The organism is Nonomuraea sediminis, from assembly GCF_018531495.1.
Classification (GTDB): Bacteria; Actinomycetota; Actinomycetes; order Streptosporangiales; family Streptosporangiaceae; genus Nonomuraea; species Nonomuraea sediminis.
In genome coordinates, this window is record NZ_JAHDTI010000010.1 from 564485 (window position 1) to 611832 (window position 47348).

At 70.9% G+C, this 47348-nt stretch carries 45 protein-coding genes, 1 rRNA gene and 2 pseudogenes; 17 read left to right on the forward strand and 31 right to left on the reverse strand.

The genetic code is table 11. From position 1 onward, the window contains the following. Positions 1-92: 92 nt before the first annotated feature. Both KIK09_RS37280 and KIK09_RS37285 read left to right on the forward strand, forming a co-directional pair. Complete coding sequence (locus KIK09_RS37280) at positions 93-728, forward strand: hypothetical protein (RefSeq protein WP_214324145.1); 636 nt, start codon at positions 93-95, stop codon at positions 726-728. A 37-nt stretch (positions 729-765) separates the two neighbouring features. Beyond that, positions 766-1365: a PrgI family protein gene (locus tag KIK09_RS37285; protein ID WP_214324146.1), complete on the forward strand. Its 600-nt coding sequence runs from the start codon at positions 766-768 to the stop codon at positions 1363-1365. A gap of 227 nt (positions 1366-1592) precedes the next feature. Here KIK09_RS37285 and whiA read toward each other — a convergent pair whose 3' ends face one another. From whiA to KIK09_RS37310, 5 genes are all read right to left on the reverse strand, one after another. After that, complete coding sequence (gene whiA / locus KIK09_RS37290) at positions 1593-2573, reverse strand: DNA-binding protein WhiA (protein ID WP_214324147.1); 981 nt, start codon at positions 2571-2573, stop codon at positions 1593-1595. 71 nt (positions 2574-2644) lie between these two features. Further along, a complete protein-coding gene (locus KIK09_RS37295) occupies positions 2645-3562 on the reverse strand; it encodes a gluconeogenesis factor YvcK family protein (protein ID WP_214324148.1) in 918 nt (305 codons plus the stop codon). A gap of 77 nt (positions 3563-3639) precedes the next feature. Continuing rightward, the gene (gene rapZ, locus KIK09_RS37300; RefSeq protein WP_214324149.1) at positions 3640-4509 is read right to left on the reverse strand and encodes an RNase adapter RapZ; all 870 of its coding nucleotides are present in this window, start codon (positions 4507-4509) and stop codon (positions 3640-3642) included. A 2-nt stretch (positions 4510-4511) separates the two neighbouring features. Further along, the gene (gene uvrC, locus KIK09_RS37305; protein WP_214324150.1) at positions 4512-6407 is read right to left on the reverse strand and encodes an excinuclease ABC subunit UvrC; all 1896 of its coding nucleotides are present in this window, start codon (positions 6405-6407) and stop codon (positions 4512-4514) included. 95 nt (positions 6408-6502) lie between these two features. Beyond that, complete coding sequence (locus KIK09_RS37310; protein ID WP_214324151.1) at positions 6503-7372, reverse strand: LysR family transcriptional regulator; 870 nt, start codon at positions 7370-7372, stop codon at positions 6503-6505. A 72-nt stretch (positions 7373-7444) separates the two neighbouring features. On the opposite strand from KIK09_RS37310, the gene KIK09_RS37315 reads away from it, so the two are divergent. Continuing rightward, positions 7445-8110 carry a type 1 glutamine amidotransferase domain-containing protein gene (locus tag KIK09_RS37315; protein ID WP_214324152.1) on the forward strand — a complete coding sequence of 222 codons (666 nt, stop codon included), beginning with the start codon at positions 7445-7447 and terminating at the stop codon, positions 8108-8110. Then, positions 8103-8819, forward strand: a complete 717-nt coding sequence (locus KIK09_RS37320) for a dienelactone hydrolase family protein (protein ID WP_214324153.1) — start codon at positions 8103-8105, stop codon at positions 8817-8819. The genes KIK09_RS37315 and KIK09_RS37320 overlap by 8 nt, the downstream gene beginning before the upstream one ends. A gap of 3 nt (positions 8820-8822) precedes the next feature. Here the strand turns inward: KIK09_RS37320 and KIK09_RS37325 are convergent, their stop codons facing one another. The 3 genes from KIK09_RS37325 to KIK09_RS37335 all read right to left on the reverse strand — a co-directional run bounded on the left by KIK09_RS37325 (position 8823) and on the right by KIK09_RS37335 (position 10290). After that, the gene (locus tag KIK09_RS37325; protein WP_214324154.1) at positions 8823-9245 is read right to left on the reverse strand and encodes a Rieske (2Fe-2S) protein; all 423 of its coding nucleotides are present in this window, start codon (positions 9243-9245) and stop codon (positions 8823-8825) included. A 46-nt stretch (positions 9246-9291) separates the two neighbouring features. After that, positions 9292-9753 (reverse strand): Rieske (2Fe-2S) protein, encoded by a 462-nt coding sequence (locus KIK09_RS37330; protein ID WP_214324155.1) that lies wholly within the window; start codon positions 9751-9753, stop codon positions 9292-9294. Between the two features lie 108 nt (positions 9754-9861). Continuing rightward, a complete protein-coding gene (locus KIK09_RS37335) occupies positions 9862-10290 on the reverse strand; it encodes a Rieske (2Fe-2S) protein (protein ID WP_214324156.1) in 429 nt (142 codons plus the stop codon). A 310-nt stretch (positions 10291-10600) separates the two neighbouring features. Here KIK09_RS37335 and KIK09_RS37340 point away from each other — a divergent pair, with 310 nt between their 5' ends. Next, positions 10601-11731, forward strand: a complete 1131-nt coding sequence (locus tag KIK09_RS37340) for an ArgE/DapE family deacylase (RefSeq protein WP_214324157.1) — start codon at positions 10601-10603, stop codon at positions 11729-11731. A 373-nt stretch (positions 11732-12104) separates the two neighbouring features. Here the strand turns inward: KIK09_RS37340 and uvrA are convergent, their stop codons facing one another. After that, positions 12105-14945: an excinuclease ABC subunit UvrA gene (uvrA, locus tag KIK09_RS37345; protein WP_214324158.1), complete on the reverse strand. Its 2841-nt coding sequence runs from the start codon at positions 14943-14945 to the stop codon at positions 12105-12107. A 204-nt stretch (positions 14946-15149) separates the two neighbouring features. Here uvrA and KIK09_RS37350 point away from each other — a divergent pair, with 204 nt between their 5' ends. Next, positions 15150-15905 carry a maleylpyruvate isomerase family mycothiol-dependent enzyme gene (locus KIK09_RS37350; protein WP_214324159.1) on the forward strand — a complete coding sequence of 252 codons (756 nt, stop codon included), beginning with the start codon at positions 15150-15152 and terminating at the stop codon, positions 15903-15905. Beyond that, entirely contained in the window at positions 15902-16543 is a 642-nt protein-coding gene (locus KIK09_RS37355) for an MBL fold metallo-hydrolase (RefSeq protein WP_214324160.1), read from the forward strand. The genes KIK09_RS37350 and KIK09_RS37355 overlap by 4 nt, the downstream gene beginning before the upstream one ends. A 182-nt stretch (positions 16544-16725) precedes the next feature. On the opposite strand, the gene KIK09_RS37360 is transcribed toward KIK09_RS37355, so the two are convergent. The 13 genes from KIK09_RS37360 to KIK09_RS37420 form a co-directional block, all read right to left on the reverse strand. Then, positions 16726-16998 (reverse strand): hypothetical protein, encoded by a 273-nt coding sequence (locus tag KIK09_RS37360; protein WP_214324161.1) that lies wholly within the window; start codon positions 16996-16998, stop codon positions 16726-16728. Between the two features lie 54 nt (positions 16999-17052). Beyond that, a complete protein-coding gene (gene pssA, locus KIK09_RS37365) occupies positions 17053-17874 on the reverse strand; it encodes a CDP-diacylglycerol--serine O-phosphatidyltransferase (protein ID WP_214324162.1) in 822 nt (273 codons plus the stop codon). Next, complete coding sequence (locus KIK09_RS37370; protein WP_250574432.1) at positions 17861-18466, reverse strand: phosphatidylserine decarboxylase; 606 nt, start codon at positions 18464-18466, stop codon at positions 17861-17863. Before KIK09_RS37370 ends, pssA begins: the two co-directional genes overlap by 14 nt. 118 nt (positions 18467-18584) lie before the next feature. Next, positions 18585-19562, reverse strand: a complete 978-nt coding sequence (locus KIK09_RS37375) for a TerC family protein (protein WP_214324164.1) — start codon at positions 19560-19562, stop codon at positions 18585-18587. Between the two features lie 176 nt (positions 19563-19738). Then, the gene (locus KIK09_RS37380) at positions 19739-20803 is read right to left on the reverse strand and encodes a glycosyltransferase family 4 protein (protein WP_214324165.1); all 1065 of its coding nucleotides are present in this window, start codon (positions 20801-20803) and stop codon (positions 19739-19741) included. Between the two features lie 14 nt (positions 20804-20817). Continuing rightward, positions 20818-22395, reverse strand: coding sequence for a murein biosynthesis integral membrane protein MurJ (murJ, locus tag KIK09_RS37385; RefSeq protein WP_214324166.1), 1578 nt, complete (start codon positions 22393-22395; stop codon positions 20818-20820). Next, positions 22392-23228, reverse strand: a complete 837-nt coding sequence (locus KIK09_RS37390) for a hypothetical protein (RefSeq protein ID WP_214324167.1) — start codon at positions 23226-23228, stop codon at positions 22392-22394. The genes murJ and KIK09_RS37390 overlap by 4 nt, the downstream gene beginning before the upstream one ends. 1 nt (position 23229) lies before the next feature. After that, complete coding sequence (locus KIK09_RS37395) at positions 23230-24207, reverse strand: copper transporter (RefSeq protein ID WP_214324168.1); 978 nt, start codon at positions 24205-24207, stop codon at positions 23230-23232. Further along, complete coding sequence (steA, locus tag KIK09_RS37400; RefSeq protein WP_214324169.1) at positions 24204-25400, reverse strand: putative cytokinetic ring protein SteA; 1197 nt, start codon at positions 25398-25400, stop codon at positions 24204-24206. The genes KIK09_RS37395 and steA overlap by 4 nt, the downstream gene beginning before the upstream one ends. 73 nt (positions 25401-25473) lie before the next feature. After that, a complete protein-coding gene (recN, locus tag KIK09_RS37405) occupies positions 25474-27183 on the reverse strand; it encodes a DNA repair protein RecN (RefSeq protein WP_214324170.1) in 1710 nt (569 codons plus the stop codon). A 139-nt stretch (positions 27184-27322) separates the two neighbouring features. Continuing rightward, positions 27323-28222 carry an NAD kinase gene (locus KIK09_RS37410; protein ID WP_214324171.1) on the reverse strand — a complete coding sequence of 300 codons (900 nt, stop codon included), beginning with the start codon at positions 28220-28222 and terminating at the stop codon, positions 27323-27325. Continuing rightward, positions 28219-29028: a TlyA family RNA methyltransferase gene (locus KIK09_RS37415; RefSeq protein ID WP_214324172.1), complete on the reverse strand. Its 810-nt coding sequence runs from the start codon at positions 29026-29028 to the stop codon at positions 28219-28221. The genes KIK09_RS37410 and KIK09_RS37415 overlap by 4 nt, the downstream gene beginning before the upstream one ends. Beyond that, the gene (locus KIK09_RS37420; protein WP_214324173.1) at positions 29025-29174 is read right to left on the reverse strand and encodes a hypothetical protein; all 150 of its coding nucleotides are present in this window, start codon (positions 29172-29174) and stop codon (positions 29025-29027) included. The genes KIK09_RS37415 and KIK09_RS37420 overlap by 4 nt, the downstream gene beginning before the upstream one ends. Positions 29175-29291: 117 nt before the next feature. Between KIK09_RS37420 and KIK09_RS37425 the strand changes: the two genes are divergently transcribed. Next, positions 29292-29633 carry an SCP2 sterol-binding domain-containing protein gene (locus tag KIK09_RS37425; RefSeq protein ID WP_214324174.1) on the forward strand — a complete coding sequence of 114 codons (342 nt, stop codon included), beginning with the start codon at positions 29292-29294 and terminating at the stop codon, positions 29631-29633. A 273-nt stretch (positions 29634-29906) separates the two neighbouring features. Here the strand turns inward: KIK09_RS37425 and KIK09_RS37430 are convergent, their stop codons facing one another. Further along, entirely contained in the window at positions 29907-30866 is a 960-nt protein-coding gene (locus KIK09_RS37430) for an HAD-IIA family hydrolase (protein WP_214324175.1), read from the reverse strand. A gap of 53 nt (positions 30867-30919) precedes the next feature. On the opposite strand from KIK09_RS37430, the gene KIK09_RS37435 reads away from it, so the two are divergent. Beyond that, on the forward strand, positions 30920-31336 hold the full coding sequence (locus tag KIK09_RS37435; RefSeq protein WP_214324176.1) for a TipAS antibiotic-recognition domain-containing protein: 417 nt from the start codon (positions 30920-30922) through the stop codon (positions 31334-31336). A 493-nt stretch (positions 31337-31829) separates the two neighbouring features. On the opposite strand, the gene KIK09_RS37440 is transcribed toward KIK09_RS37435, so the two are convergent. After that, positions 31830-32237, reverse strand: a complete 408-nt coding sequence (locus KIK09_RS37440) for a tetratricopeptide repeat protein (RefSeq protein ID WP_214324177.1) — start codon at positions 32235-32237, stop codon at positions 31830-31832. A gap of 74 nt (positions 32238-32311) precedes the next feature. On the opposite strand from KIK09_RS37440, the pseudogene KIK09_RS37445 reads away from it, so the two are divergent. Continuing rightward, positions 32312-32437 (forward strand): annotated as a pseudogene (locus KIK09_RS37445) (hypothetical protein); the annotation flags it as partial. 20 nt (positions 32438-32457) lie between these two features. Here the strand turns inward: KIK09_RS37445 and KIK09_RS37450 are convergent. Next, positions 32458-32940: a hypothetical protein gene (locus KIK09_RS37450; protein ID WP_214324223.1), complete on the reverse strand. Its 483-nt coding sequence runs from the start codon at positions 32938-32940 to the stop codon at positions 32458-32460. A 16-nt stretch (positions 32941-32956) separates the two neighbouring features. Between KIK09_RS37450 and KIK09_RS37455 the strand changes: the two are divergent. Beyond that, positions 32957-33988 (forward strand): annotated as a pseudogene (locus tag KIK09_RS37455) (DUF1015 family protein); the annotation flags it as partial. A 568-nt stretch (positions 33989-34556) separates the two neighbouring features. After that, positions 34557-36125, forward strand: a complete 1569-nt coding sequence (locus tag KIK09_RS37460) for an MFS transporter (protein ID WP_214324178.1) — start codon at positions 34557-34559, stop codon at positions 36123-36125. A gap of 404 nt (positions 36126-36529) precedes the next feature. Here KIK09_RS37460 and KIK09_RS37465 read toward each other — a convergent pair whose 3' ends face one another. Both KIK09_RS37465 and KIK09_RS37470 read right to left on the reverse strand, forming a co-directional pair. Next, positions 36530-37480 carry a helix-turn-helix domain-containing protein gene (locus KIK09_RS37465; RefSeq protein ID WP_214324179.1) on the reverse strand — a complete coding sequence of 317 codons (951 nt, stop codon included), beginning with the start codon at positions 37478-37480 and terminating at the stop codon, positions 36530-36532. Between the two features lie 386 nt (positions 37481-37866). Beyond that, a complete protein-coding gene (locus tag KIK09_RS37470) occupies positions 37867-38841 on the reverse strand; it encodes a LysR family transcriptional regulator (protein ID WP_214324180.1) in 975 nt (324 codons plus the stop codon). A 112-nt stretch (positions 38842-38953) separates the two neighbouring features. Here KIK09_RS37470 and KIK09_RS37475 point away from each other — a divergent pair, with 112 nt between their 5' ends. Together KIK09_RS37475 and KIK09_RS37480 are read left to right on the forward strand one after the other, a co-directional pair. Further along, positions 38954-39847, forward strand: coding sequence for an NAD(P)H-binding protein (locus KIK09_RS37475; RefSeq protein ID WP_214324181.1), 894 nt, complete (start codon positions 38954-38956; stop codon positions 39845-39847). A gap of 71 nt (positions 39848-39918) precedes the next feature. Further along, positions 39919-40284, forward strand: a complete 366-nt coding sequence (locus tag KIK09_RS37480; protein WP_214324182.1) for a darcynin family protein — start codon at positions 39919-39921, stop codon at positions 40282-40284. Between the two features lie 328 nt (positions 40285-40612). Here the strand turns inward: KIK09_RS37480 and KIK09_RS37485 are convergent, their stop codons facing one another. Continuing rightward, complete coding sequence (locus tag KIK09_RS37485; RefSeq protein WP_214324183.1) at positions 40613-40966, reverse strand: single-stranded DNA-binding protein; 354 nt, start codon at positions 40964-40966, stop codon at positions 40613-40615. Between the two features lie 109 nt (positions 40967-41075). Between KIK09_RS37485 and KIK09_RS37490 the strand changes: the two genes are divergently transcribed. After that, positions 41076-41999: an MBL fold metallo-hydrolase gene (locus tag KIK09_RS37490; protein ID WP_308164544.1), complete on the forward strand. Its 924-nt coding sequence runs from the start codon at positions 41076-41078 to the stop codon at positions 41997-41999. Positions 42000-42047: 48 nt separating this feature from the next. Here the strand turns inward: KIK09_RS37490 and KIK09_RS37495 are convergent, their stop codons facing one another. Further along, positions 42048-42947, reverse strand: coding sequence for a hypothetical protein (locus KIK09_RS37495; RefSeq protein ID WP_308164545.1), 900 nt, complete (start codon positions 42945-42947; stop codon positions 42048-42050). A 12-nt stretch (positions 42948-42959) separates the two neighbouring features. On the opposite strand from KIK09_RS37495, the gene KIK09_RS58275 reads away from it, so the two are divergent. Both KIK09_RS58275 and KIK09_RS37500 read left to right on the forward strand, forming a co-directional pair. Beyond that, positions 42960-44369, forward strand: coding sequence for a hypothetical protein (locus tag KIK09_RS58275; protein ID WP_250574441.1), 1410 nt, complete (start codon positions 42960-42962; stop codon positions 44367-44369). 300 nt (positions 44370-44669) lie between these two features. Then, complete coding sequence (locus KIK09_RS37500) at positions 44670-45410, forward strand: SAM-dependent methyltransferase (RefSeq protein WP_214324185.1); 741 nt, start codon at positions 44670-44672, stop codon at positions 45408-45410. 765 nt (positions 45411-46175) lie between these two features. Here KIK09_RS37500 and KIK09_RS37505 read toward each other — a convergent pair. Continuing rightward, positions 46176-46667 (reverse strand): potassium channel family protein, encoded by a 492-nt coding sequence (locus tag KIK09_RS37505; protein ID WP_214324186.1) that lies wholly within the window; start codon positions 46665-46667, stop codon positions 46176-46178. 558 nt (positions 46668-47225) lie between these two features. Further along, positions 47226-47342, reverse strand: a 5S ribosomal RNA gene (gene rrf / locus KIK09_RS37510). Between the last annotated feature and the right edge of the window lie 6 nt (positions 47343-47348).

A 47348-nucleotide genomic window follows, 5' to 3' on the forward strand; every position in this document is an offset into this window, starting at 1 on the left:
ACCCCCGCCCTGCGTAGAGGTGATCCGGAAGCGCATTTTGTGGGCTTCGAGTAAAGTGCCCGACTCGTTGGAGTAAATCTCTGGGGGCTGAGATGTCGCAACGCAGGTCCGGCTTGCTGTCCGGACTGATCGTGGGGTTCATCGCATCGCTGGTGTGCGCCTTGGGGGTCGCCGCCGCCGTGTACGTCGAGGACCGCCTGCCCGCGGTCCTCAAGGCCTGGAACGGCTGGCCGCTCGCCACCGGGATCGCCCTGCTGGCAGGCGTGATCATCGGGCTCGCGATGGGCGCCGTCCGGCCCCGCAGCCTGCTGCTCCCGCCGCTGGCGGCGCTGTACGCGGGCGCCGCCGAGGCGGCCGGCCTGCTCGTGGGCATCGCACCGCACTCGATCCCGGTCATCCTCCCTCTGGATGTGTCGGGCACTGGCGCGGCTCTGCGACTGCCCAGGGTCGACGAGATCACGGACGGGCTGCGTCCGGCCCTGGGCTTCTTCCTCGAACCGATCAGAGTGTCCTGGCCCATCTGGCTGGTCGTGGCCGTCGCCGCGGTGGTCGCCTTCCTCACCGTCGCCCTCCGGGTACGCCGCGTGCGCCGGCGTGACCAGGAGCCCGACGAGACCCAGGAGCCGGAGGAGTCCGAGTACCGGGCCCCGTTCGAGCCCGCCCAGGCTCCCACCCAGCAGTCAACGGCGGACCTGTTCACCCCGCGCAAGCCCACCCAGAACCAGTAGGGCACCCCTTTACTCACCTCCCAAGGAACCCCCCACCATGAACCAGCAGAAGAGCGGCTTAGTCCCCGGCATCCTCGTCGGCCTCCTGGCCATGCTCGTCGGCGCCGGCCTCGTCGGCGCCTTCATCGGCCTCACCGGGCGCCAGATCGGCATCTTCGGCGTCGGCGTCGGCTTGCTGGTCGGCTTCGGCATCATGACCGTCAAGCCGACCAGTCCCGTCCTGCCGCCGCTGGCCGCCGTGATGGGCCTGGCGGGCGCGGCGCTCGGCCAGATCCTCGGCGTGTCGATCCTGGTGGCCAAGCTGGGCATCGACGGCATGCCTGTCAGCTTCGGCGACGCTCTTCCGGCGGTCGCCGGCAACTTCTCGGACGTCACCCGCGACAACCCCCTGATGCTGGCCATCTGGGCGATCAGCGCCGCCGCCGCGTTCTCCTTCGTCAACAAGCGCGTGAAGGAGGCCGCCCCGGCCGCCCACGCCGACGCCCCGGCCGGGCCCGCGGACGCTCAGGGCTGGACCCCCACGCCGCCCCAGGCCAACGCCCCCATGCCGCCCCAGGCCGACGTCCCTGCGGCGCCCCAGGCCAACGCCTCCCCGGCTCCCCAGGCCGACGAGCAGGACCCGGCTCCCAAGGCGTGACCCGCCGAGGGCGTCGTCCCCGAACGACGCCCTCACCACTCCCGCGCTGGACACGCAACGCCCGGTACGGCGAGCCATGGGTGCGGCCGGAGACCGGCCCGGGACCACGAAGCCACGGCAACAGTGCGGACGTAACGGCGAGCAACCCCGTGGGCCCTCACGACCGGCCAGGACAGGGGCCCGCCAGGCTACGGCGCGTGCGCGTTACCTCGGCCTGCCGTAAAAGATCAAGGAGCGAGCATGTCCACGGTGAGGTTGGCCTCGGTGTTGGGGATGCCAAGGTCGCAGGCGCGCTTGTCGGCCATCGCGAGCAGGCGCCGGATGCGTCCGGCGATGGCGTCCTTGGTGAGCGGCGGGTCGGCGATCTGGCCCAGCTCCTCCAGGGAGGCCTGCTTGTGCTCCACGCGCAGCCGCCCGGCGATCACGAGGTGGTCGGGAGCCTCGTCGCCCAGGATCTCCAGGGCGCGCTGAACGCGGGCTCCCGCGGCGACGGCGGCGCGGGCCGAGCGGCGCAGGTTGGCGTCGTCGAAGTTGGCCAGCCGGTTGGCGGTGGCGCGCACCTCGCGGCGCATGCGCCGCTCCTCCCAGGCCAGCACGCTGTCATGGGCGCCGAGCCGGGTCAGCAGCGCGCTGATGGCGTCGCCGTCGCGGACGACGACCCGGTCGACGCCGCGCACCTCGCGGGCCTTGGCGTGGATCTTCAGCCGCCGTGCGGAGCCCACCAGGGCGAGCGCCGCCTCCGGGCCCGGGCAGGTGACCTCGAGCGACATCGACCGCCCCGGCTCGGTGAGCGAGCCGTGCGCGAGGAACGCGCCGCGCCAGGCGGCCTCGGCGTCGCAGGCGGCTCCCGCCACGACCTGGCGGGGCAGGCCGCGGACCGGTCGGCCGTGGTTGTCGATGAGGCCCGTCTGCCGGGCGAGCGCCTCACCGTCGCGGTAGACGCGGACCACGTAACGCGAGCCCTTGCGCAGCCCGGCGGGCGCGAGCACGAGCACCTCGGCCTTGTGGCCGAAGACCTCGCCGATGTCCTTGATGAGCCGCCGCGCGGTGGCGTTGGTGTCGAGCTCGGCCTCGATCACGATGCGTCCGCCCACAAGGTGCAGGCCGCTGGCGAACCGCAGCAGCGTCGACACCTCCGCCTTGCGGCAGCAGGGCTTCAACACCGGCAGGCGGCTCAGTTCGTCCTTCACCACACCCGTCATCGCCATAAGCGTTAGTCCTCCCCCATTCAGACCGGCTCTCGTCAGTCTCTCGCACCTTGGCACCGCGCCGACCAGGATCAACGCTTCTGGAGGAAAATCTCGTCCAGGACGGAGGCAAGACGTCGTGGGTCGTGCTTGGGCGAGCCGTCGCCGGCGGCCACCTCGGCGGTGACGAGCCTGCCGCCCAGAACCGAGGCGGCCTTCTCCAGCGCGTCGCGGTCGTCGACCACGGCCGCGTCGGCGAGGACGATATCTATCGACAAGTCGGGTGCGTGCTGGCGGAGGACCTCCAGGTGCTGCTGCGGAGAGAAGTCGTCAGTCTCCCCCGGCTGGGGCGCCAGGTTGAGCGTGACGAGCCGTTTCGCCTTGGTGTGGTGCAGTGCCCTGGCCAGCTCCGGCACCTTCAGGTGCGGCAGCACGCTGGTGAACCAGGACCCGGGCCCGAAGACCACCCAGTCGGCCTCGTGAATCGCCTCGACGGCCTCGGGCCGCGCCGGGGGGTCCTCGGGAACCAGCGAGATGGCCTGGACGCGCCCGGGCGTCAGCGCGCAGGCGACCTGCCCGCGCACGGTGGAGATGACGCCGTCGAGCTCGACCTCGGCCACGATGTCGAGCGGCACGGAGGCCATCGGCAGCACCCTGCCCTGGGCGCCGAGCAGCCGCCCGACCCAGTCGAGGCCCATGACGGGGTCGCCGAGCAGCTCCCACAGCGCCACGATCAGCAGGTTGCCGACGGTGTGGCCGTGCAGCTCTCCCTCGCTGCGGAAACGGTGCTGGACGACGTGGCTCCAGGTGCTGCCCCATTCGTCGTCGCCGCACAGCGCGGCCAGCGCCATCCGCAGGTCGCCGGGGGGCAGGACGCCGAGCTCGCGCCGGAGCCTGCCGCTGGATCCGCCGTCGTCGGCCACGGTGACGACGGCCGTCAGCCGATCGGTCACCGCCCGCAAGGCGGACAAGGACGCATAGAGCCCATGCCCTCCCCCGAGTGCCACCACCCGAGGTCCGCGCTGTGAATCGGCCGTCAGCTCGTACGGCGAGGCCGCTGCGTGATCCGTGTGTGCGCGCTCATCCGTCACTCCCGCCCCACATCCCGGTGACTCACCTGGACCTCCATCCCGCGGTCGCGTAGCCGGGCGGCGACCTGCTCGGCCATGGCCACGCTGCGGTGCTTGCCGCCCGTGCATCCCACTGCCAGAGTCGCATAGCTCTTGCCCTCGCGCGCGTATCCGGCGGCGACGACCTTGAGAACCTCCTCGTAGGCGTCGAGGAACTCCTTGGCGCCCGGCTGGCCGAGCACGTAGTCGCGCACGGGCGTGTCGAGCCCGTTCATCGGCCGCAGCTCGGGCACCCAGTGCGGGTTGGGCAGGAACCGGCAGTCGACCACGAGGTCGGCGTCGACCGGCAGGCCGTACTTGAAGCCGAAGGAGACCACGTTGAGCCGGAGCCCGGGGCGGTCCTCCCCGCCGAAGTAGGCGACGATCTTGTTGCGCAGCTCGTGGACGTTGTGCGCGGAGGTGTCGATGACCAGGTCGGCGTTGGCGCGCACCTCGCGCAGGATGCCGCGCTCGCGGGCGATGCCGTCGACCAGGCGGCCCTCGCCCTGCAGCGGGTGGGGCCTGCGGACGTTCTCGAACCTGCGCACCAGTTCCTCGTCGCTGGCCTCGAGGAAGACCACGCGGACGCGGACCCCGCGCCCTTCCAGTTCCTCGATGGCGGCGTTGAGGTCGGTGGTGAAGGCCAGGCTGCGCACGTCGACGACGGCGGCGACCTTGTCGGCGGCCAGCTTGACCTTGCCCGCCTCCTCGGCCATGGCGAACAGCAGGCCGGGCGGCAGGTTGTCGATGACGAACCAGCCCAGGTCCTCGAGGGCCTTGGCGGCGGTGCTGCGGCCCGCTCCCGACATGCCGGTGACGATGACGAACGCCGGCTCGGTGGTGTTCACGGTCACTCCCCCTTCAGCGTCGACACGATCACCTCGGCTGTGGACTGTCCGATGCCGGGGACCTCGCAGATATCGGCGACGGTGGCTTCTTTGAGCTTCTTCAGCGAGCCGAAGTGCTTGAGCAGCGCCTGCTTGCGCGCCGGGCCGAGCCCTGGCACCGCGTCGAGCGCGCTCTCCTTCACCGCCTTGGACCTCTTGGAACGATGGTAGGTGATGGCGAACCTGTGCGCCTCGTCGCGCACGCGTTGCAGCAGGTAGAGGCCCTCGCTGGAGCGCGGCATGATGACCGGCTGGTCGTCGCCGGGCATCCACACCTCCTCCAGACGCTTGGCCAGGCCGCACACGGCCACGTCGTCGATGCCGAGCTCGTCGAGCGCGCGCTGGGCGGCGGCGGCCTGCGGCCCCGCACCGTCGACGACGACCAGGTTGGGCGGGTAGGCGAACTTGCGCGGCTTGCCGGTCTCGGGGTCGATCGGCCCGCTGCCCTCGTCCGCGGCCAGCTCGCCGGTGTTGGCGCGCTCTTCGAGGTAGCGCTTGAAGCGGCGGTGGATGACCTCGTAGATGGAGGCGACGTCGCCTTCCTTGGTCTTGACGGCGAAGCGGCGGTATTCGCTCTTTCTTGCCAGCCCGTCCTCGAAGACCACCATCGAGGCCACCACGTTCTCGCCCTGCAGGTGGGAGACGTCGTAGCACTCGACGCGCAGCGGCGCCTGGTCGAGCTCGAGCGCGTCGGCGATCTCCTGCAGCGCCTTGCTGCGGGTGGTCAGGTCGCTGGCGCGGCGGATCTTGTGCTGTGCCAGGGACTCCTTGGCATTGCGCTCGACGGTCTCCATCAGCGCCTTCTTGTCGCCGCGCTGCGGCACGCGCAGCTCCACCCTGGCGCCGCGCTGCTCGGTCAGCAGCTCGGTGACGGCATCCGGCTCGGGTGGCAGGGCGGGGACCAGGACCTCGCGCGGGATCTCGCCCTCGGCGTAGATCTGCAGGAGGAAGTGCTCGACCAGGGCGCCGGGCGTGGTCTCCTCGACCTTGTCGACGACCCAGCCGCGCTGGCCCCTGATGCGTCCGCCGCGCACGTAGAAGACCTGGACGGCGGCCTCGAGCGCGTCTTCGGCCAGCGCGATCACGTCGGCGTCGGTGGCGTCGCCGAGCACGACGGCCTGCTTCTCCAGCGCGCGCTGCAGCGCCTGGATGTCGTCGCGCAGCCTGGCGGCCCGCTCGAACTCCTCCTCGGCGGCCGCCTCGCGCATCTCCTTCTCCAGGCGCTTGATGAAGCGGCTGGTGTTGCCTGCCATGAAGTCGCAGAAGTCTTCCGCGAGCGCGCGGTGCTCCTCGGGGGTGACCCGGCCGACGCAGGGGGCCGAGCACTTGTCGATGTAGCCGAGCAGGCACGGCCGGCCGATCTGCCCAGCGCGCTTGAACACCCCCGCGCTGCAGGTTCGGACGGGGAAGACGCGCAGCAGCAGGTCGACGGTCTCGCGGATGGCCCAGGCGTGGGAGTAGGGCCCGAAATAGCGGGTGCCCTTGCGCTTGGCGCCGCGCATCACCTGCACGCGCGGGAAGTCCTCGCCCATGGTGACGGCGAGGTAGGGGTAGGACTTGTCGTCGCGGTACTTGACGTTGAAGCGCGGGTCGAACTCCTTGATCCAGGAGTATTCGAGCTGCAGCGCCTCGACCTCGGTGCCGACGACGGTCCAGTCGACGTCGGCGGCCGTGGTCAGCATGGTCTGGGTGCGCGGGTGCAGCGCGGAGAAGTCCGCGAAGTAGGAGTTGAGCCGCTGGCGCAGGCTTTTCGCCTTGCCCACGTAGATCACGCGGCCGTGCTCGTCCCTGAACCGGTAGACCCCGGGTGACTCGGGGATCGATCCGGGTTTCGGCCGAAAACTCAAGGGGCTCGCCACGCGCTCAAGCCTATCGACCCCAACCGACAAGCCCGCTACTCGATCTCTTCTGATGCAGGGCTTGGTGATGTACGGCGAGCCACCCCACCGACCGGTTATACGGACCAGCCGATTCCCTCTGCCAGGAGCCGATCGCGCACCGCCGCGGCGGCCGGGTGGGATGCGCCCGCGCGGGTCACCAGGAAGAGCGTGTTGAGCGGGGCGACCTCGGGCTCAAGCAGGGTGCGCAGCCGTCCGGCCGCCAGCTCGTCCGCGCACAGGTAGCGCGGCAGCACGCTCACCCCCGCGCCCGCCACCACCGCGGCGAGCACGCCGCGCAGGTCCGGCACGACCAGCGCCGGCGGGCGGGTGAGCCGCACGCCGAACACGGCCCGCCAGTAGCGGCGCAGGATCGGCAGGTTCTCGGCGTAGGCCACCAGCGGCGCCCTGTCGAGCTCGCCGGCCCATCCGGGCGCCGCGACCAGCACGAACTCCTCGTCGCACAGGGCCTCGACACGCAGCCCGCCCTTGCGCGGCCTGACGCTGGCGACCACCAGGTCCAGGCCGCCGCCGGCCAGCGCGGCCAGCAGTTCGTCGGGCAGCCCCAGCGTGGCCCGCACCTGCAGCCCTTCGGCGACCATGGGCGCGAGCGCGGGCAGCACCCTGGCGCACATGATCTCGGCGGGTCCGCCCAGGTGCACCGCGCGCCCGAACGCCTCGGCAGGCCCGCTGAGGTCGCCGAGCACCAGCTCCTCCAGCGAGTCAAGCGGCCCGGAGACGCGGCGGGCCAGCTGGTCGGCGGCAGGGGTGGGCGCCATCCCGCGCGGCAGCCGCTCGAACAGCGGCCGTTCCAACATCTCCTCCAGCGTCCTGATCTGCGCGGTCACGGCCGGCTGCGACAGGCCGAGCAGCTCGGCGGCGCGGGTGACGGAGCCGGAGCGGTGCACGGCCAGGAACGTGCGCAGCAGGTCGAAGGACAGTGCCATATCAGAATTCTGATGGACGCACCCAGGTGTGGCTATTGGCGGCCGATGGCGGATCGGGGTGAGCATGGGGGCATGACGAAGCGCATTCTGATCGTGCTGACCAGCCATGCGGAGCTGGGCGACACCGGCCGCGGGACCGGTTTCTACGTGTCCGAGGCGGCGCACCCGTGGGAGGTGTTCACGCGGGCGGGCTTCGAGGTGGAGTTCGCCAGCGTGGCGGGCGGCGCGCCGCCGCGGGACGGGGTGGACCTCGACGACCCGGTGCAGCGGCGTTTCCTCGACCTGCCCGGACTCGACGCGACGCCACGCGCGGCGGAGGTCGATCCGGCCCGGTATGACGCGATCCTGTTCGCGGGTGGGCACGGCACGATGTGGGACTTCCCGGACAACCCCGGGCTGGCCGCCGTGACCAGGGCGGTCTACGAGAACGGCGGCGTGGTGTCCGCGGTGTGCCACGGTCCCGCCGCGCTGGTGGGCGTCACGCTGTCGGACGGCGCTCCGCTGGTGGCGGGGCGCCGGGTGGCCGCGTTCACCGACAAGGAGGAGGCGGCCGTCGGGCTCACCGATGTGGTGCCGTTCCTGCTGGCCTCGCGGCTGCGCGAGCTGGGCGCCGAGCACGTGCCCGCGCCGGACTTCCAGGCCCAGGTCGTCAGCGACGGGCGGCTGGTGACGGGGCAGAACCCCGCCTCCGCCGCCGGGGTGGCCGAGGCGGTCGTGGAGGCGCTGCGCCATGGGTGAGACCGTCTCGATCCAGACCCCCGACGGGCCGATGGGCGCCTACCTGGCACGGCCCGCCGCGCCCGGCGCCCACCCCGGCGTCATCGTGGCGCACCAGCTGTTCGGCGTGACCGAGGACGTGCGCGCGGTGGCCGACCGGATCGCCCGCGGCGGGTACGTGGTGCTCGCCCCGGACTTCTACCACCGGGCGGAGCCCGGCGTCGAGCTGCCGGTCACCGACGAGGGGCGTGCCCGCGGGTTCGAGCTGATGGCGACGCTCAGCCGTACCGGCGTTCTTGACGACGTCAGGGCGGCGGCCGAGGAGCTGGCCGCGCGCGGGGACACGACCGGGGCGGTCGGCATGGTCGGGCTCAGCCTCGGCGGGCACCTGGCCTACCTGGCGGCCACCCGGCTGGACCTGGCGGTGACCGTGGTGCTGTACGCGGGGTGGCTGACGGGCACCAAGATCCCGATCAGCAGCCCCGAGCCCACGCTCGACCTGTCGGGCGGCATCAAGGGCCGGCTGGTGTACATCGTGGGCGACCGCGATCACGTGGTGACGGCCGAGCACCGCACGGCCATCGCCGACCGGCTGCGCGACGAGGGCGTCGCCCACACGATGGTGGTGGTCGAGGGTGCCCCGCACGCCTTCCTGTCCGACCCCGCCTCCCCCCATCAGGAGGAGGCGTGGCGGCACATCGAGCAGGCCCTGCGGGACGGCCTCGCCTGACGGTCAGGCCAGCGTGATCTCGTCGCCGCTCACCTTGATCTGCTTCTCGGCCAGCGGCTTGGTCGCCGGCCCCTTGGCGACCGAGCCGTCGGCGGCGTTGAACTTGCTGCCGTGACACGGGCAGTTGATCGTGCCGTCGGCCACCGTGGCGACCGTGCACCCCTGGTGGGTGCACACCGCGGTGAACGCCTTGAACTCGCCCGCCTTCGGCTGCGTCACCACGATCTTCTCGCCGGCGAACACCTTGCCGCCGCCGACGGGGATCTCCGAGGCCTTGCCCAGGCTCCCGCCCGGTGCCGCGGCGACCGTGGCGCTGGTACTGCCTGTATCCGTGCTGTTGCCGCCACAGGCAGCCAGGGCAAGCGTGAGGCCGCCCGCGCCGACACCCGCGATCACCGCTCTGCGGCTCTTGAGCTCATCTCCCATGCGAGCACCCAATCGCACGCACGTGAGAAAATCATGAAAAAGGGCGCTAGGCGATCGAGATCTCGCCGCCCTTGACGTCGATCTTCTTCGCGGCCAGCGGCTTGGTCGCCGGTCCCTTGACGACCGAACCGTCGGCGATGTTGTACTTGCTGCCGTGGCACGGGCAGTTGATCGTCCCGTTCGAGACGGTCGCGACCGTGCAGCCCTGGTGGGTGCAGATCGCGCTGAACGCCTTGAACTCGCCGGCCGCGGGCTGGGTGACGACGACCTTCTCCTTGTCGAAGACCTTCCCGCCCCCCTCGGGGATCGCACTGGTCTTCGCCAGCCCCTCGGCGACCTTCTCCTTCTCTTTCTTCTTCGACGCGGCGGCCGAAGGCTCGCTCTCCGCGGTCGCCTCGGTGGTCTGTCCTCCGCTGGCGGTGCCGTACCCCGCGCAGGCGGTGAGCACGGCCGCCAGCCCGGCGCCCCCGGCCCCCAAGACCACCGCGCGGCGTGTCGTATCGGTCATGTCTGCGTCCTCCCAGGTTGGGTCTTACTTCTTCAGGTACGGCTCGCGGCTGCGCGCCGGTTCAGCGTGCCGCACCTGCATGCCCGGGAACCACGCACAATTACCCGTTCACACGACCACGATTCCGTCGCCCTGCACCTGAACCTTGTAAACCGTGAGCGGCGCCTTGGCCGGGCCCTTGACCGGCTGGCCGGTGTCGCAGGAGAACTCGCTGCCGTGGCACGGACACGTCATGACGTCGTCCTCGGGCGAGCCGACGGTGCAGCCGGCGTGCGTGCAGACCGCGCTGAACGCCTTGTAGACGCCCTGCTTGGGCTGCGTGACCATGATCTTCCACTCGTCGACGAGGTGGCCGCCGCCCACCGGCACGTCGGCGGTCTTGGCGATGACCTTGCCCTTGATCCCGGCAGCCGAGGTCGGCTTGCTCCCGCCGCCGCACGCCGTCAGCGCCAGCCCGCACACGGCGACTCCGGCCGCCCCAAGGACCTCGCGCCGCCCGATTCCGGGCACGCGAGAACCACTCACCTTGCCTGCCATGGACACTCCCCGTTAGGTCTCTTTACCTGCGCATAAGCCTATTGAGACCAACCCCCGGTCCTCCACCCGCCCCCGACCCGAGCCGGTACGGCAAGCCACGGGGTACGGCGCAACGCGCACGGCGGGACCTCACGCCTACCTGTCAGCCCACCGCTCTCCCCCAGGCCACCAAGCGCCGGCGGGATCTGCGTACGCCTTGCTTGTGGAATCGCGTTCGGCGGTGTGTCGGTTCGGGCCGCTTACTCGGCGGCGTCCCGAGTTCGGGAGGGTGGGGTTGACCTTGGGGGTGGGGCGGAGGGAGACTCCGTTTGTGATCTTGGACTTGTTGCGGGAGCTGGTCGGCATCGACTCCGTGAATCCCGAGCTCGTGCCCGGCGGGGCGGGGGAAGTGGCGATCGCGGATCACTGCGCGCGGTGGTTCGGTGAGCGCGGGTTCGAGGTGCACCGGCTCGAGGAGCGGCCGGGGCGGCCGTCGATCGTGGCGATCGCGCGCGGGAGCGGGGGCGGGCGGTCGCTGATGTTCAACGGGCATCTCGACACCGTGGGGCTCGCCGGGTACGACGGCGATCCGCTGGCGGCCGAGGAGCGTGACGGGCGGATCCACGGCCGGGGCACCTTCGACATGAAGGGCGGGCTGGCCGCCATGATGGTGGCCGCGCACGAGGCCAAGCAGCTCGGGCTGCGCGGGGACGTGCTGGTGGCGTGCGTGGCCGACGAGGAGTTCGGCAGCCACGGCACGGAGGAGGTGCTGCGGCACTTCACCGCCGACGCCGCCATCGTGGCCGAGCCCAGCAACCTGGAGCTGACGGTCGCGCACAAGGGGTTCGCCTGGTTCGAGGTCGAGATCGAGGGGCGGGCGGCGCACGGGTCACGGCCCGACCTGGGGATCGACGCGATCGTCAAAGCGGGGCATTTCCTGGTCGCCCTGGAGGAGTGGCAGCGGCGGCTCGGCGCCGGGGACGTGCACCCGCTGCTGGGCGCGGGCAGCGTGCACGCCTCCACGATCGACGGCGGGCAGGAGGCCTCGACGTATCCGGCGCGGTGCCGGGTCACGCTGGAGCGCCGTACGGTTCCCGGCGAGACCACCGAGTCGGTGCGGGCGGAGCTGGAGGCGTTGCTCGACGGGCTCGTGGCCACGGTGCCCGACTTCCGGTACCGGGTGGTGCAGGGGCTCGGGCGGCCGCCGTTCCAGGCGGACAGGGAGTCGCCGATCGTCGCCTGCCTGGCCGCGCAGGCGGAGAAGGAGCTCGGGCATCCGCCCGTGATCCGGGGTGAGCCGTTCTGGACCGACTGCGCGCTCTACGACGCGGCCGGGATCCCCTGCGTGCTGTACGGCGCGGGCGGCGCGGGCGCCCACGCGGCCACGGAATGGGCGGACGCGGCCTCGGTCGAACGCCTCGCCCGCATCTTCACGGCCACCATCGCCGACTTCTGCGCCTGACCCCACCTCTCCTGCGAGTCATCGGTACGGCAGGCCCTTCGCAACGGCCCCCGGCATCCACCCGGACCCGAGACGTCCTGAAACAAGCGCGGGACCCCACGGGTGCGCCGCCCATGGCCCGCGATGCGGAACCCACCTGAGGGCGTCCCGCACGGGTCCGGGGGCGGCCCGCCGTACCGGTGCGACGACACCCCGTGCGGCGACCCGCCGCAGCGGAGCAACGACACCCCGTGCGGCGACCCGCCGTACCGGAGCGACGAGACCCGGACGGCGACCCGCCGTAAGGAGGCGACGACACCCCGGGCGGCGGCCCACCGTGCAGAAACGGCGAGACCCCGGGCGGCGGGATGCTGCGCGGGGTCTCGGGGAGGTGTCAGAGGGTGAGGATCTTGCGGAGGAAGCGGGCCGTGTGGCTCTCGTCGACGAGGGCGACCTCTTCGGGCGTGCCCGAGGCGACGAGGGTCCCACCGCGGGAGCCGCCCTCGGGCCCCATGTCGATGATCCAGTCGGCCGTCTTGATCACGTCGAGGTTGTGCTCGATGACGATCACGGTGTTGCCGCCGTCGACCAGCCGCCCGAGCACGCCGAGCAGCCGCCGGATGTCCTCGAAGTGCAGGCCGGTGGTCGGCTCGTCGAGGACGTAGATCGTCCGGCCGGTCTGGCGGCGCTGCAGCTCGGAGGCGAGCTTGACGCGCTGCGCCTCACCGCCCGACAGCGTGGTGGCGGGCTGGCCGAGCCGCACGTAGCCGAGGCCGACGTCGTTGAGCGTCTGCAGGTGCCGCTTGATCGCCGGGATCGCCTCGAAGAAGCCGAGCGCCTCCTCGATCGGCATGTCCAGCACCTCGGAGATGGTCTTGCCCTTGTAGTGGACCTCCAGCGTCTCCCTGTTGTAGCGGGCGCCGTGGCAGACCTCGCAGGGGACGTAGACGTCGGGCAGGAAGTTCATCTCGATCTTGATGGTGCCGTCGCCGGCGCACGCCTCGCAGCGGCCGCCCTTGACGTTGAAGCTGAAGCGCCCCGGCTGGTAGCCGCGCACCTTGGCCTCGGTGGTGGCCGCGAACAGCTTGCGGACGTGGTCGAACACGCCGGTGTAGGTGGCCGGATTGGAGCGTGGGGTGCGCCCGATCGGCGACTGGTCGACGTGGACGACCTTGTCGACCTGGTCCATCCCGTTGATGCGGGAATGCCGTCCGGGCACCGTACGGGCGCCGTTGAGCTCCTTGGCCAGCGCGTTGTAGAGGATGTCATTGACCAGCGTGGACTTGCCGGACCCCGACACGCCGGTGACCGCGGTGAACACCCCGAGCGGGAAGTCGATGTCGACGCCCTTGAGGTTGTGCTCGCGCGCGCCCTTGACAGTGATCTGCCGCTTCTTGTCGCGCTTGCGGCGCTTGGCGGGGATCGCGATGGACTTGCGGCCCGACAGATACGCCCCGGTCAGCGACGCCTCGCTCGACAGGAGATCCTGTACGGTGCCCGACACGACGACCTGGCCGCCGTGCTCGCCCGCGCCGGGGCCGATGTCGACGACCCAGTCGGCGGCGGCGATGGTGTCCTCGTCGTGCTCGACCACAATCAGGGTGTTACCCATGTCGCGCAACCGGATCAGCGTCTCGAGCAGGCGCATGTTGTCGCGCTGGTGCAGGCCGATGGACGGCTCGTCGAGCACGTAGAGCACGCCGACCAGGCCCGAGCCGATCTGCGTGGCCAGCCGGATGCGCTGCGCCTCACCACCGGCCAAGGTGGCCGCGGCGCGGTCCATCGTCAGGTAGTCCAGGCCGACGTCGAGCAGGAAGCCCATACGGGCGTTGATCTCCTTGACCACCCGCTCGGCGATCTGCATGTCGCGGTCGGACAGCCGCAGCGCGGCCAGGAACTTGGCGCACTCGCCGATCGACATGGACGCCACGTCGGCGATCGACTTGTCGGCCACGGTCACGGCCAGCGTGACCGGCTTGAGCCGCTTGCCGTCGCAGGCCGGGCACGGGATCTCCCGCATGTAGCCCTCGAAGCGCTCGCGGGTGGCGTCGCTCTCGGCCTCGGCGTGCCTGCGCTGCACCCACGAGATGACGCCCTCGTAGGTGGTGTAGTAGGAGCGCTGGCGGCCGTAGCGGTTGCTGTAGCGGACGTGGACCTGCTCGTCGTGGCCGAACAGCAGCGCCTTCTGCGCCTTCTTGGGCAGCTTCTCCCACGCGGTGTCGAGCGTGAAGCCCATCGTGTGGCCGAGCGCCTCGATCAGCCGGACGAAGTACTCGCTGGTGTGGCCGCCGGACCACGGGTGCAGCGCGCCCCCGCGGAGGGTGAGCTCCGGGTCGGGCACGACCAGCTCGGGGTCGACCTCCATCTTCGTGCCCAGGCCCGTGCACTCGGGGCAGGCGCCGAAGGGGGAGTTGAAGGAGAACGAGCGCGGCTCGAGCTCCTCGAACGACAGGTCGTCGTAGGGGCAGTAGAGGTGCTCGGAGTAGAAGCGCTCGCGGCCGGGGTCGTCCTCGGGCAGGTCGACGAACTCCAGCGTGATCGTGCCGCCGGACAGCTGCAGCGCGGTCTCCACCGAGTCGGTCAGCCGCCGCACCGCCGTGTCCTTGACCGACAGGCGGTCGACGATGACCTCGATGTCGTGCTTCTCGTACTTCTTCAGCACCGGGGGCTCTTCCAGCCTGACCACGGTGCCGTCGACGCGGGCCCTGGCGAAGCCCTTGGTCTGCAGCTCGCGGAACAGCTCGCCGTACTCGCCCTTGCGGCCTCTGACGACCGGGGCCAGCACCTGGAAACGGGTGCCCTCCTCCAGGTCCATCACACGGTCGACGATCTGCTGCGGCGACTGGCGGGCGATCGGGCGGCCGCATACCGGGCAGTGCGGCTTGCCGATGCGCGCCCACAGCAGTCGAAGGTAGTCGTAGACCTCGGTGATCGTGCCGACGGTCGAGCGGGGGTTCTTGCTGGTGGCCTTCTGGTCGATCGAGACCGCGGGCGACAGGCCCTCGATGAAGTCGACGTCCGGCTTGTCCATCTGGCCGAGGAACTGGCGGGCGTAGGCCGACAGCGACTCGACGTAGCGCCGCTGGCCCTCGGCGAAGATCGTGTCGAAGGCAAGGCTGGACTTGCCCGAGCCGGACAGGCCGGTGAAAACGATCAGAGAGTCTCGCGGTAGGTCGAGCGAGACGTCCTTGAGGTTGTGTTCACGTGCACCACGCACGATCAGGCGGTCTGCCACGGCGATCCCGGATGTCGTAAAGGCGGATAGGTCCAACGGGGGATGGTAGACGGTGGCCCCGACAGTTTTCGGCGCCCGCGCTTCGACCCCCGAAAATCCGTCCCTCTCAGGTTACGGCCTTCCCAGGCCACGGCAGGAGGGCTTTGAGAGTCAACCGCGTGACCTGCCCGCTTATGCCCCAGGCATCTGATGAAATATCAGGACATGACTGTTCTACCGGCGATCCAGGCCGAACTGGCCGAGGCCACCGACCGCCTGCTGACCACCGCCGCCGCCCTCACCCCCGCCGACCTGGCCGCTCCCTCGCGCCTGCCCGGCTGGACCCGCGGCCACGTCCTGGCCCACCTCGCGGGCAACGCCGACTCGCACCTGCGCCTGCTCGCCTGGGCCAGGACGGGCGTGGAGACCCCGCAGTACGCGGGTCCCGACGCCCGCGTCGCCGAGATCGAGCGCAACGCCACCCGCTCGCCCGCCGAGCACCTGGCGGCCGTCGAGGACGGCGCCGCCCGGCTGGTCGAGGCCGTCGCGGACATGCCCGAGCAGGGCTGGCGGACCATGGTCACCGGACTGCGCCCGCCGTACCACCCGGCCTGGTACTGCCTGGTCAGGCGGCTGCGCGAGGTGCACATCCACCACGTCGACCTGGGCGCGGGCTTCACCCCCGCCGACTGGCCGGCCGCGTTCGTGCGCCGCGAGCTGCACGACTGCCGCGTCTGCTGGCCGTACGGCGAGTCCACCGTCAGCGAGATCCGCATCGACGACGGAGAGACGTGGACAGACCTGGGCGAAGGCCCCGTCGTGGCAGGCGGCTCGGCCGACGTGCTGGCCTGGCTGACCGGACGCTCGGGTGGAGACGGGGTTACTGTGGTGCCCGAGGGGCGATTGCCGTCCGCGCCGCCATGGCTGACGATGCCCGCCCCCGCTGCCCTGCCCGCCACGCCTCCGAAGGACTATCCATGACCTACACCGGTGACGTTCAGGTCGGCGGGCCGGCCGACGTACGCGAACTACCCGGGCTGACGATCACCAAGCTGGCCGTCGGCCCCTTCGACAACAACGCCTACCTGCTGCGCTGCACCGAGACGGGCGACGAGCTGCTGATCGACGCCGCCGCCGAGGCCGACCGGCTGCTCGCCCTGATCACCGACGAGCCGCTGAAGTGGATCGTCACGACCCACCGGCACGGCGACCACTGGCAGGCGCTCGAGCAGGTGGCCAAGGTCACCGGCGCCGCCACGATCGCCCACCCGCTGGACGCGCCCGCGCTGCCCGTCAAACCCGACAAGACCGTCTCGCACGGCGACACGATCACCTTCGGCCGCGTCAGCCTCGAGGTCATCCATCTGCGCGGGCACACGCCAGGGTCGATCGCGCTGCTGTACGGCACGCACCTGTTCACCGGCGACTCGCTCTTCCCCGGCGGGGTGGGCAACACCCAGAAGGACCCGACCCGCTTCGACCAGCTCTACACCGACGTGGTCGAGCGCATCTTCGACCGCCTCCCCGACGAGACCTGGGTCTACCCCGGCCACGGCAAGGACACCACCCTCGGCGCCGAACGCCCCTCCCTCCCGGAGTGGAAGGCCCGCGGCTGGTGATCTGACTCTCTCGTCCTGTACGGCGAGGCCGCCCCACCCGCCGCCCACCGCACCAGGCTGACGACGCGCGACCGGCGCCGCCCTCGCGGTGGACCGGTTGCCCGCCGTAACGGCGCCCACAACCCACCGGGACGGGACCCAAGCCCAGGTCGGCCCTACACCCGTGCGCCGCGAAGAGGATGTCAGTTGGACAGGCGGCCTGACAGGACGTGGGCGATGCGCTGGGCGGCGAGGGCGGGGTCGTCGGCGAGCCCGACGATCTCCCCCCAGGACCAGCGATAGAACCAGCCGTCGGAAAGCGGCACGCAGTCGACGGTCTCCACCAGCATGGCCGTGTCGGGGTCGCTGACGCGCAGCGCGGGAGGGTTGTCGCGCAGCTGGGCGGTCAGCCCGCGCAGCTCCAGCTCGGCGGCCAGCTTGCCGAGGTAGTACGTGCGGGTGTGCTCGCGCGGCATGACACCATCATCGCGCGCCGGCCGCCCGCACGCCTCCTCGGATCCGCAAAGGGGCTAGCCGCCGACGCGCTCGCGCTCCTTGCGCTGCTCGCGCTTGTAGAACAGCATCCGCAGCGGGATCGCCGCGACGAGCGCGATCTGCATGGACGCGCCCACCTTGATCGGCATGTCGCCGCCCTGCGGCCAGGCCACCCACACGGTGAGGAACGCCACGTTCACCATGATCCAGGCCAGGACGCCGGCCAGCAGCTGTCCCTTGGGTTTGGGGTATTCGATGCGGCTGACCATGAGCCAGGCCACGCCGAGCACCGCGGCCAGCGCGGGCCAGCTCGGCTGGAACAGCATCACGATGGAGATCACGGTCATCGCGCCCATCGGGATGGGCAGCCCCATGAAGTCGCCGCTCTTGGTCTTGACGCAGGCGAAACGCGCCAGCCGTACGACGCCGGCGAGCAGCACAGACGCGGCCACCACGAGCACGGCCGTGAACGGGACCCGGCCGCTGAAGCCGCCCCAGACGACGACCATGAACGCCGGGGCGAAGCCGAAGCTGATGACGTCGGCCAGGTTGTCCAGCTCCGCACCCATCGCCGAGGCGCGGAAGCGCCGGGCGACGAGCCCGTCGAACAGGTCGCAGGTCGCGCCGATCAGCAGCAGCACCACCGCGGTGGCGAAGAATCCGGGCGCGATCTCCAGCTTGGAGTGTGCCTGCAGCGACTGGATGGCCGAGCCCGCCAGCACGCACACCGCGAGGAACCCGCACAGCGCGTTGCCCAGGGACAGCGAGTCGGCGGCCGACAGCCGGAAAGCCTTGCCGACCGGACCGCGTGGCTCATCTTCTTCGGCCTGCCAACTACCGGCATCAGCCGCGGTCAATTCTGGTCACCCCCGCAACCGTCTTCTCCCCCACGGACACCGCGGGGGCGATCCCTTCGGGAAGATAGATGTCGACCCGCGAGCCGAACCTGATGAGGCCGATCCGCTCGGTCTGCGAGACCTTGGCGCCTTCGCTCACGTACGGCACGATCCTGCGCGCCACCGCGCCCGCGATCTGCACCATCTCGATGTCACCGAGCGCGGTCGCGAAATGCCACACCACGCGCTCGTTCTGGTCACTGTCCTTGTTGAAAGCCGGCAGGAACCCACCCGCCACATGCTGCACCGAGGTGACGGTCGCCGCAAGGGGGGCCCTGTTGACGTGCACGTTCACCGGGCTCATGAAGATCGCGACCCGGGTGCGGCCGTCGGGCCAGGCGTCGATGCTCTGCACCACCCCGTCGGCGGGCGACAGGACCCGGCCCTGACCGGGCTCCCGGTCAGGGTCGCGGAAGAACCAGAGCATCGTGCCGGTGAGCGCGGTCAGCGGCACGGCCGCGAGCGCCCAGCGCCGGTCGCGGCGCACCAGGAGAGTGGTGGCGGCAGCGGCGGCCACCGTTGGGAGGAGCCACGGGGAGGTGCCCCGGGCCAGCCGCACGCGGCCTCGCTTTGCAGAATCGTCTGACACGAACAACCTTTGTTGGTACTGGACTGGGCGCTTTGCCGTGATGTTACAGAACCTGCAACTATCACAGCGCCTCGAACGCCATTTAGCTAGCCCTGGATTCCTCGCCCTTGCGCATGTCGAGCCGGGCCTTGATCAGGCTCGCCGCGGTGGTGACGACCATGGTGACGCCGATGACCGTGAGCGACACCCAGATGGGAATCTCCGGCGCCCAGGAGACCTCGCTGGCGTGCAGTGCCTCCAGAATCAGCTTAACCCCGATGAACCCGAGGATGAACGCCAGGCCGTAGCTGATGTAGACCAGGCGCTGCAGCAGCCCGCCCAGCAGGAAGTACAGCTGACGCAGCCCCATCAGCGCGAACGCGTTGGCGGTGAAGACCACGAACGGGTCCTTGGTGAGCCCGAAGATCGCGGGGATGGAGTCGAGCGCGAACAGCAGGTCGGTGGTGCCGATCGCGATCATGACGATGAGCATCGGGGTGACGAACCGCTTGCCGTCGATCTTGACGGTGACCTTGGAGCCCACGTAGCCGTCGGTGGTCGGGAACGCCTTGCGCACCCAGCGCAGCACGATGTTCTCGTTGAACTCGTCCTCCTCGCCCTTGAGGTGCTGACGGACGAGGTTGATCGCGGTGTACACGAGGAAGGCGCCGAAGACGTAGAACAGCCAGCTGAAGCGCTGGAGCGCGGCGGCGCCGAGCGCGATGAACACGCCGCGCATCACCAGCGCGAGCACGATGCCGACGAGCAGCACCTTGTGCTGGTAGGCGCGGGGCACCGCGAACCTGCTCATGATGATGAAGAAGATGAACAGGTTGTCGACACTGAGGCTGTATTCGGTGATGTATCCGGCGAAGAACTCCCCCGCCTTGGCGGCCCCGAACACGGCCCACAGCAACCCGCCGAAGATCACGGCCAAGGCGACGTAGAACGTGACCCAGTACCCGGCCTGCTTCATCGAGAACTCGCGGGCCTCTCCGCGGTCGACAATCCACAGGTCGACGGCGAGAACGAGGAGGAGTCCACCGATGACGGCGATCCAGGCCCACACGGGTACGGTCACGATTCAAACCTCCGGCATGCATGACTCATTGCCGGAGGTCTCTCCCGCCCGCGGGGACGCGGACCGACAGCCCCGGGGGCCTCATGGGTCGAGGCGGCACCGTGATGACGAAGCTGTCGCGAAGGGATACTCCCCTCCTCTAACCAAAGCAGTATATGAGAACACCTTAGCCTCGCCTAATCTTTCTCGCGATCATGGCCGTATGCGGCCAGAACGCTCTCGACCGCGTCGTCCTCCCCGGGCAGCTCAGCTCCTCTTCGCGCCGCCGCCCGCGCCAGCCGCCCGGCCTCCGCCGCATCGCCGACGACCTTCAGTACGGCGGAGCGGAGCGCGTCCGCGTCCCCGTAGGGCACCAGGATCCCGGCGTCGCCCACCAGGCCGGGGATGCCGCCCGTGGCGGTGGCCACGACCGGGGTGCCGGCCATCAGCGCCTCGCTGACGCTGAGCGGCTGGCCCTCCCACCGGCTGGCCCACACGGCGACGGTGGCGCCGGCGAGCAGGTCGGGCACGTCGTCGCGGTTGCCGAGCAGCACCACGGGCAGCCCTTCCGCGTCGATCCTGGCCTGCAGCTCGCCCCGCAGCGGCCCGTCCCCCGCCACGGCGAACAGGGCGCCCTCGACGCCTGCGGCGGCGTCCAGGAGCGTGTCCAAGCCCTTCTGCTGGGCGAGCCTGGCCAGGGCGAGGACCAGAGCCCGTTCGCCCAGGCCGAGCTCGGCGCGCACCTCCTGCGGGGTACGCGTGGCCGGGCGCAGCCGCCAGGCGGGCACGACGGCGGGACGCACGTCGCGCGCTCCCAGACGGCGCATGCGTTCGCCCAGGTCGGGCGAGACCACGAGCACGCGATCGGCGCGTGCCACGATCCGCTCGAGCACGCCGTACACGAAGCCGGTGAAGCCGCCCGCTGTGAGGGCGTTGTGCAGGGTGACCACGAGCGGGGCGCGCGGGCGGGCGAGCCAGGCCAGGGCGCCGGCGCGCAGGCCGTGGGCGTGCACGACGTCGGCCTCGCGGGTCAGCCGCCGGATCGCGGCGACGGCGCGCAGGTCGTTGACGGGGTGCGGGCGGTCGGAGACGGGGACGGGCACGAAACGGGCGCCCAGCCCGGTGAATCCGAACTGCCGCTCCACCGAGGGCGGCCCGGCGACGAGCGTCCGGTGGCCGCGCCTGGTCAGGCCTTCGACCAGCATCGCCACGTGCCTGCCCGTCCCGCCTGTGGCGGTCCCGAGGACGAATGCCACCCGCACGACTGCTCCCTCCCTCAACGCCCGCGCATGACGAGCCCGGTGACGCCGCGGGCGTCCTGCCGATCGATCAGGGCCGCGACCAGGCCGCCCGCGGCCAGCGCCGCGAGCGCGGCCAGGACGGCCGACAGCACGTTGGGCCAGATGCCGCTCGCGCCCAGCCACCGTACGACGGCCGCGCCGGCCAGGTAGCCGGCGGCGCCGCCCGCCACGGCCGCGAGCAGTGCCCGCCACAGCCCGGCCAGCGCGCCGGGACCGCGGGCCCGCAGCACCGACACCAGCAGCGTGGCGCCGCCGACGGTCATGCCGACCGTCATGCCGAGCGCCATGCCCGCGATCTTCCAGTCGGACGGGAACAGCAGCACGAACGCGGTCTGGGCGATCATCACCACGATCCAGCCGGCGACCGTGCCCGCGGCGGCGGCCCTGCCCTTGCCCGAGGCGTACAGCACGCGGCTGAGGTGCGCGATCAGCCCGTAGCCGACCAGCCCGGGCGCGAACAGCGCGATGGCCCGCGCGAACTCCGGCGCGGGCACGTCCGACTTGAAGCCGAGGAACACGATGGCGCCCGGCGCGGACACCGCGGCCAGGATCCCCGCCGCCAGCCCCGACACCAGCACCACGGCCCGCGTCGTGCGGGCGGCCAGCGGCTCGAACTCCCCCGGCCCCGCCGCGGACAGCCGCGGGAAGGCGCTGGTGGCGATCGGGACGGCCAGCACGGCGTAGGGCACCAGGTAGATCGCCCAGGCGTAGTTGTAGATCGCGATGGCGCCCGTGCCGATCTGGTTGGACAGCAGCAGCACGACCACCATGGCGGCCTGCTGGGCCAGCAGCCCGGCGACCCCCGCCCCGGCCAGCCTCGCGACCCTGGAGGCCACGCCGTCGGGGAAGCGCAGCGTGGGCCGCCAGCGCAGCCCGAGCCGGGCGGTGGGCGGCAGCACCGTAAGCACCAGGGCCAGCACGCCCAGGCTGGTGCCGACCGACAGGGCCAGCTCGGCGGGGCGGGGCACGGTGGCCGGGTCGGTCTGCCCCTGGCTGAGCGGCACGAACAGCAGGTACGCGCAGATCACCACGATGCTGGACACCAGGGGCGCCAGCGCGGGCCCCGAGAAGCGCTCGCGCGACTGGAGCACGCCGTAGAGCACGACGGCCATGCCGTACAGCGGGATCTGCGGGGCGAAGACGACCAGCATGCGCGCGGCGGTGGCGGTCACCGCGGCCGCGTCGCAGCCCGCGACGACGTCGCCGAAGAACAGGCCGGCGATCGGCCCGGCGAGCAGCGCGGTGAGCAGCCCGAGCGGCACGAGGACGACCAGCACCCAGGTCATCAGCGCCGAGCCGATCCTGCTCGCCTCCCGTCCCGGCACGCCCGCCAGCACGGGGACCACCATCCCCGCCAGGGCCCCGCCGACCACGACCTCGAAGACGATGTTCGGGATCTGGTTGGCGGTGAAGTAGGCGGTGGCCAGGCAGTTGGTGCCGACGGTCTGGGCGAAGGCGAGCTGCTTGGCGAAGCCCGCGACCCTGGCCAGGATCGTGATGGCGCCGATGAGGATCGCGCCGCCGGCGACGCCCCTGGCGAGCCGTGCCGTCACGCGGGACGGCGCCCCAGCATGTCGAGCTTGTTCAGCACCGGGTTGCCGGCGATCACCTTGGTGAAACTGACCTTCTCCGAGGCGGCCGTCAGCACGGCCACACTCCCCAGTACGGCCAGCCGCCCCGGCCGCCCGAGCTTGGTGACGGCGGCGAGCCCGAGCAGCGCGCCGAGCGCGTTGGCGCCCGCGTCGCCCAGCATCGCCCGCTCGCCCAGGTCGTCGGGCAGTACGGCGGCCGCGGCGCCGAGCGGGACGGCGGTGAGCGCGGCGGCGACCGGCTGGTCGCGGAACAGGGCGGCGAGCAGCAGCGGCCCGCCGGTGAGCAGGCCGACCTTGATGGCCCGCCCCGGCCGCAGGTCGAACAGGTTGGCCAGGTTGGCGCTGCCGGCGATGGTGGCGCCGTTGATCAGCGTGTCGACGGGCCCGCCGGAGACCAGGGCGGCGGCGGCCAGCCCCGTCGCGCCGATGCCGAGGATCTTGACGGCGCCGCTGGTGACCTCTCCCCTGGTCAGGGCGCTCAGGTGGCCCTTGAAGCCCTTGGAGGAGGTGGTGCCGTACAGGTCGTCGTAGGCGCCGAGCGCGCCGCTGCCGGTGCCCGCGAGCAGGGCGGCCAGCCGTACCCGGCCCGGCAGGCCGGGCGCCAGCGCGGCGGCGGCGCCCGCGCCGGCCACGAAGGCGGGGCCTTCGAGCAGGGTGATGGGCTCGCCGCGGTGGTTCTTCCTGGTCCAGCGGTCGTCGCCGGTCCTGGACCTGGTCAGCGCGGTGTAGGCGACGCGCGCGGCGGCGGCGCCGATCGCGGCGCCCGCCAGGGCGTACAGCAGGCCACGGGCCATGTCAGCTCCCTGAGGAGGTGGGGGATGTGGACGCGTTCGGCACGGCGGGCTGGAAGTTCGAGGCGCCGGCACCGATGCCGTAGTGGCCGCTCTTGCCGGCCAGTTGCTCCCGCAGCGCGTAGACCACGACCACGCGGCCGGCGGGCATGTCGAGGGTGTCGACGGTCGAGACGTGCTTGGCGGCGTCGCTGTCGTCGCGCAGCGCGCTGACGGCGCCGCCCGTCGCGGCCGCGGTGGCGGCGGTGCCCGCCAGGACCGAACCCTTGGCGCCCTGGTCGAGCCCGGCGTTCAGGGCGACCAGCGCGTCGGTCTCGGCGGAGGCGTTGTCGCCGTCGAAGACCTTCTCCGGGGCGAACATGACCACCATCGTGGCCCGCTTGTTCGGGTCGCCGTCCGTGGTGCTCAGCAGGGAGTCGGTCTCGAAGCTCTTGAGGACCGCCGAGGTGTCGGGGTTGACGGTGTTGGCCTGCGCGGGGTCGGTGGTCAGCGTCGTGGCGGCCAGCAGCGTCGCCGCCTTGTCGTAGACGGAGGCGGTGGGCGGGAACGACATGCTGGCCGGCTTGAGCGTGTTGACCAGCCCGTCGATCACGCCGGCCGACTTGGGGTCGAAGAACTTCTCGCTCAGCGACACCCGCCCGGAGACGACGGCGCCGGCCTGCTCGATGACCTGCTGCTGGGCCTCGCGGTAGGTGGCGCTGTCGCCTGGCGCGTCCATGAGCAGGACCCGCTGGCCCTGCAGGTCGCCGGAGACCAGCTGGGGCGTCTGGTTGAGCACGAACTGGTCGTTGCCCGCTTCCCTGCCGCGCAGCGCGTCGAGCTCGGTGCGCAGGTCGCCGTTGGTCTTGGTCAGCTCGTCGCTGGTCTTCTTGGCCAGCTCGACCGCGGGCTCCTGCAGCAGCGTGGTGCCCATGATGATGCCCACCGCCAGCGCCAGGAAGATCGCGACGATGGAGACGAGGTGATAACGGAAATCGATCACGAGAAGAGTCCGACCACCCAGAAGATGAATGCGTTCCAGACGTCCTGCAGGCCGTTCAGCCAGGTCTTGCCGACGGGCGAGGCGTAGATGGCCACCGCCATGGTGACCGCGGCCGTCACGACGAGCAGCAGCAACTGCCCGGTCGAGATGCGGCTGCGGTACAGCCTGCTGACGCCCTTGGCGTCGATGAGTTTACTGCCGATGCGCAGCCGGGTCAGGAAGGTGCTGGCCATGCCCGCGCGCCCCTTGTCCAGGAACTCCTCCAGGGTCCAGTGCGTGCCGACCGCCACGATGAGCTCGGCGCCCTTGTCGTCGGCCAGCAGCATCGCGATGTCCTCGCTGGTGCCGGTGGACGGGAAGATGACCGCGTCGCGGCCGAGCTGGTGCACGCGCTCGAGGCCGGGCGCGCGGCCGTCGCGGTAGGCGTGCACGATGAGCTCGGCGCCGCAGGTCAGCGCCTTGGTGGAGACCGAGTCGAAGTCGCCGACGATGATGTCGGGCAGGTAGCCGGCCTCGATCAGCGCGTCCGCGCCCCCGTCGACCCCGACGAGCACGGGGCGGTATTCGCGGATGTAGGGGCGCAGGGTGGCGATGTCCTCCTTGTAGTGGTAGCCGCGCACCACGATGAGGACATGCCTGTCCTCCATGGGGGTGCGGATCTCCGGCACGCCGACTCCGTCGATGAGAAGCCTGCCCTCACCGCGAACGTACTCCATGGTGTTGACGGCGAAAGCCTCGATCTGCACGGAAAGTCCGGCACGCGCCTCGGCCATGGCGGCCTCGAGCGCCTCGGGGCTCTGCTGGTCGCCCTTGCCGACGAGCTCTTCCTCGAGGTAGAGCACGCCGTCCTGCAGGCGGACGACGTCGCCGTCGCGCACCCGCTCGAACAGCTCGGGGCTGGCGTTGTCGACGAAGGGGACGCCCGCCTCGACGAGGATCTGCGGGCCCATGTTGGGGTAGCGGCCACTGATGCCGGCGGCCACGTTGACCACCGCACCCACCCCGCACGCGACCAGCGCCTCCGCGCTGACCCGGTCGACGTCGACGTGATCGATGATGGCGATTTCACCAGGCTGGAGCCGTTTGGTCAGCCTCTTGGTTCGCCTATCGATTCTCGCCACGGCCGTGACACCGGGAAGGACTCCGTCCTTCCTACCGCGGAGGCCCGGCAGTCTGCTTCCCGGAACCTTCATCAAGACCATCCTGCCAGAGGGAAAGGACTCGGAGGCCCGACACTACGCGGCGTGTCTGTTATGTCACGCAGGATCACCCATCTGCCGCGGCCAGGCCGAGCAGTTCCTCCGCATGTGCCCTGCCCAGCTCGGAGTCCTCGAGTCCGGCCAGCATGCGCGACAGCTCGCGGACCCTGCCCTCGTGGTTGAGCGCGACCACGCCGCTGCGCACCACGCTGCCGTCGCTGGCCTTCTCGACCACCAGGTGCTGGTCGGCGAATGCGGCCACCTGCGGCAGGTGGGTGACGACGATGACCTGGGCGGTGCGCGCCAGCCGGGCCAGCCTGCGGCCGATCTCGACGGCCGCCTTGCCGCCCACGCCGGCGTCGACCTCGTCGAAGACGAACGTCGGCACCGGGTCCGCTCCGGCGAAGACCACCTCGATGGCCAGCATGACGCGGCTGAGCTCGCCGCCCGAGGCGCCCTTGTTGAGCGGGAGCGGCGGCGCGGCCGGGTGCGCGGCCATGCGCAGCTCGACCTCGTCGACGCCCTCGGGGCCGAAGTCGTCGGCACGGGTGAGCTGGACCACGACCCTGGCGTGCGGCATGGCCAGCGCGGTCAGCTCCTGGGTGACGGCCTGGCCGAACCGCTCGGCGGCGGCCTCGCGCACCCCGGTGAGCTCGGCGGCCAGCTCGGTCAGGCGCGCCGTCAGCTCGTCGTGCTCGCGCGTCAGCTCCTCGATGCGCTCGTCGTCGCCCTCGAGCTCGGACAGCCGCTGGGCGGACTGCTGCGCCCAGGCCAGGACTCCTGCGCTGTCCTCGGCGTATTTCCTGATGAGTCCCGTCAGGGCGGCCCGCCGTTCCTGCACCGCGGCCAGCCTGGCCGGGTCGGCGTCGATCGACTCGGCGTAGGCGGCCAGGTCGGTGGCCACGTCGGAGATGAGGTAGCCGGCCTCGGCCAGCCGGTCGGCCACCCCGGCCAGCTGCGCGTCGAAGTCACGCACGGCCTCCACGGCCGACCGGGCCTCGCCGAGCAGGGAGATCACGTCGTGGTTGCCGCCGGAGGAGTCCATGGGGTCGCCGAGCAGCGCGGTGTGGGCGGTGGTGGCGGCGGTGCGCAACGCGTCGGCGTGGGACAGGCGCTCCTCCTCGGCGCGCAGCTCCACGTCCTCGCCGGCCTTGGGGTCGACCCGCTCGATCTCCTCCAGGCCGAAGCGCAGCAGGTCGGCCTCCTGGGCGCGCTCCCTGGCGCGGGTGGTCAGCTCCTCCAGCAGGGCGGCGACCTGCTTATGGCGTTTGTAGGCCTGGCTGTAGGCGCGCAGCGGCTTGATCAGTTCCTCGCCGGCGTAGCGGTCGAGCGAGGCGCGCTGCCTGGCGGGCTGCAGCAGCCGCTGCTGGTCCATCTGCCCGTGCACGGCCACCAGGTCGTCGGCCAGGTAGGTCAGCGTGCCGACGGGGACGGTGCGCCCGCCGAGCCAGGCGCGCGAGCGGCCCTCGGCCGAGACGGTGCGCGAGATGATGAGCTCGCCGTCGTCCACCTCGCCGCCGATGTCCTCGACCTGCTGGGAGACGCGGCCCCCCGTCTCGATGACGAGGGTGCCCTCGACGCTGGCCCGCTCGGCGCCCGGGCGGATGCGCGAGGGGTCGGCGCGGCCTCCGAACAGCAGCCCGAGGCCGGTGACGACCATCGTCTTGCCTGCTCCGGTCTCGCCGGTGACCACGTTGAAGCCCGGCGAAAGCTCGAGCACGGCCTCGTCGATGACGCCGAGACCCTGGATGCGGACCTCCTCGACCCTTGGTCGCACTGCCCACTCCCGCCTCACTGCATCGATGGTCGCGCCCGCTTCGGTGCTCGTTGGCATCGTGCCTCGCTCTCTCCCACCGAGCTGCTGCGCTCCGAACACGTGTGCGCATCAGATCCTACGCGCTCCGGAGTCAATTAGCTCAGGGACGCACTCTCCCACGCCACCCCTGAACGGGAAGTTCGAACTTGGCCACGAGCCGGTCGGTGAAGGGCGCGCCGGTGCTCTCGATGCCGTGCAGCCGCGCCAGCCGTACCGGGATCTGGCCGCGCCGCACCTCCACGCGCGCGCCGGGCGGCAGCTCGAAGCGGCGCCTGCCGTCGCACCACAGCACGCCGCCGGGCGTGTCGGGCAGGATCTCCACGGCCAGCGTGGAGCGCGGCGAGACCACTAGCGGCTTGGCGAACAGGGCGTGCGCGCTGATCGGCACCATGAGCAGCGCCTCCACCTCGGGCCAGACGATCGGACCACCCGCGGAGAAAGCGTAGGCGGTCGAGCCGGTCGGCGTGGCGCAGATCACGCCGTCGCACCCCCAGCGCGACAGCGGGCGGCCGTCGATCTCGGCGACCAGCTCGAGCATGCGGTCGGTCTTCTCCACGGTGACCTCGTTCAGCGCCCAGGTGTCGGCCAGGACCTGGCCGTTCAGCCGGGCGAGAACGTCGACCGTCATGCGTTCCTCGACGTCGTAGCGGCCCGCCACCACGCTGTCGACGGCGGCGAACAGGTCGTCGACCTCCGCCTCCGCCAGGAAGCCGACGTGGCCGAGGTTGACGCCGAACAGCGGCGTGCGGGCGGGCCTGGCCAGCTCGGCGGCGCGCAGCAGCGACCCGTCGCCGCCGAGCACGATCATGATCTCGGCGTCCTTGGCCGCGCTCGGGTCGCACGGCACAACTTCGACGCCCATGCAGCCGATCTCCTCGGACTCCATGTCGAGGACGCGCACGGTCATGCCCGCATCGACGAGCCGGTTGACCACCAGCCGGGCGCTGTCTACGGCGGGCCCCCGCCCGGTGTGCACGGTGACCAGGACACTCCGGTTCATTGCGGCCCTTCCGCGACGGCACGCTGGATCTCGGCTTCGAGGTCGCCGACCGGCGGCGCGCCCTCCCCCTTGCCCAGCCAGAGCAGATATTCGACATTTCCTGACGGGCCCGGAAGCGGGCTCGCCGTCACCCCGCGTACGTCCAATCCCAGCTCGGCGGCCTTGTCCGCGGCCTGCCGTACGGCTTGCGCCCTCAGGGCGGGGTCGCGCACGACGCCGCCCGCCCCCACGAGGTCCTTACCCACCTCGAACTGCGGCTTGACGAGCAGCACGAAGTCGGCCCTGCTCGCGGCGACCTGCGCCAGTGCGGGCAGCACGAGCCGCAGCGAGATGAACGACAGATCTCCCACGACCAGCGTGGGCGGTTCGCCGACCTGCTCGGGCGTCAGGTCGCGGACGTTGACGCGCTCCATGACCGTGACCCGGTCGTCGGTGCGCAGCGACCAGGCCAGCTGGCCGTAGCCGACGTCGACCGCCAGGACGTGCCCGGCGCCGCGGCGCAGCAGCACGTCGGTGAAGCCGCCGGTGGAGGCGCCGGCGTCCAGGCAGCCGCGGCCCTCGACCTCGATGGGGAAGGTGTCGAGCGCGCCGAGCAGCTTGTGCGCTCCGCGCGAAACGTAGTCGGGGCCCTGCTGCGACTCGACGACCACGATGGCGGCGGCGGTGTCGACCTGGGTGGCGGGCTTGCCCGCCGCCTGGCCGCCGACCGTCACCCGTCCTGCCTCGATCAGCTGCCGCGCCTGCTCGCGCGATCTGGCCAGCCCCCGCCGCACGAGCTCGTTGTCCAGCCTGACCCTGCGGCTCACTGAGCGTCCAGGGTGGCCTCGAGCCCGGAGAATGCCTCCTCGAACACCTCGACGTGCTCGCCGACCGGCAGCTCGGACAGGCGGGAGAGGCCCGCGACGATCGCGTCCACCCGCTCGTGGCCGGTCTCCTCCGGCAGCTCACTCATGACACGACCGTAACGCCTCCCGCGAGTGCCTGCGGCACCAGGCAGGCGTGTCACGCGTTGGAGGGTCATACGGTTGGGGAACGCTACGGTCTTGTAGGGGACGGAAGGGATCGCACCATGGCAAGCGTCGAGGAGTGCCGGGCCGCGCTGGCGAAGCTCGTCGCGCAGTTCGACGAGGTCGGCGAGGAGGATCGGGCCAAGCACGTCGTCGAGCGCACGGTCAGTTGCCGCGTTCCCGACCTCGAGGTCATCTTCTACGGCCGGCTGCACCACGACGGACTCGACCCGTTCACCCAGGACCCGCCCGCCGCGCCCGCCGACGTCAAGCTGACGATCGGGAGCGATGACCTGGTGGCGCTGGTCGATGGTGAGCTGGATCTGGCCAGGGCGCTGCTCGGCGGCCGGGTGAAGATCGACGCCAGTTTCGGCGACCTGTTGCGCCTGCGCCGCCTCCTCTGAACCATGGACGCCTGGTCATCGAGCCCGAGGCACTGACCCGGCGGTGCGCTCGCCGTCGACGGCCTCACACCGCCGACCAGCCACCGCCTCACCTAACGTTCCGCCACGCCCCGCGAACCTCGCCACGCCCGACGGATCTCGCCACCCACGCCCGTCCCCGCCGTGGACAGCGATCCCTCCACGCACGCACGCCCTCACCACGCACAGCGGTCCTCACCACGCACGCCCGTCCCCGCCACGTACGGCGGTCCTCGTTAGATGAAGCGCTCCTCGCTAGGGGAGGCGGTCGAGGAGGGGTTTGACGGCGTCCTCGTCGGCGGCGGACGACCAGGCGGCGTCGCAGGCGGCGCGGAGGGCGTCCATGCGGGTCCCGGAGCCTTCCAGGTGGAGGCGGCCGTCAGCGTAGGTCGCCCGCCAGCCGGCGCACTGGCCCTGCCGTACCTCGGGGTAGTGCTCGTGCAGCGCGGACAGGTCGTGGGCGATGTAGGTGGGGCGGCGGTCGGGCGGGGCCGTGAGGAGGTCGAGCGGCTGGGTGACGCCGGTGAGCACGGCGACGCTGTCGACGCCGGCGTTCGTGGCGCCCTCGATGTCGGTGTCGAGGCGGTCGCCCACGACCAGCGGGCGGCGCGCGCCTGTTCGGATCATCGACTCGCGGTGCAGCGGCGGCTCGGGCTTGCCCGCGTAGATCGGCTCGACGCCCGTCGCGGTGGCGATCACCCGGGTCATGGCGCCGTTGCCGGGCAGTTCGCCGCGGCCGGTGGGCATGGTGCTGTCGCCGTTCGATGCCACGAACAGGGCGCCCCGCCGTACCGCCAGCGCGCCCTCCGACAGCAGGCCGTACGACAACCCGGGCGCGATGCCCTGCACGACCGCCACCGGCGCGTCGTCCGCGGTCGTGACAGGCCTCAGGCCCTGGTCCCGTACGGCGAGCCGCAGGCCTGACCCGCCCACCACCAGCACCGGGGAGCCGGGCGGCACCCGCTCGGCGATGAGGCGGGCGGCGGCCTGGGCGGAGGTGACGACGTCGTCGCTGGTCGCGGGGACGCCGAGGTCGCGCAGGTGGGCGGCGATGGCGGCCGGGGTGCGGGAGGCGTTGTTGGTGACGTAGGCCAGCCGCACGCCCTCGGCCTGGGCCCGCTCGAGCGACTCGGCCGCGTGCGGGACGGCGTGCGCGCCCAGGTAGACGACCCCGTCGAGGTCGAGGAGCAGGGTGTCGTAACCGTCGATCAACAAGCTGCCTCTTCTCGGTTGACTCTCACGCCGCGTGAGACTCTAGCGTCGGCTCCATGGAACTCGATCTGACCCCTGCCGAGCGGGCCGAGGTGTTCGGCGACTTCGACCCGGACTCCCACGCGGCGGAGGCCGAGCGGCGGTGGGGCGATTCTGCGGCTTTTGCGCAGTCTGCCCGGCGTACCGCTCGCTACACCAAGGAGGACTGGCAGCGGATCAAGTCGGAGGCCGCGGACATCTCCTCGCGCTTCGCGGCCGCGATGGACGCCGGGGTGGCGGCCACGTCCGAGCAGGCGATGAACCTGGCGGAGGAGCACCGACAGCACATCAGCCGCTGGTTCTACGACTGCTCCCTGGACCTTCATCGCGGGCTCGGGGAGCTGTACGTCTCGGACCCACGCTTCACCGCCAACTTCGCCCCCGGCGTCGCCACCTACATCCAAGCCGCAATCACCGCCAACTCCACCCGCTGACCCCCAGCACACCTGACCAACCCCGCTCCCGCACCCCTACGGAACCCCCGGGCCACCACGCTCACGAACTGCTGAGATGCCCGACCTGCCCAGCCAACCACGCTCGCAGGCCGCTGAGATGCTCGGACCATCACGCTCGCGTCCGCTTCGACACCCCTGGCGACCGCGCCAGCCACCCGCCGGAGCACCCGTCCAAAGGCGCCCGCGAACCGCCGAGGTGCCCGGCCCACCACGCTCGCGAACCGTGAGGGCACCCAGCCGGCCGCGCGAGCCGACCACCGCTCCTTGAAGCTGTAGGGCCACGGGTATCGGGCGGCGTTGCGGCGGTCAGCCGTCAGCGCTGGAGTGGCGTCTCCCTGGACAGAGGGGTGCGGCTACGGCGGGTGGCGGTGGGGTGGCTTGCCGTACAGGAGAGCTGGTGCCAGGAGAAGTGGGCACAGGGAGCAGGAGAGGTGGTTGCAGGAGCAAGTGCGGTGGGCACAGGAGCGGGTGGTCACATTTCTCGGCGGGCGCGGATCGTGGCGCGGACGCTCTTGAGGGCGTTGTTGTAGTTGCGCTCGTCGGGGCGCATGGCAGCGGCGATCGCGAGGGGCTCCTGGGCGCCCTCGATGTCGCCCGTACGCCAGAGCGAGAGGCCAAGCCCGAAATATGCGTAATCCTCCGCGGGGTTGGCGTCGACGATCCAGCGGAAGTTCTCAGCCGCCTCCGCGTAGCGCCGCGAGTTGAACTGAGCCCTGGCCAGAGCCTCCCTGATGCTGCGTGAGTCGGGCTCCGCGGCGGCGGCGCGCTCCAGGAGCGCGGCGGCGGCCGCCGGGCTGCCCTCTTTGAGGAGTCTCACCCCACGCTGGTACCAGTCGTAGACATCGCCCTCCGGTGCGCCGTCTGTTCTCTCGGGGTCCATACGTGCGGGCCTCCTTCTGCTCGGGGCGGGGGCTGCTCAGGGAAGACTCGGCCTTTTATGGGAGCATGCCCGGTATGGGGACTCCTGAACTGCCAGTGCCCGACGGGCTGGTGCTGCGGCCATTCCGCGGCGTCCGTTATGCCGTGGACGATCCCGCTGGTGTGACGTCCCCGCCGTACGACCTCATCTCGGACAGCGACGTCGATGACCTGCTCGCTTCTCATCCGAACAACGTGGTCCGCCTGATCCTTCCCTGCGCCCCGTCCCCGCGCCCCTCAACCTCTACTTCACCCTCACCCATCCCCCTCACCTCTCCCGCGGAGTCCCCTGCCACGCCCCCTGCGCCGTCTTCCCCCTCGTCTCCTGCACCGACCTCGGGCTCCTCGGCTCCCGCACCGTCCTCGCCTTCGACCTCTGGGGCGTCCTCACCTACAGACCCCTCATCTCCAGCGCCCTTCTCACCCGCAACCTCTTCATCTCCCGCGCCTTCCGCTTCCACGGCACCCTCGTCACCTGCGACCTCCTCATCCGCAGCCCCCTCGTCTCCGGCGTCCTCCTCATCCGAAGCCCCGTCATCTCCCTCGCCCTCGGCGCCGGTTCCCTCCATCGCGCCCTCGAGCCACTCGGCCGCACCTTCGGTCGTCGATGCCGCGATGCCACCGGACCCCGCGACTTCCCAGCGATATGGCGCGGCGCGCGACACGTTGCGAGAGTGGCTGTCCTCAGGCGTGCTGGCCGCCGACCCCGAGCCGGCGCTGTACGTCTACGAGCAGCAGGGCCCCGGCGTCCTCCAGCGCGGCCTCATCGGCGACGTGGGCCTGACCGACCCGGCGGCCCGCGTGATCCTCCCGCACGAGGACGTCATGCCGGGCCCGGTCGCCGACCGCCTGGCGCTGATGAGCACGACCCAGGCCAATCTGGAACCCATCTTCCTGCTGTACGACGGCTCGCGCGGCCCGACGAGCACGCTGGTCGACACGGTCGCCACCACCCGCACCCCGCTGATCGACGCCCGCACCTCGGACGGCGTACGCCACCGGCTCTGGGCCATCACCGACCCCGCCGAGATCGCCACGATCAACGCCGACCTCCACCACCGCCAGGCCCTGATCGCCGACGGCCACCACCGGTATGCGACGTACCGCGTCCTGCAGGGCCAGGAGCACGCCCGCCAGGGCCGCAACGGTCCCTGGGACTTCGGCCTGGCGCTCCTGGTCGACTCCTCCGCCTACCCGCCGGACCTCAAGCCCATCCACCGCGTGATCCCCGGCCTCCCGCTGGCGGAGGCGAAGTCCCGCGCCAAGAACGCCTGGCGAGTCCGCGACTTCGACTCCCTGCCCGACGGCCTCGAAGCCCTCGCCCAGGCTGCCGACCCCGCCTTCCTCCTGGCCGGCGAAACAGGCACCCACCTCCTGACGGACCCCGACGAGGCCCAGCTGAAGCGTGCCATGCCCGCCGACCACTCCCCCCAGTGGCGCGCGCTCAACACGTCGATCCTGACGCGCTTCGTCCTCCCCCACGTGTGGGGCCTGGAGGACGACGAGCAGACGGTCCGCATCGTCCACCACGACGCTCAAGCAGCAGTACGGCAGGCCACCCGCACCGGCGGCACGGCAGTCATCCTCAAACCCCTGCACGTGGACTCGGTCCTCGCCGTGGCCGCCCGAGGCGAACGCGTCCCCCGCAAATCCACCTCCTTCGGCCCCAAGCCCCGAACCGGCCTCCTCCTCCGCACCTTCGCCATCGACTAACCCACCAGCCAACCCCACGCCGAACCACCCACCCGGCCCCCAACCGACCGCCCGCGCAACCCATCGCCCCATGCCCAGCCGACGGGCCCATGCTTAACGAGGCGCCCCACGGCTAATCCACGCGTCCGCCCGTCGGCCCCGGGCCTAACGAAAACACCCCAGGGATTACCGCGCGCGGCCGCCCCATGACCACTGGCCCCCTCGCGCCAAGGATGAGGCCTCATGCAGCCCAAAGGGCTCATCCCGAGTTGGCGGTTCCATACCCAGGAAAAGCACCCCGTCTCCATCCACACCCCGAGACCGTAAGACCTCCGTCCCCCTCCACGCGCCGAGAGCGTGGGGACCCTCCATCGCCCTTCCTGAAGGAAACGCGGCGGGAGCGCAGGCCTGCCGTACCGGAATTCCCCGCAGCACGGTGCATGCCCTGCGCAGCGAGGCATCGGTGGAGGCCCAACCGTAGGCCGACCAGCGCTCGGGCATCCCGACCAAGCAGATGTGTCGGAAATTGCGCGCATGTTGGCATTCCTGCCACTCGTAGACCACGCGATACCCCGCGACCATGGGCCAAATGAGCAAGAACCAATGGTGGGCCGCAGGGCTGGCGGTAGCCGCGGTCGGCTGGGGCGCCCAGCAGTTCGCCCCACTACTGATCATGTATCAGACCCGCCTCGACCTCTCGGCGACCACCATCCAAGCCACCTTCGGCATGTACGTCCTCGGCCTGATCCCAGGCCTCCTCCTCGGCGGCCCCGTCTCCGACCGCTACGGCCGGCGCCGCATCATGATCCCCACCCTCCTGACGTCCCTCGTGGCGACGACTCTCCTCATCCTCGGCGGCACAGCGGCTCCTTGGCTCTTCGCAGGCCGCCTGGTCGCGGGCGTGGCCAGCGGAGCCGCCTTCAGCTCCGGCGCCGCCTGGATCAAGGAACTCTCCCCCAACCCCACCGACGGCCCCCGCCGCATCACCATCGCCATGACCATCGGCTTCGGCCTAGGCCCCCTGGCCGCAGGCACCCTGGCCCAGTGGTCCCCCTGGCCCACCACCCTGCCCTACCTTCCTCACCTGGCAATAACCCTCATCGCCCTCCCTCTCGCCCTCGCTGCTCCCCACACCTCCATCACCACTCCCGCCACTCCATCCACCCCCACCCCCTCGGACGCTTCCGCTCCCACCCCTTGCAGCGCTTCCACCATCACCAACTCGTCTCCTGCCGCCTCCGCTACCACCGCTCCTGTTACCACCGCCACCACCACGCCCACCGCTCCTAGCACAGCGGCCACCGCCACTCCGACCCCCTCCGCCGCGGTCTCAGCCACCACCCCCACCGCTCCCGCCACTGGCGCCAACCACGATCCCGTCGGTGGAGCCGCCCGTGCTCTCGGTCACCCACGTCCCGTCTCGGAGGCTGACCACCGACCAAACCGCACAGCCGGGCATCGGCCTGCCGCTGAGGCCGTCCGCGGAGGTCAGCGGCTGCGGGAGTCGCAGGCGCGGGTGCCCGTGACACATCTCGGTGGCGACCAGGAGACCGCGTCGAGGCCGTGGCGGGTCCCGGAAGTGCGCTCGCGACGATTCCTGACCGTGGTGGCACCCCTCGCACCGTGGGTGTTCGGCTCGGCGTCAATCGCACTCGCGTACCTGCCTGGCCTGGTCAAGGACCAGCTCCCAGGCCACGTCCTGATCTTCAGCGCCGCCGTCACCGTCCTTACGGCAGGCGCGGGCATAGCCGTCCAACCCCTGGCCCGCCGCCTCACCCATCCCCGCCTCCTGACGACCGTCATGGGCACCATCACCACAGGCCTCCTGATCGGCGCCGCCGCAGCCGCCACCCTGAACCCGCTCCTCGTGGTGCTGGCCGCCCTGGTCCTCGGCGCGGGCTACGGCACCTGCCAGCTCTACGGCCTGATCGAGGTCCAACGCCTGGCCCACCCCACCCGCCTGGCCGCCCTCACAGCCGTCTACCAGGCCCTCTCGTACCTCGGCTTCGTGGCGCCTTATCCCCTGGCAGCTCTCACCCGCTCGATCCCCGCCCCGTGGCTGCTCCTCGCCACCGCCGCCCTCGCCACACTCACCTGGACCTGGACAACCCACCACACCCCCGCCCTTCACAGCGAAGGCGGGCCAACAGGGTTGTAGCAGTGGGACTGGAGGTGCGGAGGGTTGCGCGCCCAGTTCCCATGCCCCGGACGATTCACGGCCCAGGTGCCAGGTCTTGGAGCCTGCTTATGCCGGCTGGCCAGCAGAAGCCGCAGGCCCGCGGCAACCTCCCCGTCGGGGTCTCCCCGTCGGCCGAAGATCGGACAGTCCCGATAGGTCGGCAGGCCGTAAGGGACGGGGGGCTAGATCCACCGTCTTCGGAACACTCCCGCTCGATGCGGAGCCCGGCGCTCGAACCCGGCAGGGCGTCTGGGACTTTCTGATCTCCGGCCGACGGGGAGAATCCGTCGGGGAGGTTGCCGCGGGTCTGCAGTTCTGTTGAGTGGGCAGGAGGCGGGATGCGCCGTTTCGGAACACTCTCGTGGCGGTTGGTGGCGTGGGGATTACGCGATGGGAGTGGCGCGGAAGGTGCGGCGGTAGGTGTCGGGGGCGACTCCCAGGGTGCGGTTGAAGTGGCGGCGGAGGGTGGCGGCCGTGCCCATGCCTGTACGGGCTGCCACGAGTTCGACGCTGTCGTCCGTCGTTTCGAGGAGTTCCCTGGCTCGGTGGATGCGCTGGGTCTGGAGCCACTGCAGCGGCGTCGTGCCCGTCACCGCGTGGAAGTGGCGGGCGAGGCTGCGTGAGCTCATGTTCGCCCTGTCGGCCAGGTCCTCGACCGTCAGCGGCTGGTCCAGCTGCTCCAAGGCCCAGGCCAGCACGTCGCCCAGGGGTCGCTCGCGCCCGCTGGAGACGGGCGCGGCGATGAACTGGGCCTGCCCGCCCTCCCGGTGCGGAGGTACGACCAGCCGCCTGGCCAGCGCGTTGGCCACCGCCGCCCCGTGATCGAGCCGGATCACGTGCAGGCACAGGTCCATCCCCGCCGCCTTTCCAGCCGAGGTGAGGATGGATCCGTCGTCGATGTACAGCACGTCCGGGTCGACCCGCACCCGTGGATGGCGTTCGGCCAGCAGGTCGGTGTGCATCCAGTGCGTGGTCGCCCGCCGCCCGTCGAGCAACCCCGCCGCGGCCAGCACGAACGCCCCGGTGCAGATGGACATCACCCGCGCCCCGGCCTCGTGCGCCGCCCGCACGGCATCGACCAGATCGCCCGGCGGCTCCTTCGACGTGTCACGGCACGCCGGGACCACCACCGTGTCGGCCTCAACCAGCCGTTCCAGCCCGCCGGACACCTCCACCTGGAACCACCCGCCCACCCTGACGGACGCCCCACCGCAAACCATGAAGTCGTACCAGGGATCCGCCAGGTCCGACCGATCCACGCCGAACACCTCGTACGGCGCGGCCATCTCGTACAGGCTGATCCCCTCGTACACGGCCAACGCAACACTCCCCATGTCCGAAATCGTACGCCCATCCGCATTTCCGACACGGTCTTTCAGCCCCTACGACAGAACCCGCCCCTCCTTGCACGCGAACCCGCCAGCGCCGCGCGACCGCGACGTCTACCGCTCGTGACCCGCGAAGAGGCAGCCCGCATGCACGCTCAACCGAGAAGGCCACGGCCCTGGCGTTCGCAGGCCGGAAACGTAATTCCCCTGCTCGTCAGTGAGTCGCCTACGCGTCACACCCACCAGTCCTGCCGGGTTCTGCCCCAGACCCGTGTGATGCTCACTTGAACTGGCGGATTGGAGCACTTCTGCCAGCGGGTCGGAGCCGGCTTTCCGAACTCCCACATTGCTGTCAACGGGCATGCGTCCGCATAGGCCGGGGCGGTGTCGTACTACTCGGGGTCGATCGTGTCCGCCACGGTGATCTCAGAAGCTGCTGTCGGTGTGCAGAGAGTCCGGCGGACGGCGTCGCGGAGCCAGCGGTGGGCGCCGTCGGCTGTGTGTCGGGGGTGCCAGGCCATGCCGATGGTCAGTGGTGGCAGTTCCAGGGGGATGTCGAGGAGGTGCAGTCCGAGGGCGCCGGCGTCGTGGGTGAGGGGCGAAGGGGCAGCGCCGGGGGGTGCGGCGGGTACGAGGCAGACGATGTCGCTGCGGGCGGCGAGGGTCATCGCGGCCAGGTGGCTGGGGAGGACGACGCTGACCCGCCGGTGGAGGTTCTGCTCGGCCAGGGCGGTGTCGAGGGGGCCGGTGAACCGGCCACGGCGGCTGACCGCTACGTGCTGGGCGGCAGCAAGCCGTACTGGGGTCAGCGGCCCTTCGGTGAGCGGATGGCCGGGCCGGACGGCCGCCACCATTCGGAGGCTGACCAGTTCTTCGACCTGGGTTTCTGGGTCCACGTGGTCGATGGATCCGATCTCCAGGTCGATCCGGCCGTCGCGCAGGGCGGGGCCAGCCTCCAGTTCTTCGGCCCGGATCCGGAACGAGACCCCCGGCGCCTCCCGCTGGGCCAGTTGCAGCAGTCCAGGGGCCAGTGCCGCGCCGACCAGGTCGGCGGCCTGGAGGGTGAAGGTGCTGCTGAGGCCGGCGGGGTCGACGCTCGCGCCAGGGCTGAGCAGCGCTCCGAGGCTGCGTACCACTGTGGCGGCTTCCTCGCGCAGGGCCTGGGCGCGTGGGGTGGGAACCATGGCCTGTCCGGCCCGGACCAGGAGGGGGTCCTGGAGGATGCGGCGCAGACGGGCGAGGGTGCGGCTCATGGCGGCGGGCGAGGTCTGCAGACGCGCGGCGGCGCGGGTCACGCTGTTCTCGGCCAGCAGAGCATCCAATGCGATAGCGAGGTTGGCGTCGATGACCGGATCCGGGCTGCTCACCAGCATTATTCCATTTCAGTCAATGATTCCGTGCTGAAGTTCCCATTGTGGCAGCACGGAGATCCTCAGCAGGATGAGGGCGTACCGAACCAGCACGACCTACGAGGTTTTCATGATTGTCATTACTGCTCCCACCGGGAACATCGGCCGTCACCTGCTCTCCCGGCTCCTGGAGTCCGCCCCCGCCGCGGGCGAGGAACTGCGCGTGATCGTGCGCGATCCCGCCCGGCTTCCGGACGCGGCGCGCGGACGCGTCGAGGTGGTCACCGGCTCGCACGCGGAAGCCGAGGTCCTCGACCGGGCCTTCGAAGGTGCGGACGCCGTCTTCTGGCTCGTCCCCCCGGACGCCTCCCTCACCCCGCAGGACGCCTACAGCGGTTTCACCCGCCCCGCCGTCAAGGCACTCGCCGCCCACGGCGTCGGCCATGTCGTCGGCGTCTCCGCGCTCGGCCGCGGCACCCCGCTCGCTGACCGGGCCGGCCTCGTCACCGCCTCCCTCGCCATGGACGACCTCATCGCCGACACCGGCGTCGCCTATCGGGCCCTGGCCAACCCGTCCTTCTTCGAGAACCTTCTGGAGGAAGCCGACTCGATCCGCGAGAAGGGCGTCTTCACCGATTCCGCCAACGCCGACCGCAAGGCCCCCTTCGTCGCTGTCGCCGACATCGCGGCCGTCGCCGCCGGCCTGCTGCTGGACCGCTCGTGGACCGGCACCGACAGCGTCCCGGTCCTCGGGCCGCAGAACCTGTCCCCCAACGACCTGGCCCGCATCATGACCGAACAGCTCGGCCGCCCCGTCCGCTACGAACGCCAGCCGCTCGACGAGCTGTACACCACCCTCGTCGGCTACGGCCTCAACGAGGCATTCGTCCAGGGCATGGTCGACATGAAGCGGGCCAAGGACGAGGGCCTCGACGCCGGCATCGCCCGGACCACGGACACCGCCTCCCCCACCAGCTTCGAGCAGTGGTGCGCCCAGACCCTCAAGCCCGCCGTCTTCTCCTGAAGTCCAGCACCCGGCGCCGGACACATAAAGCCCGGCGAACCAAGGCCACCTGCCACTTTGGAGGCACCCTGATGCCCGCTGAAAAGACCGAACCGCCGGTCACGGCGTTCATGCTGGTCAAGACCACACCTGAGTGGCTCGCCCTGACCGTCCAGGAACGCTTGGACGCCTTCACCACCCAGGTCCTGCCGGCCATCGAGGCCAAGACCACCGGCGTCCGGTCACGCTTCTACGACACGGAGTTCTACTCCGCGCGCGTCACCGACGTCTGGGTGTGGGAGGCCGAAGACCACCACGCCTACCAGCTCCTCATCGACGCACTGCGCGAAACCCCGTTCTGGGACCGCTACTTCGAGGTCATCGACCTCCTCGTCGGCACCGAGAACGGCTACGCCCGAACCTACGGCCTCGAACCCGTCGCCACCATCACCACCTGACATACCTGGGCTGATGCCCCTCTGGTTGGTTGCGCCCAGAGGGCATCGGCCCAGAAGACCTCACCCGCCAGATGAGCTGAACAGTCACAACCCGAAGACTGATCACAACCCCGCACAGGCCCTAGGAGCCGGCACGTGGGCACCGCCCAAAAGCCGACCAGAGGCCTGGCGCGCCGTCGAGCCGGAGGATCCGCCTGGGACACGGATGAATGACCTCAGTGTCCCAGGCGGAGTGCGTTGCGGCAGGCAATCCGAACGGACGACCCGCCCAGAGGGCACACCAATCCCCCGGGTGATGGGGAAGGCCACCACTCGGGCGGAACGGCGGTCACCCCGTGGGAGCCAGGTATTCGACCTGCATCACCGCTTCCTCGGTAACCGACGAGGCGGCCTCCACCTCGACCTCGTAGTTGAAGACCTTGGCCGTCGTCGGACCGTAGACCCGTAGCCGCAACGACCCCGACACCTGCAACGGCTCCCGGGGTTTCAGCTCGTGGACCACCGCCGCCACCGCCGGGTCGAAGGTCACGCACGGCAGGCTGTCGTACACCGTGCTCCCGCGTCTGTGGCGGCGCCGCCGTACGATCAAGCGCCATTTGGTCAGGACGTCACCGCCAGGCAGAGTCTTGTCCTCCGCCGCCGCAGAAAGCCGTCCCACCAGCAAGACCTCGTTGCGGTCCACTGTCGCCCTCCCGTCGATGCTCACGTGGAGATCACTCTTTACGATGAGGGAAAGGCCGGATCGGCTCGAACGCCGTTCTGGGGACAACGGCAGTAGTGCGGGAGTGCCTGTGGACAACATCACCGCCCTCGGCGGCGACGTCTATGAGATCGACACGAAAATGGCGGGATATGCCGGGATCACCGCGGGGTACCTGATCCTCGGCGACCGCCCCTGCCTGGTCGAGACAGGCACCTCCACCTCGGCCCCGATCGTGCGTGACGCGCTCGCCTCGCTCGGTGTCGGCCCGGACGACCTGGCCACGGTCGTCGTGACCCACATCCACCTGGACCATGCGGGCGGGGTAGGGGACATCGCGGAGTTCTTCCCGTCGGCGCAGATCGTGGTGCACGAGAAGGGGGCGCGCCACCTGGCCGATCCGTCGCGTTTGATGGCGAGCGCGCGCATGGTCTGGGGTGACCAACTCGACACGCTCTTCGGCGAACTGTCCCCCACCGAGTCGGAGCGCATCGTCGCCCTCGGCGACACCGGCGCCATCGACCTCGGCAACGGCCGCACACTGAGCAGCCACTACTCCCCCGGCCACGCCAAGCACCATGTGGGCCTGATCGATTCGGCCACCGGTGACCTCTATGTCGGGGACGCGGCCGGCGTCTACCTCCCGCAGACCGGGGACGTCCGCCCCGCCACGCCGCCGCCGGATTTCGACCTGGACACGGCACTCAACTCGATTGCCCTGTTCAAGGCCCTTGGCCCGCAACGCCTGCTCTTCAGCCACTACGGCCCGGTCAAGGCCGTCCAGGACACCCTCGACCGCTCGGCGGAGGAACTACGCATCTGGGTTGATCTCACCCGCCGGGCGCACGCCGAGGGCATGGACCTCGACCACGCCGTCGCCATGGTCTATGAGCAGACCAAGGACCGCTACGCCATCCTCAAGGAGGACGAGCGCGCGGAGCAGTTCGAGATGCTCAGCGGCGCCCCGTCCAACGTCGCCGGCATCCTCCACTGGCTCGGCCGCGCCACGCCCTGACGCATGGCCTGCCGTACCAGATCACCATCTGGTACGGCAGGCAGCGCACTAGTCCTGACGCTTCGGGGACTCTTCGTCGGGCTGGTCGAGAATGTCGCCGAAGTCGGGCTCGATGAAGGCCGGCGTGATCGCGATCTCCTCGGCAGGCTTCGCCTCGGCAGCTTCGGCCTCCGCAGGCTCGGCCTCGGCAACCTCGGCTTCAACAGCCGCGGTGGCGGGCTCAGCCTCAGCAACCGCTTCGTCGGCAGCCGCCTCGGTAGCCGCTTCGACGGGCTCGGCTTCGGCAACCGCTTCGCCGGCTTCGACCTCGGATGCCGCGGATTCGTCCGTCGAAGCGGAATCCGCGTCCTCGGCCTGGGCAGGCGCGATCGCCGCGGAACCGACCAGGATCTCGTCGTCGAAGTCGTCCGCGTCGAAGGCCTCGAACTCCTCCTCCACATCCTCGATCACGGCACCCGTCAGCTCCGCGTACCGCTCGGCGGCCTCGGTCTCGCCCTCCTCGTCGAAGGCCATCGCCCGGGAGAACCAGTCGGTGGCCGCCTCCTGGTGCCCCGCGTCGGCGAGCGCGTCCGCGTATGCGAAGGCCAGCCGCGCCGACCAGGGCCGAGGCTGCGGGTCGCGCAGCTCGGGCAGGCGCTGGAGCGTGATGACGGCGGCGTCGTGCTGCCCCAGGTCACGGCGGGCGCCGGACTCGACGATGGTGAGCTCGATGCGTCCCGCCCGGTCGAGCCGCTCAGCCTCCGGCGAACGGACCAGGTCGAGAGCGCGTTCCGGACGACCGAGACCCCGCTCGCAGTCGGCCATGATCGGCAGGTACGCGTCCGAGCCCGTCATCCGTCGCGCCGCGCGCAGGTCGCTCAGCGCCTCGGAGAAATGACCCGCCCGGTAGGCGACGATTCCGGCCGCTTCGCGCACGACGCCGATGCGGGCCGCGAACCTGCGGGCCACCTTGGTGTGCTCGTGTGCCAGGTCGGGGTCGTCCTCGGTCAGCGCCCGCTCGGCGGCGACCAGGTGCCTGCCGACCAGATCCGCCAGATCGCCCGGCAGGGAGCGCAGCTCGTCGCGGACGTCCTTGTCGAGCTCGTCGGTGGTGATGTCGGGCGCGACCTCAGGAAGGCGCTCGCGCTGCGGCGCGTCCTCACGCTCGGCGGGGCGGCCGTAGCGCGCCCTGGCCGGGCCCGCCTCGCGGTCGCCGTGCGGCCGCTCGTCGCGCGAGAAGGGACGCGAACGGTCATCCCGCCGATCCCAGTCACGCCGCGGCCCGCGATCGTCGCGGAAGCCACCTTCACGGCGCGGCCCCCGGTCGTCACGGAACCCACCTTCACGGCGGGGACCACGGTCCCGGAAGTCGCGGTCCCCGCCCTCACGACGCGGACCCCGATCGCCCTGGTAACCACCCTCGCGACGCGGACCACGGTCATCGCGGAAGCCGCCCTCACGACGCGGACCACGGTCGCCCTGGTAACCGCCCTCACGGCGCGGACCACGGTCATCGCGGAAGCCGCCCTCACGACGCGGACCCCGATCGCCCTGGTAACCGCCCTCACGGCGCGGACCACGGTCATCGCGGAAGCCGCCCTCACGACGCGGACCCCGATCGTCGCGGAAACCGCCCTCACGACGCGGACCCCGGTCGCCCTGGTAACCGCCCTCACGACGCGGACCCCGGTCGCCCTGGTAACCACCCTCACGACGAGGACCGCGATCGTCCCGGAACCCACCCTCCCGGCGAGGACCACGATCATCACGGTTACCGCCTTCGCGACGCGGACCCCGATCGTCGCGGAAGCCACCCTCGCGGCGCGGACCACGATCATCACGGAATCCACGGGCCCCGCGATCATCGCGGAAACCGCCTTCACGACGCGGACCCCGATCGCCCTGGTAACCACCCTCACGACGGGGACCACGGTCGCCCTGGTAACCACCCTCACGGCGCGGACCCCGGTCATCGCGGAAACCGCCCTCACCACGGGGACCACGATCGCCCTGGTAACCACCCTCACGACGAGGACCGCGATCGCCCTGGTAACCACCCTCACGACGGGGACCCCGGTCGTCCCGGAACCCACCCTCACGACGCGGACCCCGATCGCCCTGGTAACCGCCTTCGCGACGCGGACCCCGATCGTCGCGGGAACCACCTTCACCGCGCGGACCACGGTCATCGCGGAACCCACGGGCCCCGCGATCATCCCGATAACCACCCTCACGCCGAGGACCACGGTCCTCCCGGTAGCCGCCCTCACGACGCGGGCCGCGGTCCTCGCGGAACCCCTCGCGCCGCGGCCGGTCCTCCCCGTAGCCCCGGTCCCGGGACCTGTCGTCGGAACGGTACGGCCGGTCGCTCCTGGGCTCGCGGCCGCGTGAGCCGTACCCACCTCTGTTGTCTGAGCTCCTGTCGCGGGGGCCGTCGCCACGCCCGCGCTCTTCGCCGTCCGATCCGCTGTCTCTGTTCACTTCTGGTCCATTTCGTTGGCTCACTCAGCGGACCCGTGCTCCAACGACGGTCCACCGTGGCTGGTCGCCGCCCGCCTGCGGGCCTTACGCGACGAAGGCCACCCGCTTGGGGGGTGGCCCGGCCCCTCCAGCCTAGCAAGCCGCGAAGCCTTCCCGAGCCCGCAGATATTCGATCGCCCCCGCCGCGCACCCCACGGCACACTGACCCCCATGTCGCTACGCCATCACGAGATAGCCGAATCCCGTCACCGCATCCTTAACCCGTTCACAGAGGACAAGCTCCACCTCCTCGGCGACCTGTGCCGCATAACACCAGACATGCAGCATCTCGACCTGGCCTGCGGCAAGGGCGAGCTGCTCGCCCAATGGTCCAGCCGGTACGGCTCGCGCGGCATCGGCGTCGACATCAGCAAGGTCTTCCTGGAGGCGGCCAGAGCCCGGGCCGAAGAGCTGGACGTGGCCGACCGCCTCGAATATGTCGAGGCCGACGCCGGCACCTACCAGGCGAACCCGAATTCCTACGACATCGTCTCCTGTATCGGCGCGACCTGGATCGGCGGCGGCCTCGCCGGAACGCTCGACCTGATGCGCCCGGCCCTCCATCCCACCGGCCTCGCCCTGGTCGGCGAGATCTTCTGGCTCTCACCACCCCCTCCGGAGGCCTCCGAGACACTCGGCATCGACCCGGCCAACTGCACGTCCCTCGCAGGTACGGCAGAGCGCATCCACCAGGCCGGTTTCGAACTCCTCGAGATGGTCCTGGCCAACCAGGACAGCTGGGACCGCTACGTGGCAAGCCAATGGTGGACGATCAGCGACTGGCTCCGCGCCAACCCCGACGACCCCGACGCCCCCGCGATGCGCGACTTCCTCACCCAAGCCCGCAACTCCCACCTCAAGTACGGCCGGCAGTACCTAGGCTGGGGCATCTTCATCACCCGCCCCCTCTGACCACCTACCGCCCACAAACCGCCCGCACCCACGCCGCTCACGCAGCATGCACCCCGCACAGGCTGCATGGTCACGCGCCCGACCCACGCACAGTAAGCGAGGCCACGCCGCGGCCTCCCGTACACGAGCACGATGGTCACGCCGCCTCGCCCCCCTTGCACACGTAGCGTGGTCGCCCCGCAGCCTGCCTTGCACAAGCAGCGTGGTCGCGCTCCCTAAGCGCCACGTGGGCACGCCTCCGCAGCCCCTCGCGCAGGCAGCGAGGCCAGCACCGCGCCCCCTAGCCGCCCACGTGGGCACGCCTCGCAGTCCCTCGCAGGAAGCTCGGTCGCGCCCTCGCGGCCCCCTCGCACCGCGAGGCCAGTCACGCGGCTGGCCCGCACACGGACAACATGGCCAGGCGCCACGGCCTCCTTGCGCGGGCACGGTGGTCACGCCTCGCAGCCCCTCGCGCAGGCAGCGAGGCCAGCGCCCCCTACACACACCGCGTGGGCGCGCCTCGCAGCGTCCCAATGGCCACGCGCCGCGGCCTCCTCGTACACGCAGCCTGGTCATGACGGGCCATGCGCTGGCGGCGCGGTTACACTTCGCTACCTCTCACACAAGCGGCGTCGCGCCTCGCGGCAAGCCCCGCGCACGCAGCGTGGTCTTACGGCAGGCCTCGCATCGGCAGCGTGGTTTCGCGTCGCGGCACTCTCACGAGGGCGAGAGTAGACGGTGGGGATTTGGGGCCCAGGCGTACGGGACGGTGGCGTGGCGGGAGCATCATTCTTCCTGGGCTCGTTTGCGGCGGCGGATGCCGGCTACGTGTCTGAGCAGTGAGAAGGCGGCCGCAAGCACCACGACATTGAAGACCATCTGGATCATTACCAGTCCGCGGCCGATCTGGCCCTCCGCGTGCACGTCCCCGAAACCCACCGTCACCAGCGTGGAGACGGCGAAGTAGAGCGCATCCGTCCGCGTGATCAGCCCCACGAACTCCCCGTTGCCCCAGTGGGCGACGAAATAGTCCGCCAAGGCGAACACCACCACCCCGACAACGCTGACCACGATCAGCAGATCAAGCCGTATCCCTTGATCGGCCTCGCCGGCCGCTTCCCGCACGGTCGCAGCCCACACCCCCCAGGCCACCAACACGATCCCGACCACGACTCCCAACACTCGCAAGCCCACCGCCCATGGCCCCTGCTGGACATCCAACGGCAGCAGGTAATACACGGCGACCACCAGCACCACATTCCGCACCGCGCGCCACATGCCCCCACATTCCCCACCTTGAACGCCCCCACAAAGCCCCACACGCCCCACCCCACCAGAACTTTGCCGACCCCCTCGTACGGCAAACCTCCAGGCAAGCGTCACGCGAGACTCACCGACAGCACGCACAACGTCCCACAACAGGCGCAGCACGCCACTCAGACAACCCTGAAACCGCGCAAGCAACCGTCCCGCTGCCTGTGACGGCCCGGGTCGGCGCGCCCAAGTAGCCCCCACCCGAGACACAAACACCCGGGAAACGCGAAAGGGCCGCCCACGGCGTGGACGGCCCCCTTCGAACACTCGGAAGGCGCCACCCGCCACCGTGGACAGCCCCCGATGGAAGCACCCTGCCGAAGCACGAGCGGCGCCCCGGAACCAGGGAAAGGCCGCCCATACCGTGGACGGCCCCCTTCGAAACACGCGAGGGGCCACCCAACGCCGTGGATAGCCGCAGAAAGCAGCGGGCGGCCGGCCCAAGCCTAGGAGCCCAGGCCTGGCCCGGAAACGCGGAAAGGCCCACCCCGTCCGGGGTGGGCCTTTCCGATATCAAGATTTGTGCGGCGGCGACCTACTCTCCCACACCCTCCCGAGTGCAGTACCATCGGCGCAGAGAAGCTTAACTTCCGGGTTCGGAATGTAACCGGGTGTTTCCTTCCCGCCATAACCACCGCAACCCCT

Coding starts and splice junctions, on each gene's coding strand:
- KIK09_RS37360 (WP_214324161.1), bottom strand. CDS start 16,998: ATGCCGCGCGAGCACACCCGCACGTACTACCTCGGCAAGCTGGCCGCC.
- KIK09_RS37410 (WP_214324171.1), bottom strand. CDS start 28,222: ATGAACCGGAGTGTCCTGGTCACCGTGCACACCGGGCGGGGGCCCGCC.
- KIK09_RS37435 (WP_214324176.1), top strand. CDS start 30,920: ATGGAACTCGATCTGACCCCTGCCGAGCGGGCCGAGGTGTTCGGCGAC.
- KIK09_RS37475 (WP_214324181.1), top strand. CDS start 38,954: ATGATTGTCATTACTGCTCCCACCGGGAACATCGGCCGTCACCTGCTC.
- KIK09_RS37390 (WP_214324167.1), bottom strand. CDS start 23,228: ATGGCCCGTGGCCTGCTGTACGCCCTGGCGGGCGCCGCGATCGGCGCC.
- whiA (WP_214324147.1), bottom strand. CDS start 2,573: ATGGCGATGACGGGTGTGGTGAAGGACGAACTGAGCCGCCTGCCGGTG.
- KIK09_RS37465 (WP_214324179.1), bottom strand. CDS start 37,480: ATGGGGAGTGTTGCGTTGGCCGTGTACGAGGGGATCAGCCTGTACGAG.
- KIK09_RS37355 (WP_214324160.1), top strand. CDS start 15,902: ATGACCTACACCGGTGACGTTCAGGTCGGCGGGCCGGCCGACGTACGC.
- KIK09_RS37425 (WP_214324174.1), top strand. CDS start 29,292: ATGGCAAGCGTCGAGGAGTGCCGGGCCGCGCTGGCGAAGCTCGTCGCG.
- KIK09_RS37280 (WP_214324145.1), top strand. CDS start 93: ATGTCGCAACGCAGGTCCGGCTTGCTGTCCGGACTGATCGTGGGGTTC.
- KIK09_RS37460 (WP_214324178.1), top strand. CDS start 34,557: ATGAGCAAGAACCAATGGTGGGCCGCAGGGCTGGCGGTAGCCGCGGTC.
- KIK09_RS37505 (WP_214324186.1), bottom strand. CDS start 46,667: ATGTGGCGCGCGGTGCGGAATGTGGTGCTGGTGGTCGCCGTGTATTAC.
- KIK09_RS37480 (WP_214324182.1), top strand. CDS start 39,919: ATGCCCGCTGAAAAGACCGAACCGCCGGTCACGGCGTTCATGCTGGTC.
- KIK09_RS37335 (WP_214324156.1), bottom strand. CDS start 10,290: ATGGCAGGCAAGGTGAGTGGTTCTCGCGTGCCCGGAATCGGGCGGCGC.
- KIK09_RS37500 (WP_214324185.1), top strand. CDS start 44,670: ATGTCGCTACGCCATCACGAGATAGCCGAATCCCGTCACCGCATCCTT.
- KIK09_RS37440 (WP_214324177.1), bottom strand. CDS start 32,237: ATGGACCCCGAGAGAACAGACGGCGCACCGGAGGGCGATGTCTACGAC.
- KIK09_RS37310 (WP_214324151.1), bottom strand. CDS start 7,372: ATGGCACTGTCCTTCGACCTGCTGCGCACGTTCCTGGCCGTGCACCGC.
- KIK09_RS37350 (WP_214324159.1), top strand. CDS start 15,150: ATGACTGTTCTACCGGCGATCCAGGCCGAACTGGCCGAGGCCACCGAC.
- KIK09_RS37320 (WP_214324153.1), top strand. CDS start 8,103: ATGGGTGAGACCGTCTCGATCCAGACCCCCGACGGGCCGATGGGCGCC.
- KIK09_RS37325 (WP_214324154.1), bottom strand. CDS start 9,245: ATGGGAGATGAGCTCAAGAGCCGCAGAGCGGTGATCGCGGGTGTCGGC.
- steA (WP_214324169.1), bottom strand. CDS start 25,400: ATGAAGGTTCCGGGAAGCAGACTGCCGGGCCTCCGCGGTAGGAAGGAC.
- KIK09_RS37330 (WP_214324155.1), bottom strand. CDS start 9,753: ATGACCGATACGACACGCCGCGCGGTGGTCTTGGGGGCCGGGGGCGCC.
- KIK09_RS37285 (WP_214324146.1), top strand. CDS start 766: ATGAACCAGCAGAAGAGCGGCTTAGTCCCCGGCATCCTCGTCGGCCTC.
- KIK09_RS37315 (WP_214324152.1), top strand. CDS start 7,445: ATGACGAAGCGCATTCTGATCGTGCTGACCAGCCATGCGGAGCTGGGC.
- KIK09_RS37420 (WP_214324173.1), bottom strand. CDS start 29,174: ATGAGTGAGCTGCCGGAGGAGACCGGCCACGAGCGGGTGGACGCGATC.